The 44,098-nt window shown below is 43.9% G+C and carries 39 protein-coding genes, 1 tRNA gene and 1 pseudogene; 9 read left to right on the forward strand and 32 right to left on the reverse strand.

Going from position 1 to position 44,098, the window contains the following annotated elements:
• The 27 genes from C2M32_RS02665 to deoC form a co-directional block, all read right to left on the reverse strand.
• Nucleotides 1-90: GTP-binding protein (locus tag C2M32_RS02665; protein ID WP_233997923.1), on the reverse strand; the 90-nt coding region annotated here is incomplete at its 3' end.
• A gap of 60 nt (nucleotides 91-150) precedes the next feature.
• A complete protein-coding gene (gene fusA, locus C2M32_RS02670; RefSeq protein ID WP_105166988.1) occupies nucleotides 151-2,265 on the reverse strand; it encodes an elongation factor G in 2,115 nt (704 codons plus the stop codon).
• Nucleotides 2,266-2,292: 27 nt separating this feature from the next.
• Nucleotides 2,293-2,763 (reverse strand): 30S ribosomal protein S7, encoded by a 471-nt coding sequence (rpsG, locus tag C2M32_RS02675; protein ID WP_070982781.1) that lies wholly within the window; start codon nucleotides 2,761-2,763, stop codon nucleotides 2,293-2,295.
• Between the two features lie 102 nt (nucleotides 2,764-2,865).
• Nucleotides 2,866-3,240, reverse strand: a complete 375-nt coding sequence (gene rpsL / locus C2M32_RS02680) for a 30S ribosomal protein S12 (protein ID WP_010367657.1) — start codon at nucleotides 3,238-3,240, stop codon at nucleotides 2,866-2,868.
• 309 nt (nucleotides 3,241-3,549) lie between these two features.
• Entirely contained in the window at nucleotides 3,550-4,053 is a 504-nt protein-coding gene (locus C2M32_RS02685; protein ID WP_105166989.1) for a hypothetical protein, read from the reverse strand.
• Nucleotides 4,054-4,099: 46 nt separating this feature from the next.
• Complete coding sequence (locus C2M32_RS02690; protein WP_105166990.1) at nucleotides 4,100-4,606, reverse strand: hypothetical protein; 507 nt, start codon at nucleotides 4,604-4,606, stop codon at nucleotides 4,100-4,102.
• Nucleotides 4,603-5,160 carry a hypothetical protein gene (locus tag C2M32_RS02695; RefSeq protein WP_105166991.1) on the reverse strand — a complete coding sequence of 186 codons (558 nt, stop codon included), beginning with the start codon at nucleotides 5,158-5,160 and terminating at the stop codon, nucleotides 4,603-4,605. The genes C2M32_RS02690 and C2M32_RS02695 overlap by 4 nt, the downstream gene beginning before the upstream one ends.
• Nucleotide 5,161: 1 nt before the next feature.
• Nucleotides 5,162-5,674: a hypothetical protein gene (locus C2M32_RS02700; protein ID WP_105166992.1), complete on the reverse strand. Its 513-nt coding sequence runs from the start codon at nucleotides 5,672-5,674 to the stop codon at nucleotides 5,162-5,164.
• An 82-nt stretch (nucleotides 5,675-5,756) separates the two neighbouring features.
• A complete protein-coding gene (locus C2M32_RS02705; protein WP_105166993.1) occupies nucleotides 5,757-6,323 on the reverse strand; it encodes a hypothetical protein in 567 nt (188 codons plus the stop codon).
• A gap of 22 nt (nucleotides 6,324-6,345) precedes the next feature.
• A complete protein-coding gene (locus C2M32_RS02710) occupies nucleotides 6,346-6,990 on the reverse strand; it encodes a hypothetical protein (RefSeq protein WP_105166994.1) in 645 nt (214 codons plus the stop codon).
• Nucleotides 6,991-7,017: 27 nt separating this feature from the next.
• On the reverse strand, nucleotides 7,018-7,518 hold the full coding sequence (locus tag C2M32_RS02715) for a hypothetical protein (protein WP_105166995.1): 501 nt from the start codon (nucleotides 7,516-7,518) through the stop codon (nucleotides 7,018-7,020).
• A gap of 18 nt (nucleotides 7,519-7,536) precedes the next feature.
• Entirely contained in the window at nucleotides 7,537-9,924 is a 2,388-nt protein-coding gene (locus C2M32_RS02720) for a PKD domain-containing protein (protein ID WP_105166996.1), read from the reverse strand.
• 26 nt (nucleotides 9,925-9,950) lie between these two features.
• Nucleotides 9,951-10,493 carry a hypothetical protein gene (locus C2M32_RS02725; RefSeq protein ID WP_105166997.1) on the reverse strand — a complete coding sequence of 181 codons (543 nt, stop codon included), beginning with the start codon at nucleotides 10,491-10,493 and terminating at the stop codon, nucleotides 9,951-9,953.
• Between the two features lie 65 nt (nucleotides 10,494-10,558).
• A complete protein-coding gene (locus tag C2M32_RS02730; RefSeq protein WP_105166998.1) occupies nucleotides 10,559-12,508 on the reverse strand; it encodes a hypothetical protein in 1,950 nt (649 codons plus the stop codon).
• A 64-nt stretch (nucleotides 12,509-12,572) separates the two neighbouring features.
• Nucleotides 12,573-13,490: a hypothetical protein gene (locus C2M32_RS02735; RefSeq protein ID WP_105166999.1), complete on the reverse strand. Its 918-nt coding sequence runs from the start codon at nucleotides 13,488-13,490 to the stop codon at nucleotides 12,573-12,575.
• 22 nt (nucleotides 13,491-13,512) lie between these two features.
• Entirely contained in the window at nucleotides 13,513-15,336 is a 1,824-nt protein-coding gene (locus C2M32_RS02740; RefSeq protein WP_105167000.1) for a hypothetical protein, read from the reverse strand.
• Nucleotides 15,337-15,802: 466 nt separating this feature from the next.
• On the reverse strand, nucleotides 15,803-19,984 hold the full coding sequence (gene rpoC, locus C2M32_RS02750) for a DNA-directed RNA polymerase subunit beta' (protein ID WP_105167002.1): 4,182 nt from the start codon (nucleotides 19,982-19,984) through the stop codon (nucleotides 15,803-15,805).
• Nucleotides 19,985-20,100: 116 nt separating this feature from the next.
• Nucleotides 20,101-24,126 carry a DNA-directed RNA polymerase subunit beta gene (gene rpoB, locus C2M32_RS02755; protein WP_105167003.1) on the reverse strand — a complete coding sequence of 1,342 codons (4,026 nt, stop codon included), beginning with the start codon at nucleotides 24,124-24,126 and terminating at the stop codon, nucleotides 20,101-20,103.
• A gap of 269 nt (nucleotides 24,127-24,395) precedes the next feature.
• The gene (gene rplL / locus C2M32_RS02760; RefSeq protein ID WP_010376226.1) at nucleotides 24,396-24,758 is read right to left on the reverse strand and encodes a 50S ribosomal protein L7/L12; all 363 of its coding nucleotides are present in this window, start codon (nucleotides 24,756-24,758) and stop codon (nucleotides 24,396-24,398) included.
• 71 nt (nucleotides 24,759-24,829) lie between these two features.
• Nucleotides 24,830-25,324, reverse strand: coding sequence for a 50S ribosomal protein L10 (gene rplJ / locus C2M32_RS02765; RefSeq protein WP_105167004.1), 495 nt, complete (start codon nucleotides 25,322-25,324; stop codon nucleotides 24,830-24,832).
• 335 nt (nucleotides 25,325-25,659) lie between these two features.
• Nucleotides 25,660-26,361, reverse strand: coding sequence for a 50S ribosomal protein L1 (rplA, locus tag C2M32_RS02770; RefSeq protein WP_105167005.1), 702 nt, complete (start codon nucleotides 26,359-26,361; stop codon nucleotides 25,660-25,662).
• A 5-nt stretch (nucleotides 26,362-26,366) separates the two neighbouring features.
• Nucleotides 26,367-26,795, reverse strand: coding sequence for a 50S ribosomal protein L11 (gene rplK / locus C2M32_RS02775; protein ID WP_105167006.1), 429 nt, complete (start codon nucleotides 26,793-26,795; stop codon nucleotides 26,367-26,369).
• 175 nt (nucleotides 26,796-26,970) lie between these two features.
• Nucleotides 26,971-27,528 (reverse strand): transcription termination/antitermination protein NusG, encoded by a 558-nt coding sequence (nusG, locus tag C2M32_RS02780; protein WP_070989999.1) that lies wholly within the window; start codon nucleotides 27,526-27,528, stop codon nucleotides 26,971-26,973.
• Nucleotides 27,529-27,532: 4 nt separating this feature from the next.
• Complete coding sequence (gene secE / locus C2M32_RS02785; RefSeq protein ID WP_105167007.1) at nucleotides 27,533-27,910, reverse strand: preprotein translocase subunit SecE; 378 nt, start codon at nucleotides 27,908-27,910, stop codon at nucleotides 27,533-27,535.
• A 130-nt stretch (nucleotides 27,911-28,040) separates the two neighbouring features.
• Nucleotides 28,041-28,117, reverse strand: a tRNA-Trp gene (locus tag C2M32_RS02790).
• 123 nt (nucleotides 28,118-28,240) lie between these two features.
• Nucleotides 28,241-28,756 (reverse strand): hypothetical protein, encoded by a 516-nt coding sequence (locus C2M32_RS02795; RefSeq protein ID WP_105167008.1) that lies wholly within the window; start codon nucleotides 28,754-28,756, stop codon nucleotides 28,241-28,243.
• Entirely contained in the window at nucleotides 28,728-29,477 is a 750-nt protein-coding gene (deoC, locus tag C2M32_RS02800; RefSeq protein WP_105167009.1) for a deoxyribose-phosphate aldolase, read from the reverse strand. The genes C2M32_RS02795 and deoC overlap by 29 nt, the downstream gene beginning before the upstream one ends.
• Nucleotides 29,478-29,811: 334 nt before the next feature.
• Here deoC and cysG point away from each other — a divergent pair, with 334 nt between their 5' ends.
• The 6 genes and pseudogenes from cysG (at nucleotide 29,812) to cysQ (ending at nucleotide 36,728) form a co-directional block, all read left to right on the forward strand.
• On the forward strand, nucleotides 29,812-31,233 hold the full coding sequence (cysG, locus tag C2M32_RS02805; RefSeq protein ID WP_105167020.1) for a siroheme synthase CysG: 1,422 nt from the start codon (nucleotides 29,812-29,814) through the stop codon (nucleotides 31,231-31,233).
• A 41-nt stretch (nucleotides 31,234-31,274) separates the two neighbouring features.
• Entirely contained in the window at nucleotides 31,275-32,174 is a 900-nt protein-coding gene (gene cysD, locus C2M32_RS02810; protein WP_070990007.1) for a sulfate adenylyltransferase subunit CysD, read from the forward strand.
• Nucleotides 32,174-33,588 (forward strand): annotated as a pseudogene (cysN, locus tag C2M32_RS02815) (sulfate adenylyltransferase subunit CysN). The gene cysD and the pseudogene cysN overlap by 1 nt, the downstream one beginning before the upstream one ends.
• A 33-nt stretch (nucleotides 33,589-33,621) precedes the next feature.
• Nucleotides 33,622-35,346 (forward strand): SLC13 family permease, encoded by a 1,725-nt coding sequence (locus C2M32_RS02820; protein ID WP_105167010.1) that lies wholly within the window; start codon nucleotides 33,622-33,624, stop codon nucleotides 35,344-35,346.
• A gap of 11 nt (nucleotides 35,347-35,357) precedes the next feature.
• Entirely contained in the window at nucleotides 35,358-35,954 is a 597-nt protein-coding gene (gene cysC, locus C2M32_RS02825) for an adenylyl-sulfate kinase (RefSeq protein WP_105167011.1), read from the forward strand.
• Between the two features lie 3 nt (nucleotides 35,955-35,957).
• Nucleotides 35,958-36,728, forward strand: coding sequence for a 3'(2'),5'-bisphosphate nucleotidase CysQ (gene cysQ, locus C2M32_RS02830; RefSeq protein ID WP_105167012.1), 771 nt, complete (start codon nucleotides 35,958-35,960; stop codon nucleotides 36,726-36,728).
• Between the two features lie 43 nt (nucleotides 36,729-36,771).
• Here the strand turns inward: cysQ and C2M32_RS02835 are convergent, their stop codons facing one another.
• Complete coding sequence (locus C2M32_RS02835; protein WP_105167013.1) at nucleotides 36,772-38,100, reverse strand: tetratricopeptide repeat-containing protein; 1,329 nt, start codon at nucleotides 38,098-38,100, stop codon at nucleotides 36,772-36,774.
• A gap of 160 nt (nucleotides 38,101-38,260) precedes the next feature.
• On the opposite strand from C2M32_RS02835, the gene C2M32_RS02840 reads away from it, so the two are divergent.
• Nucleotides 38,261-39,025 carry a substrate-binding periplasmic protein gene (locus C2M32_RS02840; RefSeq protein ID WP_234401203.1) on the forward strand — a complete coding sequence of 255 codons (765 nt, stop codon included), beginning with the start codon at nucleotides 38,261-38,263 and terminating at the stop codon, nucleotides 39,023-39,025.
• A 4-nt stretch (nucleotides 39,026-39,029) separates the two neighbouring features.
• On the opposite strand, the gene C2M32_RS02845 is transcribed toward C2M32_RS02840, so the two are convergent.
• From C2M32_RS02845 to C2M32_RS02855, 3 genes are all read right to left on the reverse strand, one after another.
• The gene (locus C2M32_RS02845; RefSeq protein ID WP_105167014.1) at nucleotides 39,030-39,872 is read right to left on the reverse strand and encodes an arylamine N-acetyltransferase family protein; all 843 of its coding nucleotides are present in this window, start codon (nucleotides 39,870-39,872) and stop codon (nucleotides 39,030-39,032) included.
• 245 nt (nucleotides 39,873-40,117) lie between these two features.
• Entirely contained in the window at nucleotides 40,118-40,540 is a 423-nt protein-coding gene (locus tag C2M32_RS02850) for a hypothetical protein (RefSeq protein ID WP_105167015.1), read from the reverse strand.
• Between the two features lie 48 nt (nucleotides 40,541-40,588).
• Nucleotides 40,589-41,533: a hypothetical protein gene (locus tag C2M32_RS02855; RefSeq protein ID WP_105167016.1), complete on the reverse strand. Its 945-nt coding sequence runs from the start codon at nucleotides 41,531-41,533 to the stop codon at nucleotides 40,589-40,591.
• A 186-nt stretch (nucleotides 41,534-41,719) separates the two neighbouring features.
• Here C2M32_RS02855 and C2M32_RS21080 point away from each other — a divergent pair, with 186 nt between their 5' ends.
• Both C2M32_RS21080 and C2M32_RS02865 read left to right on the forward strand, forming a co-directional pair.
• On the forward strand, nucleotides 41,720-41,926 hold the full coding sequence (locus C2M32_RS21080) for a carbohydrate-binding protein (RefSeq protein ID WP_105167017.1): 207 nt from the start codon (nucleotides 41,720-41,722) through the stop codon (nucleotides 41,924-41,926).
• A gap of 268 nt (nucleotides 41,927-42,194) precedes the next feature.
• Nucleotides 42,195-42,746 carry a GNAT family N-acetyltransferase gene (locus C2M32_RS02865; protein ID WP_105167018.1) on the forward strand — a complete coding sequence of 184 codons (552 nt, stop codon included), beginning with the start codon at nucleotides 42,195-42,197 and terminating at the stop codon, nucleotides 42,744-42,746.
• Nucleotides 42,747-42,913: 167 nt separating this feature from the next.
• Here C2M32_RS02865 and tuf read toward each other — a convergent pair whose 3' ends face one another.
• Nucleotides 42,914-44,098, reverse strand: a complete 1,185-nt coding sequence (gene tuf, locus C2M32_RS02870; RefSeq protein WP_105167019.1) for an elongation factor Tu — start codon at nucleotides 44,096-44,098, stop codon at nucleotides 42,914-42,916.

Here is a 44,098-nt window from a genome sequence, read left to right on the forward strand (position 1 = left end):
TGCTGTTAGAGTTGTTTTACCGTGGTCAACGTGGCCGATTGTACCTACGTTTACGTGCGGTTTTACGCGTTCAAACTTTTCTTTTGCCATCTTAAAAAATTCCTATAAAGAAATTAAAGTCCAGCCCTTAGAGACCGGACCGAACTAAAATTACTTAACAGCGCGAGCTGCAATAATTGTGTCAGATACACTCTTAGCCGCTTCTGCGTACTTGGAAAATTCCATTGAGTACGAGGCACGACCTTGTGTAGCTGAACGAAGATCGGTTGCATAACCAAACATTTCAGAAAGAGGTACTTGAGCATTAATTTGCTTCAAGCCACCCAGTGCTTCTTCCATGCCTTCAATTATGCCACGACGACGGTTTAAATCACCTACTACATCACCCATGTTAGCTTCAGGGGTGATAACTTCAACTTTCATAACCGGTTCTAAAATGATCGGATCTGCTTGTAGCGCACCGCTTTTAAAACCAATTGAACCTGCGATTTTAAACGCCATTTCGTTTGAGTCTACGTCATGGAACGAGCCATCAAACAATGTCGCTTTAACACCCAATAGCGGATAACCGGCAAGGACACCTTGTCGCATCTGCTCTTGAATACCTTTATCAACCGCTGGAATATACTCTTTTGGTACCGCACCACCTACGATTTCGTTAACGAATTCATAAGTTGGCGCTTCATCATCAGAGATATCCATCGGTTCAAGCTTAAGCCAAACATGACCATATTGACCGCGACCACCAGACTGACGTACAAATTTACCTTCAGCTTCTACCGTGTTACGAATCGTTTCACGATATGCCACTTGCGGCTTACCAACGTTACATGCAACGCTGAATTCACGTTTCATACGGTCAACAATGATATCTAAGTGTAGTTCACCCATACCAGAGATGATCGTTTGACCTGATTCTTCATCCGTTTCTACACGGAATGACGGGTCTTCTGCCGCTAACTTACCTAGCGCGATACCCATTTTGTCTTGGTCAGCTACGGTTTTTGGCTCAACTGCAACTGAAATCACCGGCTCAGGAAATTCCATACGCTCTAAAGTGATAACAGCTTCTTGTGAACATAATGTGTCACCCGTAGTGACATCTTTAAGACCAATGGCAGCGGCGATGTCACCAGCGCGCACTTCCTTGATCTCTTCACGAGAGTTTGCATGCATTTGAACAATACGGCCCAAACGCTCTTTTTTGCTTTTAACCGGGTTATATACCGCGTCACCCTGTTTAACAGTACCAGAGTAAACACGGAAGAAAGTTAAAGTACCTACAAATGGGTCTGTGGCAATTTTAAATGCCAATGCCGAGAACGGCGCACTGTCATCTGCAGGACGAGTTCCTTCAGAGTCATCTTCTAGAATCCCCTGAATCTCTTTAACTTCAGTAGGTGACGGCATGTATTCAATCACAGCGTCAAGCACCGCTTGTACGCCTTTGTTTTTGAATGCACTACCACAGGTCATTGGCACAATTTCATTGGCCAATGTCTGCTTACGAAGCGCCGCTTTAATTTCAGCTTCGCTTAGTTCACCGTCTTCTAAATATTTGTCCATTAGTTCTTCAGACGCTTCAGCTGCGCTCTCAACCATGTGAGCACGCCATTCTTCAGCTAAGTCTTGAAGATCTGCAGGGATCTCCTCATAAGTGAACGTCATCCCCTGGTCTTCATTGTTCCAGTTGATAGCTTTCATTTTGATGAGATCGATAACACCTTTAAATTCGTCTTCAGCACCAATTGGTAGCTGAATAGGCACAGGTGTGGCGCCCAGGCGAGATTTCACCTGTCCCACAACAGCAAGGAAGTCTGCGCCAGTGCGATCCATTTTGTTTACGAAAACCATGCGAGGTACTTCGTATTTGTTCGCCTGACGCCAAACTGTTTCTGTTTGTGGCTGTACACCTGATGAAGCACACAACACGACAACCGCACCATCAAGTACACGCAATGAACGTTCTACTTCAATGGTAAAGTCTACGTGTCCTGGAGTATCAATAATATTGATACGATGGTCGTCAAACTGCGCGTCCATTCCTTTCCAGAAACACGTTGTTGCAGCAGACGTGATAGTGATACCACGCTCCTGCTCCTGCTCCATCCAGTCCATAGTTGCAGCACCATCGTGAACTTCACCGATCTTATGAGAAAGACCCGTGTAGAACAGAACACGTTCTGTCGTGGTGGTTTTACCTGCATCTACGTGAGCACAAATACCGATATTACGGTAGCGCTCAATAGGAGTTGTACGTGCCATATTATCCTCTTAAAGGGTGTTAGCAGATTACCAACGGTAGTGAGCGAATGCTTTGTTCGCTTCAGCCATACGGTGAACGTCTTCACGTTTCTTAACCGCAGTGCCTTTGTTGTCAGCAGCGTCAACGATTTCTTGAGCTAAACGTAAGCCCATAGATTTCTCGCCACGCTTACGTGCAGCTTCAACTAACCAACGCATACCTAATGCGTTGCGACGAACTGGACGTACTTCAACTGGTACTTGGTATGTAGAACCACCAACACGGCGAGATTTAACCTCAACCGCTGGACGTACATTTTCAAGTGCAGCTTCAAAGATTTCTAGGTGCGACTTGCCTGATTTCTCAGCAGCCACGTCTAACGCACCGTATACGATTTTTTCAGCAGTAGATTTCTTGCCGTCTAACATTACTACGTTAACGAATTTAGCAAGAAGTTCTGATCCGAACTTCGGATCTGGAAGAATTTTACGTTGACCTATTACGCGTCTTCTAGGCATTTTATATCTCCGGTATCTTCAGGTTCGCCTTACTGGGCGACTCCCAAAACAAATTATTTAAAAATTAAAACTTAAGTGCTTGGCCTTACTAACGGAGAACCATTAGCCCTTAGGGCGTTTTGCACCGTACTTAGAACGAGCCTGTCTACGGTCGTTTACGCCGGCACAGTCAAGTGCACCACGAACTGTGTGGAAACGCACACCTGGTAAGTCTTTAACACGACCACCACGGATTAGGATTACACTGTGTTCTTGTAAGTTGTGGCCTTCACCACCGATGTATGATGTTACTTCGAAACCGTTAGTTAAACGTACACGCGCTACTTTACGTAATGCTGAGTTTGGTTTCTTAGGTGTAGTTGTATATACGCGAGTACATACACCACGCTTTTGCGGACAAGCTTTAAGCGCAGCTGAGTTACTTTTTGTAACCTTGCTACGACGTGGCTTACGCACTAGCTGGTTAATAGTTGCCATTAAATAGCTCCTGATTAGTTAAAATTACTACTGAAAAAATATAAAAATCGACCCAATTTCTTCGCCATTTTCATGGAACGAATAAATGGGTGGCCGAATTTTAATGAGCAAAGATTGACCTGTCAATAAAAACCATCCCAAAAGCGCTAACTTTAACGCTTTTGAAGGGGATCATTACTCGTTTATACGCAAAACAGTGGATACAGACATTGGCAGGCTAAGTGAGAACTCCATGACTCATGATGGACGTGCTTACTTATCAAGAAATTTGGAGTTATCACTTAGAGTTCTATTTCTACAACTTTGTAACTAGAACTTATTCGTCATATATAGCCTAAGATCAATGCTTTCAATATCGGTATAGTACATGCGGGCTAAGCTACCCAGTTTGTCCATTCTTACCTTTACTGTCTCACATCCAGCCGGAATAGCATGATTCTCTACGCGAAATTGAGGCTTAACCACATAACTAGATCTGTCAAGACGAATACCATAACCTGTATCAGACTCAACGAGTACGTCATTACAATACACAGAAACCGTCATGCCAAAGTTTGACGAATACCAAGCCGAAGTAATGTCACCCGTTAATTGCACATCTAACTCTGTAAGCCCCCATGTGCCATACATTGGAAACTCAACTTCGTATGCCACTTCGGCATACTTATCAACACCATTTTCACGCTTGTAAAGGTGCTTGATTACTTGTACGTCCCCCTTGGTTATTTGGGCTGTTTCACCAACGAAAAAGGTGGGTAGTGCGGATACGCTTGATGCCATCATGCAGGCACCTAGTGCGAGTAAGTGTTTCATTAGCCACTCCTTGTAATTAAGGCACCAATTGGTGCCTTGATAAATCTTAACGAGGTATAGTCTCAATCACTTGAACATTAAACTGTAGGTCTGTCACTCGTGTATAAAACTGGCGACTTAAGTGACCTTCTTTGTCAATGCGTACGGTCAACTCTTGACAATTGCCACCCGTATTGAGGTAACTTGAGATCGTAGGCTTCGCTAAGTATGAATCACCATCAATTCTATACCCAAAGTCCATGTCTTCACCAATAAACAGTGGCTCATTAATATAGGGTGAGTCACAGGTCACCGAGAGTGTGACCGCTAAGTTTCCCGCAAACCAACGCGTATATACCTTGCCATCGACACGGTAATTCAGATTTTGACCAAAGTCACCGTCCATACCAAACTTGGCTTCATACGCCACAATAGCTTCACGTCCCGCGTAAGGCTCCGTTATTGGCTCAAAATCACTAAACCCGAGCTCGTAAGCTACGCCACCTACATCCACAGGTGCTGCAAATGCTTGCGACGCTGTTAATAAGCTAGAAGCGATAAGTAGTTTTTTCACAGTACAACCTCATACTTTGTTGGCTCTGAACCAGACGTTGTGTTTTTCAGATTGATAGAGCCATTGATTTTTGCTTCACTGGTGCCACTTAAAGTAGTGACATTCAGCTTAACAGACTGGCATGTCACAGGGTTCAGCTTAACCAAGGCAACATCAAACGATACAGTGCTGTCTGTACTGCTTAATACCTCATTAGTGAATTCACTGTTGTTCTTGCGGTCTTCATACAACAGTTGATCATCACAGGACACCGTTAAGCTAACTTCATGTAATAACTCACTGCTAAATGTTTGGGGGTAAGATCCAACACACTCAAATCCTTGCCACTGAGTACACACTGGCTGCTCGCCAGATACTAAGTCGCCTTGACCAGATACAGTTAAATCCAATTCAAGTACCGTGGCACTCGTTAGCCCTGACGCAGCAAGGACTAACTCATATCCGTTACCTTGTTGTAGCATGTCAGCATTGGTAAATGTGCTACTTAGTTCAGAGGCAAGACCCATAGTGCTGAATGCGAGCAAACTGGTGCTCATTGCAATTGCTTTTAACATCTTAAAGTGCTCCTTGAGGTGAGTTAAATCCCTTTACTGCAACAGCAAACGAAATATCTTGAATTCGAGTGTAGAACTGGCGACTCAAAGAACCTTCCTTAGACAGTTCAATTTTTAGTTGAGTACAACCCTGCACACCCTTTCTTAATTCAGTGACGGTAGGCTGTGCTGGCGTCGACTGACCATCAACCCGTTTACCATAGGCCTTGCTCATGCCAACCGGGATGCCATTACAACTTAACTTGGTTACTAAACCGAAGTTCGACGCATACCAACGTGCTGAAACTTCACCATTAGCATCAAAGAATAATGCCGACTGCGCACCTTCAACATTGACTAAAGCCTGATAGCCCGTCACCACCGTGCGCCCAGCCCATACCGTTGTAATGGGCGTAAAATCTGCAGTGCTTAACAAAAGTGTTTCTTGATCAACACTCACTGTTTTACTCGTTTCAGAGGCAAATACACTGCTTGAACAAGCCAATAGGCCTGCTGCCAACAAAAGTTTATTCATTTTTTTATTTCCTTATTTACAACTATGATTAGGCTGGCTATTAATCATAACCACCAGCCTATCTACAGTATTCCTTCGCCTGTTAATCCAAAGCTTCAGAGATCATCACATTCAAGTCTAAATAACTGGGCTGAGACGCGCTTTTGTTGAAAGTAAATTTCAAGTCCAGTCTTTTGCAACTACCGCCGGTTGTGGCTGAACGAGAGATATAAAACTTGTCTCCCGAGTCAGACGCACTAAATGAACCACACGAAACACTCAAGTTCATGTACTTCGCGGCTCTACCTGAAATGTCAAAGAACAATTTTTGACCGAAGTCATTGTAAACAGGTAGCGACAATGTGTAGCCTGAGTATTGTTGAACCACCAACGGCTCTTGACCAGGACAGGTGTACGTCACCGTCTCATAAATAGGCGTAAAATCATTCCTACTCAGCGTGTAACGCTCTCCGCCAATAAAAATCGGAGATGTCGTCTGCATACCCATACTTAAAATCTCGTTGCCAAGCGACATGATTTCTGGCTGCGAACTGTATACACATGGCTCTGGCGGTGGCCAGATATCGTCTTCTGGCCAAGCCTGCACTGAAAGCGAGCTTATTGCAGTTAAGGCAAGCAAGGTACCGCTGCACAAATTAACTAATTTCATATTAATTCCTTTTTTAAACTAATTAGTTAAGCTCTTCAGAGATCATAATGTTTAAGTCGATAGCAGCCGGTGCTGTCGAGTTAGTAAATGAATACTTCACTAGCATTGATTTACAGCTACCACCTGTGTTTTGTTGCTTCGAGATCACCCACTTAGTACCAGAATCAGAGCCGCTGAAAGAGCCACATGATACAGACAGGTTCATTGATTTATCTGAACGACCACTGATGTCAAAAAACAGGTCTTGGCTATAATCTCCGTACACAGCGAATCTCGCTTCATAACCAGTTAAAACGTTCACAGTGATAGGCTCAGGCATAAGGCATGGCTCATAAATCACACGGGTAGTATAGACAGGAGTAAAGCTAGACTTGTTTAACGTATAACGTGCACCACCAATGTATATTGGAGAGGTCATCGTCACTGCTTTAGCAGCTTCCACCATTTCCTTCGGTGAAACTGATTGATACTCTTTTAGTGCTTCCATACGAATGTCGCAATATCTATCACTGTATCTATCACAACATGGATATCGAAGCGCAAGTTCTTGAGCTGATAACTCAAGCATAGATGAAGCGTCTACCGTTAATGCCTCTGTACTCGCTGTAGCACGAAACGAAAGTATGGTTAGCGCCGAGAAAATAAGTAGTATCAATTTAGTTTTCATAACAATTTCCTTTTTTTAGTTAGTGTATTAAAAGCTAAGATTTAAGAAGACGATGAGGTTCACGTTCAGTGCGTCAATCGTTGCTGCTGGGTTAGTTGCTGATGAGCCTGTTTTGTTGATTCTTAATTTCAACTCTTGGCACTCACCATTGGTTTTCTTGCGGTTATAAATAGAGAAGCGAGCAGGTATTAATCGGCCTCTACGATTGATAACCACATCGGCGTCATAGCCAATATCAACGCCAGAACAAACTACCGACATATCCATCAACATGTGAGAACCATCCGTTGTACCTACCGCTTCACCGCTTACGTCGAAGATCAGCTCAGGATAGTCACCAATAAAGTCGTCATACATATCCACCCCAACCGGTATTGTTGCGTCATAACCAACAATGTGTCCATTCGCATAAACTGGAGTGAAGTCACTCATTGTGTAGCTATATTGTTCACCACCAACATAGATAGGTTCGATAGCTTGCGCGCCAAAAGTAAGCATAAATGCCAATGCAGTCGTTAATTTTTTCATGTTAATTTTCCTTTTATATTATTGATTACAAACAGTTACAAAGCCTCTAGCGGGAACGTCCACTGAGTAAAATACATTCATCATTCGACTACTTGGGATGGTAATTTTTAAGTTATCATCCACGTATAGTTCATACTTGGCGGTTGCTGGTATGCTGAATGCTTGTGTTGATCTTCCTGAACTATCGAGGGTAAAGCTGATTTTTTGGTCATATTCAGCGGTGATAGCACCCATTTCAGGCACTGTTGAGAGCAAGCGGTAGCCCACTTCAACAATGTCAGGGCCGCTGTACTGAGGACATGTTAATAGCCTTACCTCAATCGGTTGCATATGTGGCACAAACGCATCACCCAAATTGATGACAAATCCATCTTGGGTAACGCTGGGCGCGGTATAGGTGCCCGAAGCTAAACGCTCATCTTCGGTTTTGATCACCAAAGGTGCACCTTCTTCAACTTCTACTTGCGCGTTTATTGCCCCTTGTGAATCACTCACATATTGCTGTCCATTGATATTTAATCCCGCATTCGCAACAGGGTGTCGATATGAATTAACAATGGTTCCTCTGACATAGCCGCTCAGCATATTGACTGGGTCTGATACATCCAAGCGCACCGATTTAGTACTTGAATTACCCGCTGTATCACTGAGGTGTAAGTTAATTGAGTATGTACCTGCCACATCCGCAACCAAACTGGTCGAGTCTGTCATGTCCGTAGTTAGTTGTGCGTTTGAATCAACAGGTCTATCTAAAGTCCATTGATAGGACAGTGCTTCACCTTCTGGGTCGTAACTAGCCGACGCATTGAACAGCACCTGCGCGCCCACTTCAGCTTCTCTAGGTGAGTCATTTGCCAATACAATCACAGGCGGTAAATTGGATTTTACTTGTACTGTATGCGTTAACGGATCAGAGTAATATTGACCATCATGGACACGCAGAGAAACAATATAATTGCCAAGTTCTGTGGGGGTAAAAAAGGCGGTTCCGTCGTCTCTGGTATGCAACGGTACCTCTGCTGCACTTTCGACAAACTGCCATTCATAAGTCAGTACATCGTTATTTGGGTCTGAGCTCTGACTTGCATCCAGTTCAACCGTATTACCAATGTAAACCTCAGTCGGGCCAGAAAGGTGCGCTGTCGGCTGCTGATTATCGTCGATGTAATAGGTTTGAGTATTAGAGGTTACCTCAGTTTGACCATCAGATACGCTTACTGCAACGGCGTATTCACCTGCAACATCTGGGTGTAACTTGGCAATTGCCTCTGTTGGAGACTGCAATTGGGCCGCACTTTGTTGTGGACGGCTAAGTAGCTGCCATTGATAGGTAAGTGGCTCCCCCTCAGGGTCGAAACAAGATTTACAAACCAGTTCCAGTGGCGCAATTGGCACGCTAATATCTTCACCAAGTTGTGCAACGGGTGGCAAGTTATCCGTGGTAACTGACAGGGTGTACGAAGCCTGCGCTGAAGCACCTTGTGAGTCAGTAACACTTACCTTCACCTCATAATCACCTAGAACGGTGGCTGAAAAGCTAGTCTGTGCAGCAAACAGAGTACTTAAATTTGCGTCAGCACCCGCCGGTTGTGAAACCACTTCCCACATAAATGACAAGTTATCAAATCTGTCTGGATCATAACTTTCACTGGCGTCAAGAACGATCACTTCATTGGGTTTCAACTGAGTCTCTAAATCCTTAAGCACGACCACGGGTGTCGAGTTTTCGCCCAATGCATCGCTAGTCACCGTTAATGTATCTGTGGCGATGTCACCTTGATCATTTTGAACACTTAATTCAACAATGTATTGTCCAACTTGATCCGCAACAAAGCTCGTTTTTACCTTTTTATCTGTGAATATTTTTGTCAGGCTGTTATCTGGTTTTTCTATAATGCGCCATTGATAGCCAGTAATAACGCCATTCAGATCTCGACTTTCACTCCCATCAAGTAAAACTATCTGACCTTTCTTCACAGTGATATCTGGACCTGCTGATGCGACCAAAGGCATATCACTATTGAGCACAAACTCGAACTTGGAAGGCTGACTATATGTTTTGCCATCGTTGGCTGTTAACGTGAGTACATATGTATCATCATTATTAAGCTGTAAGGCAATTTCTTCTTTGTCATGCGGCTCAATTGCCACTGGAGTGTGCTCTGCGCCTTTAGTGAGTTTCCACTCGTAGCTTAATGTATCCCCATCAGGGTCGTAGCTTTTTGAAGCATTAAAATGCACCAACTTGTTCTTAGTAATCTTTGTATCACTTGAGGTGATCACCGCGATAGGCGCTTGGTTTTTAGCAGCATTGTTTGTCTCTGCTTGCACCTCTGTACTGCTTGAACCTCCGCAAGCAGAGATCAATATGCACAGTGGGATGGGAAAGCTATTTTTCCATATCATTTCTGTATTCCTTTTTTAACTTTCAATTAGTTGTATGCTGCTTGCCTGATAGCTTCGGTTAGCGCCATAGCTTGCTTCCCCAACACTCGAGCATTTTCAGCTATTTGATTTTGTTCATATAAAATATCGTCATCTAAACTCTGAGAGACGGTACCCGATGCAACGAAATCTTTGTTTCGCTCTTCTACTCGGGTCGCAAGCGCATCCAAACGTTCTTTTTGCACTCGTGTTGCTTCACGATATGCGTTGACTTGATCTTTAAGGTGCGGAAAAGAAGTGATCACGAACTCATAGTATTCTTCTTCTTTGTCTAACTCTAAATTAGCGGCCTGCTCAATGACGTCTGATACATCAACGTTACGCTTGGCTCTATTGATGATCTCTTCCACACTTCTCTTTGCTGTCGCAGTACTTTCTTGCACAGTCTCTGGCTCTTTAAGTTCTTGTTCCATTTCTACCTTTGGCTTTTTAGTCTGAGGCTGTACTTCATCTTTTGGGGCGTACATACTCCAACCCAAATAACCGATAACAACAGTGCAGATCACTGCAATTACAATCTTTGCCTTCATAAAAAAATCCTAACCTAATATTTGAGAACGATATGAAGGGGGCAAGCCCCCTCCAAAATCATGGCTTAGTTACATTGACTTGAGTCAACACATACTTTGGCTTTGATAGAAGCGCTACCTTGATATACGTTGAATGAGTCTTTCTCGTATCGTTTCCAGATTTTTCCGTACTCATTTGAAACGTATGAAGTTGTACCTTGCGCTTTAGAACCACCGATCTTATCTAGGGCGCGAAGAACAATATTAGCGAATTGACAGTACATGTTCGCAGGACATACTTTCATCAAGCCGTCACCGATTGTTGCACCTACGTCGCTTTGACCTGGGTCTGTTACTTCAGGGTCTTTAACAATCAGATCGTAAGACTCAGCATAAACCGCTAAGAACATTTGCCACATATCGTTGTACATTTGTGTTTCAAACTTCTCAGCCAGTCTTCTCGCTTCTTCTGGATCACTTGATTCAGGAACTAGGCTTAACTTACATTCCATTCCCAGCTCATCGCGTGCTGTAGTACGGATATCATCCCAGCTCTTAGTTTTAGTTTTGAACCAGCTCCAGCTCTTAGACTTACCCGCATTTCTCCAGTAAGTATTCATGCGATCAACGTCGATTGAACACTCACCTTTAAGCTTGCCAGGATATGCATAATAGCTGTATGAAAGTGCAATATTTGTCGAGAATACAGGGCTGTTCAATACAGGTTTGTATTCGTCACGAGTCACTTTCCAAGAAGCCGTTGTACCTTCGTGAGTAGCGGTGTAGTTACGAACCACGTTCGCTTCATAGTCACCACAACGCGCATCTTTTGTAACGTGGAAATCAACACCACCAGAACCTAAAGAGTCCCATGTTGTCGCGTCAAAATGGATTTGATCACCCACTGTTTCACGTTCAAATGGCATGGTTCTATCACCAATGTTGCCGAAGTTGATGATAGTGTTCGCAGGATAAGTCCAAACATTTTTGCGGAAGATTGGTTGATTATCGTCAGTCGTGATATTTGGATTGTCTCTGGTTACACCTGAGTTCAAACGAATATCAAAGACGTTAAGCTGCTGGACTGAATAATCGGTTTTACCTGCACTGGCAAGCGCATTAGACAAGATAGCTGCTTCATCGCCCCACAGGTTGTATCCTGCAGAAGCAATACCAGCAATTAGGCTACCAGCCTCTTTAACCGACTTATACTCAACTTCATAAGCATTGTTTACGATCAACAGTTGAGACTGGTAAACGCGCATCAAGAAATCTAGTTGATTGTCAAGACGGGTTAACTTGTCCTCAAATGCATCGTACTCACCTCTAGTAGCGTAGTACTCGTCACGAATTGCTGCTTTACGAGCCTCAACTTCAGTGACTTCCGCTCTTGCTGCTTCTATCAGTGGCGTATATCTATTCGCTACACCCATGATACACTCGTACATTTTCGAGAAGTCGCCGCCAGAGTTCACGATACATTGGTTGTTCGCTGCAGATTGTTCATCTTTAAGCGCATCCAATTTTTGACGAGCAACTTCTAAATCTAGAACAATACCCGTCCACATGCTATCTAGCGTATTAAACCTTTCGATCAGCCCGTTGTTTGCTCGCGCAAGATCATTGATCTCTTCATACTTAGTGATAATGTCGTTTGTCGCCTTAGTATTACGCGCAGGAATGCCAACAGTTAGCTGAAAGTAGTTACTAACATAATCGTTGTTGTCAATCGCTTCTTGAATCTGCTGTGGTGTGCCAGGGATTCGGTAAGCTTGCTCTTTCATCGCAACGTATGAAGAACAGCTTGGACCACCGCCTGTGTCAAAATAAGTGCCCACGATGTCCTTGTCATTAGCAGGGAACACGTGGAGCGTTTTTGGGTTTTCATGGTCCTGTACTACATTGCCAATCCCAGCTGGTGTTGTAATACCCAACTTACTCAGTGGGTTGCCTGATGTAGTATCAGGTAAAGCGTATGCAGTGGCACTGTGTACCAAAGCGGCAGCAACAGAAGTTGCTATGAGTTTTCCGTACATAGTTATATTTCCTTTACGGTGTTAATAGATCCTTTACGGGTCAGATTTACAGCTATAAAAGCCTTTATAGCTTTGTTCTTAACTTACTAACTGCATTTTGTAGAATCGTACGATCCCTACCTACGTATTTATTCGCAAGCCATGCAGTCTGTGAGTTTAAGAAGTTGTACAACTGAGAAATATTGCTTTCATTTACATAAAGAGCAGCAGACAGTGAGCTTCTTAAGTTAGCAAGTTGCGCCGTACACAAGCTTGAATAGCTGCCTGTGCCACAGTTACTTTCTAAATAAGTTTTGGTGCTGCTTAGATCACTCAGTACATCTTGTAGCTCCGCTGCCAAGATCTCGTCTTCAACATCAAATTGCATGAATTCTAAAGAAGCAATCGTGTTGTTGATGGCTGTAAGCAGGTTGGTATGGCCTGTTGATGGCACAGCCTGTGCAAACATGCCCTCTAAATGCACGTTGAAAGACACTAAGTGCGTAGCGACTTGGTTAAAGTAGCGCGGCTCTGGATATGTAACCAGTTGTTGTACTTCTAATTTACAACCCGGCTTCATCGCCTGAAAACCAGTCGCTCCTGATAGCTCTGAAAAGTTTAATACCGAAGCGTTGTTGCCATGAGTTAGCTCAACCGAACTTGGCTCATATGAACGAGACCCAGCGATACGGTTTGATACAGAAGAACCATCTGCATTTGACAGTGTGAAGCGTATCGATAGCGGGCGAATTGATTCACATGCAAACGTGTAGTTAAGCATAGTTTTAAACAGACCATTGTTAATCAGACTGCCACTTGCATATGCATTATTTTTCTCAGCGTACACGTTCATGCCAGAGAACTGGCAAGGTGGAACAAAACGCTCACCTTGTGACGTCATACGCGATTGACATTGTTCTTCGGCATCAAAAACCGTGACCGGGAAGGCGTAAGCCGACGCCGCACTTGTCAAAGACAAGGTCGCTATTATTAAAGCTTTCATTATGTATATCCTTTGATAGAACTTATATTTGCTCGAGGGTTGCAGTTAAAACCTGACGGCTTACGATTCCTTGCCCATCAGTTATTTTAACTACCATGTTGATTTGCTGATTATTCTCAGAACATCCATGAAATGCCGACTGTCTGACTTTTAACTGCAAATTATTCAACGGGGAGTTAATCCCCACTGCATTAGGCAGTAGCGAATTTGTCGACGTACTGAGCCCATCAATTGAAGGGAACAGTTCGGACATATTGACAGACATTCTTGGTATCCAGAACATTCCGTTATAATCAAAATATTCCACCTCAATTAGCAACTCATCACTGTTCATTTCTGGTAAGTCAAACAACTGCCAATTGATGGTAAGAATGCGGTCTTCGTCAAACTGTCTAACATTCGCAATCGTCTGACTTCTCATTGCTAACGCTTCAAGTTTTAAGATGATTTCCTCTATCTGCAGCATGAGTTCCTCTGAATAGTCGAGGTTAAGCATAATATCGAGGAGTCTGTTAGCTTCATTTGCTAACTCAAAACTTTCGGTTTGTATTTGAGTCATCTCGGGGCTAATCTTGTTGAACTCTTTACAGAGCAGGATAGGTTTACCTGCTAGTGTTTCTAGCGTCACAAGCCCTTGATTATTTTGTACATCAGCTATTTGCGATAGGCTTGCAAGCGTTTGCTGTCCTGATGAGTTCCTACCAAGATAGGCAACATTAATTGCCGTAGCCAAGCGCTCAAGATTGACGTCGGTGCGTTCAGCGCGGTAGTCTGATAATTTATTGCTAACAAAACCCGCTAAATCTGGGAATCTAAGCTGTTGTGGCGGTACTAACTGATAGTCCCCATCATACACATAGCTCAGTGCTGATGCCTCATTCGCCAGCGCGACCAATGATTGCTCAAAATAAGACAGGCGATGATCGAAGTTCGGATAAAAAGGCGTGCCCTGAGGTGCAACAATTTCGTTGAAACATACACCCTGATCGCATCGAGCAACCGCAATATTCAAATGTTTATCAAGCACCGTAGACTTATTGATCATGATGTCTTGTAAGTCAGTTGGTAAGTTCTGAATAAGTGACACATAGGTCGTCATGCGACGATTTAAATGCCTAACCCGACTGTTGGCTATGGTTTCTAAGCTGTATCTTTTTAACAGCTCCCACATACGCACCTGTCCAGACAAGTTGTCACTCAATTCATCTTTCAAGCTTTGTTTTTCGGTGGCATTGAAGTATGAAAATCTGTCTATATCAGACATCATTTGTGCAAATGTCTCATTGAGCCTTTCTTCGAGTTCAACACCTAATGAATAGCGTCGATAAACGGCGGCATATCTAAGCGCCGTCGCCTCTCTGTCAAGACGGCCTAAAAGATCGAGTCTGAAGTTTTGCTTACGAAGTTCATCACTTGCTGGCGTAAAGCCAAAATTCCCAGGCGTGTTGATATAATCTTGATACAACTCGTAATGTAACGAGGCCTGAAATACATTCAACTCAGTGTGTAACGGGGTATAGGACAGTAAATCACTGACATGAAACCACGTCTGTCCACCTTCTTGCTGATAACCCTGAGCTGTTGAGCGCATATCAGCGACCACATCACATGGCAAAGAAAGTTCTTTAAAACAAGCGGGTTGCGTAGCAGGAGTTGCTGCTGCGCATACATCACTACAACTGCTCTGGTCGTATTCAGAATAACAGACCTGCGGTTGAAAGTGTCTGACCTGAAACTTTGCAGGACAGTTTCCAGCCGAGGCCAATGCTGAGTGTGCGCTAAAGGTGTTTACCAGTAAAAAAGCCACACTAAACCCAGCACGCTTATATGAAATAGCATGAATCATTAAAAATTCCTTTTAACGTTTTTGCCTGCTTGTACTTCCAAATTCTCAAGCAGGTTGTATAAATTTCGTACCCATATTAGAGCTTAGTGTTAACAAGATCAATGAGTTTTTAAAAAAAATAGGGACAATTTAACAAAACATTAAATAAGCTTGTTAATCATAAAGTTGCGTATAAAAATATACATTTTCTCACCGCAAGTCCGCGTATTTCGTAGGGTAAGAAATTTAAGTTTGCAAAAAAACTTTGCAGATTATGATTGGTTTTAGATCTAACTTAGAGGTGATTTGTTGTTTATTTGAGCATTTTGACGCCGAGCTTGTTTCATAAAAAGTAAATACTCTAAGAATCATCACTGCCTTTGCTTGAAAAGACTGAACAATGAACTCCAGCGCGCCATACAAAATTTGCATACAAAAAAGCCGCCTATTTTAGGCGGCTTTTTCAATCATACTACGAGGTGGAGTCTTACTCGTTTCCACCTAGTAAATCAGCATTAAGTGCATCTGTTAGTGCTTGAGTTGCTTCTTCAGCACTTACCGTTTGCTCTTCTACTGGCATCTCAGCCTGCTTGCGACGGTTGATGCGATCTTGGTGATACGCAAAACCTGTACCAGCTGGGATCAGACGACCTACAATTACGTTTTCTTTCAGACCACGTAATTCATCGCTCTTACCATTCACAGCCGCTTCCGTAAGAACACGTGTTGTTTCTTGGAATGATGCTGCAGAGATAAACGACTCAGTTGCAAGTGATGCTTTAGTAATACCCATCAGCTGAATTTCAAACTTCGCTGGGATCTTACCTTGCTTCTCAAGTTCACGGTTCGCGATGTTTACGCGAGCTACTTCAACTTGCTCACCTGCTAGGAACTCAGTGTCGCCACCATCTAGGATGATACACTTACGTAGCATCTGACGAATGATAGTCTCAATGTGCTTATCGTTAATCTTTACACCCTGTAAACGATATACTTCTTGTACTTCATTTACGATGTAGTTAGATACGTCAGTCACACCACGTAGACGTAAGATGTCATGTGGAGACTCAGGACCATCGGCGATAACTTCACCTTTAGACACCTGCTCACCCTCAAACACGTTAAGCTGACGCCATTTCGGGATCATCTCTTCGTATGCGTCACCCTGCTCAGGTGTGATCACAAGACGTTTCTTACCTTTAGTCTCTTTACCGAAGCTGATAGTACCTGTGATCTCAGCAAGTATTGCTGGATCTTTTGGCTTACGTGCTTCGAACAAGTCCGCTACGCGCGGTAGACCACCGGTGATGTCACGTGTCTTCGAACCTTCTTGAGGAATACGCGCCAGTACCCTACCAGGTGCTGCCTTTGTACCGTCAGAAATTTCAATCGTCGTGAACGATGGTAAGCGAATTTCTTGTAAGCCACGCTCTTCGTTTTCTACGATTAGCTTAGGTTCTTTCGCATTAACCTTAGACAAGTCTTTAACAACCACACGAGTTAGACCAGTCAGTTCATCCGTTTGCGCTTCGGTGTTGCTGTCATCAATATCAGAGAACGAGATCTTCGATTCATGTTCAATGATGATTGGGTGACTGTGCGGATCCCAAGTTGCAACAATGTCATTACCTTTAACGTCAGCACCGTCTTGAACCGTTAATACCGCACCGTAAGGTACTTTATAACGTTCTTTCTCACGACCGTGCTCGTCAATGATGGTGATTTCTGTTGAACGCGACGTAATAACAATCTTGCCGTCAGTGTTCAATACATACTTAGCGTTGTGTAGTTTTAGGTTACCGTTAGTCTTAACTTGTACGCTGTTCTCTGCTGATGCTCGTGATGCCGCACCACCGATGTGGAACGTACGCATCGTAAGCTGTGTACCCGGCTCACCAATTGATTGCGCCGCGATAACACCAACAGACTCACCCGCATTGATCAAGTGACCACGTGCAAGGTCACGACCGTAACACTTAGCACAGACACCGAAGTCATTATCACAGGTGATTACAGAACGCACACGTACTTCATCCACTGAGTGTTCTTCTAACAAGTCACACAGTTTTTCGTCAAGCATGATGTTACGCTCAACCAGTACTTCATTAGTACCTGGCTTAACAACGTCTTCAGCAACAACACGACCTAGAACACGTTCGCGTAGCGGCTCAACAACGTCACCACCTTCAATAAGCGGCTTCATTGTCAGACCATCTAATGTGCCACAATCGTCATCATTGATAACTAAGTCTTGTGCCACGTCTACTAGACGACGAGTCAAGTAACCCGAGTTCGCTGTCTTAAGTGCCGTATCGGCAAGACCCTTACGCGCACCGTGGGTTGAGATAAAGTACTGTAGTACGTTTAGACCTTCACGGAAGTTCGCTGTGATTGGCGTCTCGATGATTGAGCCATCTGGACGTGCCATTAGACCACGCATACCTGCAAGCTGACGGATCTGAGCGGCACTACCACGAGCACCTGAGTCGGCCATCATAAACACTGAGTTAAATGACGGTTGCTCTTCTTCTTCGCCTTTTGCGTTGATAACAGTGTCTTTTGACAAGTTCGCCATCATCTCACGTGATAGGTTTTCGTTAACACGTGACCAGATATCGATAACTTTGTTGTATTTCTCACCTGCAGTTACAAGACCTGATTGGAACTGTTGGTTGATTTCATTTACTTCTGCTTCAGCATTTTCAATGATCTCGGCCTTAACTGGTGGAATAACCATGTCGTTAATACCGATAGAAACACCTGACTTCATCGCGTAGTGGAAACCGGTGTACATTACTTGGTCAGCAAATACCACAGTATCTTTAAGACCTAGACGACGGTAACACTCGTTTAGAAGACCAGAAATCTGCTTCTTACCTAGGGCTTTGTTGATTAGCTCAAACGGTAGACCTTCTGGTAATACAAGTGACAAGATCGCACGACCAACCGTTGTGTCGATGATTTCAGTCACTTCACTACGTACGCCAGTTTCTTCTTCAATACGTGTTTCAGTAATACGAACTTTTACACGAGCATGAAGCTCTGCGTTACCCGTACGGTAGGCTTTTTCAGCTTCTTTAGGATCTTTAAATACAATGCCTTCGCCCTTCGCATTAATGCGATCACGTGTCATGTAGTAAAGACCTAGTACAACGTCCTGTGAAGGTACGATGATTGGCTCACCGTTCGCTGGAGATAGGATGTTGTTAGTCGACATCATCAGCGCACGGGCTTCAAGCTGTGCTTCAATCGTTAACGGTACGTGTACCGCCATTTGGTCACCGTCGAAGTCAGCGTTATACGCCGCACACACGAGTGGGTGCAGGTGAATCGCTTTACCTTCGATAAGTACCGGTTCGAATGCTTGGATACCAAGACGGTGAAGTGTCGGTGCACGGTTCAGAAGAACTGGGTGCTCACGGATTACTTCGTCTAGTACGTCCCAAACCTCTGGTACTTCACGCTCAACCATCTTCTTCGCAGCTTTAATGGTTGTCGCCATACCGCGACGCTCTAATTTACCGTAGATAAATGGTTTGAATAGCTCAAGTGCCATCTTCTTAGGTAGACCACACTGGTGTAGCTTAAGTGTAGGACCAACGGTGATTACAGAACGGCCTGAATAGTCAACACGCTTACCTAGAAGGTTTTGACGGAAACGACCTTGCTTACCTTTGATCATGTCTGCAAGCGACTTAAGTGGACGCTTGTTAGAACCTGTGATCGCACGGCCACGACGACCGTTATCAAGTAGCGCATCAACCGCTTCTTGTAACATACGCTTTTCGTTACGTACGATGATATCTGGTGCAGCTAAGTCTAAAAGGCGTTTCAAACGGTTGTTACGGTTGATAACACGACGATAAAGGTCATTCAAATCAGACGTCGCAAAACGACCGCCATCTAGTGGTACTAATGGACGTAAGTCTGGTGGAAGAACCGGAAGCACGCTCATGATCATCCACTCAGGGTTGTTACCTGATTGGTGGAAAGATTCCATTAGCTTAAGACGCTTAGTGATCTTCTTACGCTTAGTCTCAGAGTTAATTGTTGGTAACTCTTCACGCATTTCAGCGATTAATTGACCAAGGTCTAGCTCGCGTAGCAAATCAAGTACAGCTTCTGCACCCATTTTCGCTTCGAACTCATCACCGTGCTCTTCTAGTGCATCTAGGTACTCTTCTTCACCTAATAACTGACCGCGCTCAAGCGTAGTCATACCAGGCTCAGTTACCACAAATGATTCAAAATAAAGTACACGTTCAATATCACGCAATGTCATATCAAGCATTAAGCCGATACGAGATGGTAGTGATTTTAAGAACCAGATGTGTGCCACAGGGCTTGCTAGTTCAATGTGACCCATACGGTCACGGCGCACTTTAGTTAACGTTACTTCAACGCCACATTTTTCACAGATCACACCACGGTGTTTCAAGCGCTTATATTTACCACATAAACACTCATAATCTTTCACTGGGCCGAAAATACGGGCACAGAATAAGCCATCACGCTCAGGCTTGAAAGTACGGTAGTTGATTGTCTCAGGTTTCTTTACCTCACCGTAAGACCATGAACGCACCATGTCTGGTGAAGCAAGACCAATGCGAATTGCATCAAATTCTTCGGTCTTATTTTGTTGCTTCAGAAACTTAAGTAAGTCTTTCACCTTAGCTCTCCTGTCGGAGGTTAATCTTGAGGGCAAGCATTGCTCACCCCTTCATTCTTTCAGTCCGGCTACCCACTGGGAGGGTAACTGCCGCAGTTTAAGCTGCGGCGGTCGGATTAATTTTCTTCCAACTCGATGTTGATACCCAGTGAGCGGATTTCTTTGAGCAATACGTTGAATGACTCTGGCATACCCGGTTCCATCTTGTGGTTACCGTCAACGATGTTCTTATACATCTTGGTACGACCGTTTACGTCATCCGACTTAACTGTCAACATTTCCTGTAGTGTATAGGCAGCACCGTATGCTTCTAATGCCCATACCTCCATCTCACCGAAACGCTGTCCACCGAACTGTGCTTTACCACCCAGCGGCTGCTGAGTAACTAAGCTGTAAGAACCTGTTGAACGTGCGTGCATCTTGTCATCAACCAAGTGGTTAAGTTTCAACATGTACATGTAGCCAACAGTTACTTGACGTTCAAATGCATCACCAGTACGACCATCGTAAAGCGTTACCTGACCGCTTGATGGATAACCACCTAGCTCAAGTAGCTCTTTGATTTCGCTTTCTTTAGCGCCATCAAATGCTGGAGTTGCAATTGGTAAACCGCCTTTTAGGTTTTCAGCTAGGCGACGAACTTCGTCATCAGTAAAGCTATCAATATCAACTTTCTGACGGCAATCACCTACTTCATACGCCTTCTTAATGAAGTCACGTAATTCAGCAAGTTCACGCTGTTCTTTCATCATCTCTTCGATGCGCTCACCGATACCGCGTGCAGCTAGACCCATGTGAGTTTCAAGGATCTGACCGATGTTCATACGCGATGGTACACCTAACGGGTTCAATACGATGTCTACGGTACGACCTTTCTCATCGTATGGCATGTCTTCAACTGGCACGATAGTAGAGATTACACCCTTGTTACCGTGACGACCCGCCATTTTATCACCTGGCTGGATACGACGTTTAACCGCAAGGTAAACTTTAACAATCTTCAATACGCCCGGCGCTAAGTCATCACCTTGAGTGATCTTGCGACGTTTGTTTTCGAACTTCTTGTCGTATTCAGCTTTAAGCTCATCGTACTGTGCAGCTAATTGCTCAAGCTCTGACTGTTGTTCTTCATCTGCAAGGCTTTGCGTTAACAGCTTGTCAGTTGAAAGACTTTCAATACGGCTTTCATCGAAGCCAGCCTTAACAAGTAGATTGCGCGCACGAGTTAGTACACCACCTTCAAGGATCTTGAACTCTTCGTTGAAGTCTTTCTTCGCTTCACGAAGCTGCATGTCTTCAACTTCAAGCGCACGCTTATCTTTTTCAACACCATCACGAGTAAATACTTGTACGTCGATAACAGTACCCGTTACTGAGTTTGGTACTCGTAGCGAGCTGTCTTTAACATCTGATGCTTTTTCACCGAAGATAGCACGTAGTAGCTTTTCTTCAGGCGTTAGCTGCGTTTCACCTTTAGGCGTTACTTTACCTACTAGGATATCGCCGCCTTTCACTTCAGCACCGATGTATACAACACCTGATTCATCTAGTTTACCAAGTGCAGATTCACCAACGTTTGGAATATCCGCAGTGATCTCTTCTGGACCTAACTTAGTATCACGTGCAATACACTGTAGCTCTTGGATGTGAATCGTCGTTAGACGATCTTCTTCAACTACGCGCTCAGATAGCAAGATCGAGTCTTCGAAGTTGTAACCATTCCAAGGCATGAATGCCACGCGTAGGTTTTGACCCAGTGCTAAATCACCTAAATCTGTAGATGGACCATCAGCAAGTACATCACCACGTACCACCGGCTCACCAACCATACAAGTTGGCTTTTGGTTGATACAGGTGTTTTGGTTTGAACGTGTGTATTTAGTTAGGTTGTAAATGTCGATACCCGCTTCACCCGGAATACGCTCATCTTCATTTACGTTAACTACGATACGACTTGCATCAGCATACTTAACTACACCGCCACGCTTAGCAACGATGGTTACACCTGAGTCTTTTGCAAGTGTTAATTCAATACCAGTACCTACTAGCGGCTTGTCTGCTTTTAACGTCGGAACTGCCTGACGTTGCATGTTCGATCCCATCAATGCACGGTTAGCGTCATCGTGCTCTAGGAATGGGATAAGTGCCGCAGCCACAGAGATTACCTGCTGTGGAGATACGTCCATATATTGGATGTCAGAACGGCCCATGAATGTCGATTCACCTTTGTGACGACATGGGATCTGCTCATCAATAAATTCATTATTTTCGTCTAGGTTCGAGTTTGCCTGTGCAATGACAAACTGACCTTCTTCGATAGCCGATAGGTAATCAACTTCGTCGGTTACAACACCATCAACTACTTTACGATATGGTGTTTCTAAGAAACCATAGTCATTGGTACGCGCATACGTAGACAATGAGTTGATCAGACCGATGTTTGGACCTTCAGGCGTTTCGATTGGACATACGCGACCATAGTGCGTTACGTGTACGTCACGTACTTCAAAGCCTGCACGCTCACGTGTCAAACCACCCGGACCTAACGCAGAAATACGACGTTTGTGCGTTACTTCAGATAATGGGTTGTTTTGGTCCATGAACTGAGATAGCTGTGAAGAGCCGAAGAACTCTTTTACTGCTGCTGAAATAGGCTTAGCATTGATCAAGTCCTGTGGCATAACAGCATCAAGATCACCAAGACTTAGGCGCTCACGTACAGCACGTTCAACACGTACTAAACCAACACGGAATTGGTTTTCTGCCATTTCACCAACAGAACGAATACGACGGTTACCTAAGTGGTCGATATCGTCAACTTCGCCTTTACCGTTACGAATGTCGATCAATACGCGCATTACCGAAACGATGTCTTCTTTACTTAATGTGCCTGGGCCTGTATCCGTGTCATAACCTACACGGCTGTTAAACTTCATACGACCAACAGTTGACAAGTCATAACGCTCTTCAGAGAAGAACAAGTTGTCAAATAGCGCTTCCGCAGCTTCTTTTGTTGGTGGCTCACCAGGGCGCATCATGCGGTAGATTTCAACCAAAGCTTCCAAACGGTTGCTGGTTGAATCGATACGCACGGTATCCGACATGTAAGCACCACTATCAACGTCGTTGATATACAATGTTGCGATGCGAGTGTGACCCGCTTTTACAAGCTCAGCCATTAACTCAAGCGATAACTCATCGTTGGCATTGGCAATCACTTCACCAGATGACTCGTCGATGTAGTCCTTCGCAACAACACGACCAATAATATATTCGTGTGGTACTTCTAATTGACTAATTTCTTTCTTTTCTAGTGCTTTGATATGGCGCGCTGTAATACGGCGACCAGATTCAATCACTACTTCACCGTCAGCATCTTTAATATCGAATGCAGCAGTTTCACCACGTAGACGTGATGGTACAAGCTCCATTAACACTTTACCGTCAGTTACTTCGAACGTTGTTGTTTCGAAGAACAAGCTTAGGATCTCTTCTGTAGAGAACTCAAGCGCACGTAAAATGATTGATGCTGGTAGTTTACGACGGCGGTCGATACGAACGTAAAGATTATCTTTTACGTCGAATTCAAAATCTAACCATGAACCACGGTAAGGAATAACGCGAGCGTTATACAGCACTTTACCTGACGAGTGCGACTTACCACGGTCGTTATCAAAGAATACACCAGGTGAACGGTGTAGCTGAGAAACGATAACACGCTCTGTTCCATTGATAACAAAAGTACCGGTGTCAGTCATGAGCGGGATTTCGCCCATGTAAACTTCTTGCTCTTTAATGTCTTTAACTGTGCCTGGTGCGTCTTTATCCATTAACACAAGACGTAATTTAACGCGAAGTGGAGCAGAATAAGTCACGCCGCGAATTTGACATTCTTTTACATCGAATACTGGCTCACCAATACGATAACTTACGTATTGTAGCTCAGAATTTCCCGAGTAGCTTTTGATCGGAAACACAGAACGGAAAGCAGCTTCCAAACCGTGGTCGCCATCAGCGTCCGGATTCAAGAATTTTTTGAACGATTCTAACTGCGTCGACAGTAAGAAAGGTATGTCCAAAACTTGTGGACGTTTACCAAAATCCTTACGGATACGTTTCTTTTCAGAATAAGAGTAAGCCATGGGGTTCCTCAGCTTGCTGATCTTTGACCCAACCTGTTCTTGTAAGAACAGACTTAACTGGCATTCAAGCCATGATAACAACATCTAATTGTTGTACTAAATGTCATTGATATTAACAAAAAAACATCTAAGTCATTGAAAATACCATTGAAATTTAGAATTTTATTGCGCGATAGAAAGCCATCTCGCTATAGCGCAAAAGGGCCGGTGATTAAATAATCACCAGCCCTTGCCTGATTTCTCAGGCAGCGAACCTAGCGTAAGCTAGATTACTTGATCTCAACTTGAGCACCAGCTTCTTCAAGATCTTTCTTAAGTGCTTCAGCTTCTTCCTTAGATACACCTTCTTTGATAGGTGCAGGAGCAGACTCTACTAGAGCCTTAGCTTCTTTAAGGCCTAGACCTGTAGCGCCACGTACCGCTTTGATTGCAGCAACTTTGTTACCGCCAGCAGCAGCTAGGATTACGTCGAACTCAGTCTTTTCTTCAGCAGCTTCAGCAGGACCCGCAGCAACAACAGCAGCAGCTGCAGTTACACCGAATTTTTCTTCCATTGCTTCTACTAGTTCAACAACTTCCATTACTGACATTTCAGCAATAGCGTCAAGGATTTGGTCTTTAGTTACAGACATTTCAAATTTCCTAATTATTTACGAACCCATGTGGTTCAAAAAATTTATTAAAGAAAGGAGCGAGGCTTAAATTAAGCAGCTTGCTCAGCTTTCTGTACACGTACCGCTTCAATTGTTTTACACAATTTGCCAGCAGACGCTTCTTTCATAGCGCTCATTAAGCGTGCAACAGCTTCGTCGTAAGTAGGTAGCTTAGCAAGCATAGCTACGTCTACAACTTTACCTTCGAATGCAGCAGTTTTAAGCTCGAATGCTTCGTTCTTTTTCGCGAAATCTGAGAAGATACGCGCAGCAGCACCTGGGTGCTCTGAAGAGAAAGCGATAAGGCTTGGACCAACTAGTGATTCGTTAAGGCATTCGTAATCAGTGCCTTCAACAGCGCGTCGAGCTAGGGTGTTACGAACAACTTTCATCCATACACCAGCTTCACGAGCTTCTTTACGAAGAGCAGTGATTGCACCTACTGTTACACCACGAGAATCAGCAACAACTGCTGAAAGAGCACCTTTGGCAGCTTCGTTGACTTCAGCAACAATTGCTTTTTTGTCTTGAAGATTTAAAGCCATGGGTGTTACTCCTGGTTTATAGAAAAACAAAAATTTGTTTTTCAGTTCTACTCTACCCTGCTAAAAATTTAGCAGAGATGCTTTTTACGGCGAGAGCCAGAAGATTAGGAAAAATCTAGCTGGGATTCACACCGTCTACGTAGGACGATTAAGGCCGAAGCCACCTACGGTCTTGGACGGAAGCGCAATTTATCGCGTTACTAAAAAGTGTTGCGAAATTATACGCTTCAACCCGAATTCTTTATTTGTTGAATATATTCAAATGAATTTATCAACAAAATGGCGCAAGATTATAGTTCAAAAATTACGCCATGTAAATGCTAATCTCTAATAAATTATACTTGCGTATTTAGAGTAGCTTGGTCAACAGCAACACCTGCGCCCATAGTTGTTGAGATGCTTACTTTCTTCAAGTAAGTACCTTTTGCTTGAGAAGGCTTAGCTTTCTTAAGCGCAACAAGTAGAGACTCAAGGTTTTGTTGTAACTGTTCAGCAGTGAAATCCACTTTACCGATAGTAGTGTGGATGATACCGTTCTTATCGTTACGGTAGCGAACCTGACCAGCTTTAGCATTTTTAACTGCTTCTGCAACGTTAGGCGTTACAGTACCAGTTTTAGGGTTTGGCATAAGACCACGTGGACCTAGGATTTGACCTAGTTGACCAACAACGCGCATTGCATCTGGAGAAGCAACAACAACGTCAAAGTTCATTTCGCCTTTCTTAACTAGTTCAGCAAGGTCTTCCATACCAACTAAATCAGCACCAGCTTCTTTAGCAGCGTCAGCGTTAGCACCTTGAGTGAACACAGCTACGCGAACATCACGACCAGTACCGTGTGGTAGTACAGTTGCACCACGTACGTTTTGGTCTGATTTACGTGCATCGATACCAAGGTTAACAGCAACGTCAACACTTTCAACGAACTTAGCTGTTGCTAATTCTTTAAGTAATGCAACTGCTTCATTGATTTCGTAATCTTTAGTAGCATCCACTTTTTCGCGGATAGTACGCATACGTTTAGTAAGTTTAGCCATTTCTATTAACCCTCTACGTTCAAGCCCATTGCACGTGCAGAACCTGCAATCGTGCGAACCGCAGCTTCCATATCAGCTGCTGTTAAATCTGGACGTTTAGTCTCAACGATCTCTTCAAGTTGAGCACGTGTAACAGTACCCACTTTCTCAGTGTTAGGACGACCAGAACCAGACTTGATGCCTGCAGCCTTCTTAAGAAGGTAAGATGCAGGAGGAGTCTTCATATCGAACGTGAAAGAACGATCGCTATATACAGAAATTACTACAGGAACAGGTGCGCCTTTCTCGATAGACTCTGTACGTGCGTTGAACGCTTTACAGAATTCCATGATGTTTACACCGTGTTGACCTAGTGCAGGACCTACTGGAGGACTAGGGTTAGCCATACCAGCAGCAACTTGTAGCTTGATTAGAGCTTCAACTTTTTTAGCCATGATAATACCTCATTAGGTGGGTCTTAGCCTTGTGCGCGCGAGGACGCGTACTCAAACGGCTTCCCAATTTAAAAAAAACTTTTTGATATTATTAAGATTTAACAGCTTAATATACAAAAAGGCCGCTGATTATAAGTTAACCAGCGGCCTTTTTCAATAGCTCGAGGATGAAAGATTATTTATCTTTCTCCACTTGGCCGAATTCAAGATCAACTGGTGTTGAACGACCGAAGATAAGTACAGACACTTTCAAGCGACTCTTCTCATAATCAACCTCTTCAACCACACCGTTAAAGTCTGCAAATGGACCATCAGTAACACGAACCACTTCACCTGGCTCGAATAATGTTGCTGGTTTCGGTGCTTCCGCATTCTCTTGCAGACGATTTAAGATACGGTCTGCTTCTTTTTGGCTGATCGGTGCAGGTCTATCTGACGTACCACCAACAAAGCCCATTACGCGTGGCGTACTGTTGACTAAGTGCCATGACGCATCGTTCATGACCATCTCAACTAGCACATAACCTGGGAAGAATTTACGTTCAGACTTACGCTTTTGGCCCGCACGCATTTCAACAACTTCTTCAGTTGGTACTAGCACTTCGCCGAAATACTCTTCCAAACCTTCAATTTTGATATGCTCAATGATGGTTTGTGCTACGCGCTTTTCAAAACCTGAAAACGCCTGAATTACGTACCAACGTAATTTCTTTTCTTTGTTCTCATCCGACATGGGATCAGATCTCCAATCCAGTTAAAAAGCCTACGACTCGGAATAAAATGCCGTCCAATCCCCAAAGGATCAACGCCATTACTACTGTCGCGGCCATTACGATAAGTGTAGTATGAGTCGTTTCTTGACGCGTAGGCCAAACAACTTTACGTACTTCAATGCGAGACTCTTTTGCAAAAGCAATAAAAGTACGCCCTTTCTCAGTGGTAACTGCAACACCTAAACCAGCAGCCACCGCCGCAACCACACCTACCGCACGTACCAGTACAGACATATCTGCATAAAGATAGTTGCCAACTACCGCACCCGTAAGTAGCGTGATTGCAATTAGCCATTTTACCATGTCCATCGAGCTTGACGGGTTTTCAACATTAGTGCTCATAATCAATTTTACCTTAAATACAGACACAACAACCCTGCATATAACAGGGTAAATCCATTAAATCCAAATGTACAAATAAGCGCTCAAGACTGAAAACACATTATTTTAGATTTAGACTCAAATTATGAATTGGCAGGGGCGGCAGGACTCGAACCCGCAACCATCGGTTTTGGAGACCGCTGTTCTACCAATTGGAACTACGCCCCTGCAAAGTGGATGCCCATTATACTTACGAACAATTTGAAAACAAGAGTAAAAGATGTGCAAACACAAATAATCCGTACAACCGTTGTCCCTACGACTGTTTAGATGGGTTTGTTCGGGTCAAAATCAAGTGTCTAAGCGAATTAAATCGGGGTTATAAAAATCAGTCAACAGCCAGATCTGTTCAAAGGCATGATTACTGGGATAGTCAAGATGGCCCACCACTGCGACAAAATCCGAATGATGCCACAAAGTGCTGGCATTTCTAATCAGTAACCAAGTACGTTTGGAGTGGTAACGCTTGTACGCTTTTTGGTTTAATAAACGCCCTAGCGCAAATCGTAAACGCTGTTCTGTAGGAGCCTGCGCCATAGTGGCTAACTCACGTTGAGTTTCCAGTGATAAGGGCCTGCCAAGTACCGCCATCGCTTCTTTTTCACTGCCATAAAGATGTGCGACTTCGATATCTAAGCGCTCGTCACCTTGATAACAGCTAATATCAGGCATATTTGGCTCATTGTGCCAAATATGCCGCATTGGTGTACCATATTGCTGTTCATAACAGCGTAGAAACAGCTTGGCTGCATCGTGCTCCAACTTTAGCTTTTCTAAATCACTTTCCCGAAGTAGAGATTGTTTCATGTATATCCGCTAGTAAGCTTGAGGCACCAAAGCGAAAGTGTTCCGCATTTATCCACTGAGTACCCATTATTTCTTCGGCTAGACGTAGATACTCTGCTGCCTGCTGTACAGTTTTAACGCCACCGGCGGCTTTAAAGCTTACGTCTTTACCCGAGCGCTTTATACACTCTAGTATAGTGCGTGTTGCGTTTAATGTGGCATTTACACTCACTTTTCCGGTACTGGTTTTGATAAAGTCAGCGCCAGCAAGAATCGCAACTTCGCATGCTTGCGTGATCAAGGCATCTGTTTCCAATACCCCACTCTCAATAATCACTTTGAGCTTGGCGCGACCCTTACACATGTTCTTACTAGAGTTAACATATTGCCAAGGCGTATCTGGATCGCCAGCTATAAGCTGTTGATAAGGCAGCACTAAGTCGATTTCATCCGCACCGTCTGCCAGCGCTTGCTCCGTTTGCGCCAATACCGCTTTAAGCGATTGCTTGCCATCAGCGAAGTTAGTTACGGTCGCCACTTTGACTGCCATTAACCCCTGTTCAGCGAGTAAACGCTTAGCCAATGCCACAAATTGCGGATAAACACAGACCGCAGCAGGTACGCCAAATTCAGGGTTGATACTACTAATTAACGCAGCAATGGCATGTTCGTCATCGTTTTCGTTCAATGATGTTAAGTCCATTAAGCTTAATGCCATTTTAGCATCTTCATGCAATGCCATATTTCTATTCCAGTTAGGTCAACATTTTTGGTTTAGTAAAAAGCATCCTCAGCGAACACCACAGGACATATGTCCGCAAAAGTAAAGAGCCATCACAATGTGATGCTGAATAACTCATAACCAAACACTATAAGCAGTCTGACACAGAAAGAATTGCCGCGCAAAGTGCTGTAAATAAAGGCTTAAGCCATTTTTAAAGGTCGCATATAACTTATAGTTATATAAACTAGGTTTTAATTATTTTTTACTCTGTGTGGAGCACTATATTCTGCTTCCGTATTCACCACTTTGCGTGCATCGTGGTTGTGTTATTTATATGCTTGTGGAGCAAACTGTGCAGTATTTACCTATATTCACCAAACTTGACAATAAACCGGTGCTCGTCGTCGGTGGCGGTGATGTCGCGCTTAGGAAATGCCGCGCCTTAATCAAGGCACGTGCAGCGGTCACGCTGGTTGCGCCGACTTTCTGTACTGAGCTCCATGAACACGCTACGCAGGGTGAAGTCATACTGATCTGCGAGCATTTCAGTGCCGCTCATTTAGAGGGGAAAATGCTGGTCATTGCAGCCACTGACAGCGACAGCGTAAATAACACAGTCTTTGAACTGGCAAATGAACGCAATGTCTTCGTTAATGTTGTAGATGATCAGCCAAAATGTACCTTCATTTTTCCTTCGATCGTTGATAGAGACCCAATTACGATAGCGATTTCGAGCGCAGGCACCGCCCCTGTATTAGCTCGTCGTTTAAGAGAAAAGCTAGAAACCTTGATCCCACAACATATCGGGCCTTTAGCTAGGTTGGTGGGTGATTTTCGTGCTCAAGTTAAGAAACGATTTAAACATTTTGCAGACAGACGCCAATTTTGGGAGCGTGTGTTCGACTCAAGCGTGGTCAGTAAAGTTCAAACCGGTGATACCGAAGCGGCTGTGCAACAACTACATGGCATGCTTAATGCAGCGCCTACTCCAGAGGGAGAAGTTTATGTTGTTGGGGCAGGTCCGGGCGATCCTGAGTTACTAACTTTAAAAGCATTGCAACTCATGCAACAAGCGGATGTTGTGGTGTATGACTACTTAGTTTCTGATGAAATTATGGACTTAGTACGCCGTGACGCCGACTTGATCTGTGTGGGTAAACGCCTTGGCAATCACAGCGTAAAACAAGAAGATACCAACCAGATGCTGGTTGATTTAGCAAAACAAGGCAAGAAAGTGTGCCGTATTAAAGGCGGCGATCCGTTTATATATGGCCGTGGAGGTGAAGAGGTGCAGGTATTAGCTGAAAATCAGGTTAAGTACCAAATCGTCCCTGGAATAACCGCCGCTGCGGGATGTAGTGCCTATGCAGGTATTCCACTGACGCACCGAGATCATGCTCAAGCAATTCAGTTTGTGACTGGTCATTGCAAAAAAGATGGACAAGAACTGGACTGGCAATCACTTGCCAAACCCAACCAAACTTTAGCGATTTATATGGGTGTTATTAAATCGCCGCATATTCAAGCACAACTGCTCAAATATGGCCGAGATGGTAAAACACCTGTTGCGATTATTGAGAATGGCACCCGTAAAGAACAAAGGGTGGTAAGAACGCAGCTAAGTCAATTAGCCGCACAAATAGAAACACACAAAATTGTATCGCCAGCGTTACTTATTATTGGTGAAGTTGCCGCTTTGCATGAGCAACTTGCTTGGTTTGGCAAATCAACACAAATAAGCAGCTTCGCTCAGCCACTTACTGATGTGGCATAAACAGTTTATTTATATTTAATCTTTGATGTAGGACGACGACCATGGCTTTAACACACCTTCAGCAACTCGAAGCTGAGAGTATAAAGATTATTCGCGAAGTCGCCGCGGAGTTTGAAAACCCAGTCATGCTTTACTCAATTGGTAAAGACTCTTCGGTACTTCTTCATTTGGCTCGAAAGGCTTTCTTTCCTGCCAAGATCCCGTTTCCATTGCTGCATGTTGATACCGACTGGAAATTTCGCGAGATGATTGAGTTTCGCGATCGTATCGCTAAAGAATATGGCTTTGATTTGTTGGTACACAAAAATCCAGAAGGGATTGCCATGGGAATTGGACCTTTTTCACATGGCTCAGCAAAACATACCGATGTCATGAAAACACAGGGTTTGAAGCAAGCTTTAGACAAATATGGCTTTGATGCTGCATTTGGCGGTGCCCGTCGTGATGAAGAAAAGTCTCGTGCGAAAGAGCGTGTTTACTCATTCCGTGATAAACATCACCGCTGGGACCCAAAAAACCAACGCCCTGAGTTATGGAACACATACAACAGTCAGGTCAATCCTGGTGAAAGTATCCGCGTATTCCCTTTATCTAACTGGACTGAGTTGGATATCTGGCAATACATCTATCAGGAAAATATTGAAATGGTTCCTCTATACCTAGCGAAGGAACGACCGGTTGTTGAGCGCAATGGTACTTTGATCATGGTAGATGACGATCGCATGCCACTAGAAGAAGGCGAAGTGCCGCAAATGAAATCTGTGCGCTTCCGTACGTTGGGCTGCTACCCATTGACAGGCGCAGTGGAATCTACTGCCAGTACATTAACTGAAATTATCGAAGAAATGTTGCTATCAACATCTTCAGAGCGAGAAGGTCGTGTCATTGACCATGACTCAGCTGGGTCAATGGAGAAGAAAAAACGTGAGGGGTACTTCTAATGTCAACTGCCAATGAAGTAAAAGAATTAGGTATTGAAGCTTATCTTGCTCGTCAGCAAGACAAGAGCCTGCTACGTATGATGACTTGCGGCAGTGTAGACGATGGAAAATCAACTTTGATTGGCCGCTTACTACACGACAGTCACCAAATATATGAAGATCAGCTTGCTGCACTGCACAAAGATAATGAAAAAGTGGGTAACGCAGGTGAAGAACTAGACTTAGCGTTACTGGTAGATGGCTTACAAGCAGAGCGTGAGCAAGGGATCACCATTGATGTGGCCTATCGTTATTTTTCAACGGCTAAGCGCAAATTTATAATTGCCGACACACCGGGACACGAGCAGTATACGCGCAACATGGTAACTGGTGCATCTACCAGTGATCTGGCCATCATTCTGGTTGATGCGCGCTATGGTGTACAAATTCAAACTAAACGTCATAGCTTTATCTGTGACTCTCTGGGTATTAAACAGTTTGTTGTCGCTGTGAACAAAATGGATATCTGCGACTTTGATGAAGCTGTATTTAACCGCATCAAAGCGCAATATCTAGAGTTCGCAAAGCAGCTAAATGTAACCGACACAAATTCGTACCTATGTCTGCTTTGAAAGGTGACAACGTGGTAACACGCTCTGAACACACACCTTATTACACAGACAAACCTTTGCTAGAGCTATTGGAAGATTCACCCGCGGCCCTCGCGAACACAGAGTTCGAAGCGCGTTTCCCTGTGCAGTACGTAGTGCGCCCAAATTTGGACTTCCGTGGCTTTCAGGGCACGCTTACCTCAGGTTCACTTGAGGTTGGTCAAGCAGTCAAAATCCTACCTTCTGGTAAACGTTCAAGCATTAAAGAACTGGTGACTTTTGATGGCAATTTACAGCGTGCTGAAACCGGTCAGGCATTCACTATTACGCTGAACGATGAGGTCGATGTAAGCCGCGGTGACGTGATTGTGCCAGCTGAGTCTGACGCTGAAGTGACTAACTTGATTCAAGCTAAGCTCGTTTGGATGCATGAGTCGCCGTTGGTAATTGGTAAAAGCTATAACTTTAAGCTTGGTAGTAAAAATACCTCGGCTATTATTAAGCATATCGATCACACTATTGATGTAAATACGTTGGAAAAAGGCCAAGCAGACACCTTGCAATTAAATGAAATTGCTATCGTCACGCTTGAACTGACAGAAAGTATTTTGGCTGATGTGTATCGCAATAACCGTGAGACAGGCGCATTTATCTTAATCGACCGTTTAAGTAACTTGACGGTTGGGGCTGGCATGATTGAGAACCTGTTGGCCGCACAAAGCGCTTCGCACTCACAGTTTAGTGAGTTTGAAATTGAACTTAATGCTTTAGTACGCAAGCACTTCCCTCACTGGCAAGCGCTTGATATAAGTAAGCTTAAGTAATGGCGCTACGCCTGTTAATAGGAGTACCTCTAAGTGTATGAGCAAATCATTTTAACAGGTATCATGTTAGTACTGGTCGGCTGCCTTTTTGGTAGCCGACTCAAACCAGCATGGCTATTTGTTGGTGCCATCAGTATCAGTTATCTGACAGGCTTAATCGAGCTTGAGGGGATGCTGGTTAACTATGCAAACCCCTCGCTGATCACACTTATCTTGCTGATCCTCGTGTCGATCGCGATAGAAAAAACCACATTAATACAAACTTTAGCCCGCTCGCTGGCAAAAGGCAGTTTGTCACACTCCGTAATGAAGTTAGGTTTATCAACCGCTTTTTTATCGTCGTTCACCAACAATACAGCTGTTGTGGCTTCTCTTATCTCTGCGATAAAAGAGAGCCCCACCCACTCACCTTCTAAGCTCTTGTTGCCATTATCTTATACCGCAATTTTAGGTGGCACGTTGACCCTAATCGGCACGTCAACCAATCTAATTGTCAACGGCTTTGCAGTAGATGCGGGTATGGCACCATTAGGTTTTTTTGATTTCACCTTAGTGGGATTAGGCGCATTACTCGCGGGTCTGCTCACGATTATGGTGTTATTAAAATATCTGCCTGATAATGGTAAAAACGATCAGGAAGTTGTGCCATTTTATCTCGAGGGCAAAGTTCAGCCAGGCTCAAAACTGATCGGTCGCACCGTGGAAGAAAATGGGCTACGCGATCTAAAGGATTTATTCCTCGCGGAAATTATCCATGGCGATCGCCGCATTATTGCCGTAACACCACAACAAGTGATTCAACAGGGCGATATTTTGCTATTTGTGGGTGATATCAAATCGGTACCACTGTTGTCGCAATTTGATGGCCTAAAAATCGTTCACGACAAGCACGAAAAAGATGTTGAGCATTTGGTTGAAGTGGTCATGAGCCAATCTTCTAAGTTCATCGGAAAAACGGTCAAAGAAGTGCGCTTTCGTGAACAATTTCACGCTGCGGTTATCGCAATTCGCCGTGGCCACGACCGCTTGCAAGGTGGTTTAGGTCAAGTGAGATTACAAGCGGGTGACTCTCTTATTTTAGCGCCAGGCAGTCAGTTTTATGAGCTTCCAGATCTTAAACGCGAGTTTGTTTATATTTCTGGATTAGATTTACAAACACATCTGCAATCGAAGCAATCAAATATTGTGTTGGGCTCCTTTGCCATGGTTTTGGCGTTGAGCATATTTGATTTAGTACCACTTGTTAAGGGCCTAATGGTGCTATTAGTGGCTTTCATTTTAATGGGCACCATTAAAATTAATGAATTGAAACGCCGCTTTCCCTTAGAGCTTGTTGCCATCGTCGGCAGTGCTATTGGCCTTGCCAAATTGATGATCAACACCGGCTTGGCTGGGAAAATATCAAGTGGGCTGTTCTTTTTATTAGGCGATTTCGGTCCTTATGGGGCATTTATCGCCATATTCGTAATGACGGTGGTATTTACTGAGTTGATCACCAACAATGCAGCTGCAGCACTATCTTTCCCTGTCGCGTATGCATTAGCTGTTGGTTTTGGTGTCAACCCTCTACCCTTTGTGATGGCTGTGGCATTTGGTGCTTCCGCAAGTTTTATCTCACCATTTGGCTATCAAACCAATTTAATGGTGTATAGCGCAGGTAACTACCGGATCAAAGACTATGTCACGATGGGCTTACCGCTGTCCTTAATTTATTCAGTGACCGTTTTAACCTTAATACCTTTGGTGTTCCCATTTTAGTAGGTAGCAATATGGACGAAAATATAGTTTGGCATAACTATGCCGTAGACAAAGCACAGCGCAGCGAACAGAAGCGTCACAAACCTTGCGTGCTTTGGTTCACAGGTTACTCTGGTTCTGGTAAAAGTACCGTTGCTGGCGCACTTGAAAGTGCGCTGCATCAGCAAGGGGTTCACACCTATCTGCTTGATGGCGACAATGTGCGCCATGGTCTATGCAAAGACTTGGGATTTAGCGACGCAGACCGCGTGGAAAATATTCGCCGCGTTGGCGAACTGAGCAAACTTATGGCCGATGCAGGTTTGGTGGTATTAACAGCCTTTATTTCCCCGTTTCGTGCTGAACGTGATATGGTACGAGAGCTATTAGCCGACGATGAGTTTATTGAGGTCTTTCTCGACACCCCACTCGATGTGTGTGAACAAAGAGATCCCAAAGGACTGTATAAAAAAGCCAGAGCTGGGGAGATCAAACACTTCACGGGGATAGATTCTGACTATCAGGTGCCAAACAACCCTGAAGTTCGTTTGGATACCAGTAAAAACTCGCTGGAGCAGTCCGTCGCACAGTTAATAGCCTATCTCAAAACTAAAAACATCATAGGATAAGTTATGAACCAGACCGATCTATTGGAAGAGATCTTACTATTGGCACGTAAAGCCGGTGATGCCATCATGCCGATTTACGCCAAAGATTTTAATATCGAGTATAAGGCAGATGAAAGCCCTGTAACCGATGCCGATTTTGCGGCCCATGAAGTGATCGTACAAGGTCTAAAATCACTCACACCTGAATTACCTATTTTGAGTGAAGAGAGCGCCAACATTGATTGGCCAACTCGACAGGCTTGGCAGCAGTATTGGCTGGTTGATCCAATCGACGGTACCAAAGAGTTTATTAAAAAGAATGGCGAATTTACCGTTAATATTGCTTTGATCAAAGACGGTAAACCCATACTTGGGGTGGTACATGCTCCTGCATTAAATGTGAGTTATTTAGCCGCCGAAGCCATTGGTGCCTTTAGAGAATGTGGCGAAGCACGTATTGAATTGAAAGTGACTAAAAAGCCCAATAAAGGCAAAATTCACGTAGTCGGTTCGCGTTCACACCCCTCACCTGACTTAGCAGCCTATCTCGCACAATTTGATGAAGTCGAAATGGTTGCCAAAGGCAGCTCGTTAAAACTGTGCCTTGTTGCGGAAGGTCTGGCCGATATCTACCCAAGGCTTGGGCCAACCTGTGAGTGGGATACAGGAGCGGGTCATGCAGTTGCAGTAATTGCAGGGGCGACAGTGACTCAAATTGACGGAACACCTTTGCTGTATAATCAAAAAGAAAGTTATCTGAACCCGTATTTTGTGGTTTCACGCTTAATTGATTAATGCCTAAAAAGCATGGACTGAGTCCATGCTTTTTATGCTTAACTTACACCCCATATAAGGTGTGCATCGCCTTGTAGCTGATACCAAACTGACGTTCAAACCAGCTATTTACATAGTCGTTATCCGGCTCTACTCGCGCACATCGCATCACATTTTCCGCCGAGTTTTGTGCATACTGGTTTTGACAGTACTGATTGGCCCATAGTTTTGCCAGTTCGTCATTGATACCTTGCGTCAGACGACTTAGATAGTCAGAAAAGGTTTCGGTTTGGTTCAAAAACTTTGCTGACTTGGGTGCCAACTCAGCTTCTGCAAAGTTAGCACTGTGACTAATGGTCTGGTTACTTTGGCTATCCATGTACTGATTTGCCAACAACATCCCAGCCAATTGCCCACTGTAGCTCAAACGCGCAGCGTATTCTTCATAGTAGTGTGTTTGCGGATAAATATAGACGCGCTCAATATCCACTTCAACTTGCTTAGACTTGTCATTCGGATCAGGACGTAACTCCTTCACTAGATAACGCTTTTCCTGTTGCTTTTGGATGCTGTCACGTTGGTAGTCGACATCGGCTGTCACTGTCAGCTTGAGTTCCTTGTCGCCGACAGGGGCATACCAAATACTCTGCTGGAACTGATCTTTGAGTTCACTGACCGCGCCATCTATTAACTGTTGGTGAGCACGTCTTTTTGACGTATTAAGTTGCAGTTGCTTATTGAACACAATGCTCCGATAGCGGCTATGATCACGCTGATCGAGCTTGAATGTTTGGCTGACCCCCCAAGCAGAGCAATATGTTTGCGCGAGTTGTTTGAGAAAAAACCGCTGTCCTTGCACCTGTTCAGCCAAGGTTTGGCATTTGTCCTTTGCCTGTTCGCCAAGTTGCTGCCCATAGCCACTTAACATTGAAGCCAACTGTGCGTTGGAGATCAAAAAGGCGTACTGTTGTTCAAACCAACGAAATTTATCTGGGTAGGCGCTATCTGCGAGGTCTTTTGCCTGTGTGCGCAAAAACTGCTCCGCATAACGAACTTCCTCATTTTGAGTGGCGGCCTGCGCCCCCATAGCCTCAATATGCCAAGAGCTTTGATTGCGCAAGATGGCTTCAAGTTTATCGGCGGCCCCCACTTGATTCGCAGCTAATCGCAGCATGCGCACTTCGATGAGCCCACGGTCTATGATTTTATGACGGGCCTGATTAAGCCGCTGTTGCGCCTCAACGTCAGTTGCATCTTCATTTAAGGCTTGTTGATAAAATTCGGCCGCCTGCTGATACATACCTTGTTCATACAACTTATCTCCCTTTTCAACTAGGCTGGTACAGGCGCTGAGCAACAAAATCGCGCTTACTAACGCTAACATACGAGTCATACCGCTTAAATCCTTGTGTTTATTACCTATCAGGCTGTTTTACATCTAAGTATTGGCACATTGTATCCAATTAAGGCGCACTAGGCGATGGATAAAATAACACCAAACTATATCACTTTGACTACGCTTTATAATGGGAAAATAATCAGGGGGCAGAATAATGCAACAACAAATCCGCTGGATAGCCACAACTGTTTTAATCATGTGCCAAGGAGTAGCGAGCGCTGGCGAGTCTAATGAACAAGTTCATATTTATACCGAAGACTTTCCCCCATATCAGGAGTTTTTAGGTCCCGGAAGAATTGGCGGCGTGGCCACTGATTTAGTGAAAACGCTTTTTGAACACAGCAAGATAGACTACAAAATTCATGTTCTACCTTGGTTTAGAACTAATCATGTGGTGAACCACACTCCCAACGCTTTTATTTATTCTCTAGCGCGAACACAAGAACGTGAAAAGCAATATCGTTGGGTAGCGCCATTGTGCGAAATAAACGTCTCCTTTTACAAATTAAAGGCGAGAAAAGACATAAAAATTAATGATATAGAAGATGTGAGGCAATATGTGGTCGCAGTGGCATCTGGCCAGCCAACCGAGCAACACCTAGTAGAAATCGGCTTCAGTCAGGAAGATAATTTAGTCATCTTGGCCAGCCATGAGCAAGGTGCACAAATGCTGAATAAGGCACGGGTTGATCTGCTTTACGGAGCCGACCTATTCGTTAAAAATGTACAAATGGCATTAGGCAGAGGTGGCGAGTGGGAGCGCGTATATGTTTCGCCGCACTTGAGCAAGCGTATGTATCTAGCCGCCAATATTAACAGCGATGAAACCTTGATAAGTAAGCTGCAAAAAAGCCATAAAATGCTTAAAAACAAGCTTAATATCGAGGCCCGATGCGAGCAGGCCATACGTAATCATTAAGTCATCACCCAGCTCGCGCTAATTGCCGCGCTTGGACTTTAGCAAACGCATTGCTCAGGCACACTTTGGGGGCAACAATGTTAAAGTGATTTTGTAGTAACTGCTGCAACTGCAACACGCTATCGATTACTTGCTCACTTTGCGTTTGGTTGCGCTCATTCACATGTAAAAAAGTTGTGTTGCGGATCAAATAGCGCTGGCCATCATCAATACGTGATACAACGAGATTATTCACAAATGACGCTTCGGGGTGTTGATGACTATAAAAGTGACCCACTTCACAATCCTCCTCAAATACCTTGGCTAAATCAATTTCATACAAGGTCAATGACTGTGGTGCGCTCAATGACACCTTAACATGTGCCGCTGTACGCTCAATTTGATAGTGATTGGGCCCTTCGCTCACACTATGGTTATGGTCGATGGCAAGTGGCAGGATAAAGCCCTGCACACCAAAACCCACATCAACCACATAGGTATTGCCTTCATGGGTGAGTAAAGTCACTCTGTGTGTGCGCGGATTATCGGTTTTACCACTTAACATGACCCGCGCTAACGCTGGGCGTACCTGATAGCCCAGAGCCTCCAGTGTTAAAAACATCACTCGGTTGTGCTCAAAACAATACCCACCCTGACGCTTTACAATTAAGCGCTCAAACAGTGCCTCTGGCTCAAGGCTCAGATAAGCACCCTGCATCGCGTTAATGCTGCTAAAACTGTACATTGCTAAGTGTTGCTTCTGTAGGGCTTGCACAAAACTTAAAGTACCAATAGGCGCATCAATTGAGAAACCACTAAGGTAGTGTGAAATATGCTTAGCGATGGTTGATGATTGCAATTCTAACATCAAGTTTTCCTTTATGTTTTTAGGTAGTCACGAACACAATAAAAGCTCAAGTAAGGTTGAGGTCAACGCTTTTTACGTTTTTTAGGGACAATGTTTATCATCATTAACTTGCAAAAGTTTAATGACAAAACGCGCAGCGCTTACATTCCTTTTGCGCAAGGTGAAATGACCTCTAACAACTACTGCGGGACTCTCACTATCGGATGGTTCCTAAGGGTTCCCTATGAAAGGCTCATATTTTCGGCCTACCCTCTTACACCCAAACGCGGAAATGCCCTACCTAGTAGGCTAATTAAAACAAATGCGGTAACGGTAGCTACCAAGGTATGTAACGCTGCCCTGTCATACAGGTTATCTGTAAGCGAACTCCAAGCTAAATCATCTAAACTAATAAGGCTAATTAGTAAGAAAAGGCTTGTGGCTAGTATATACCCGATTAACATGTTCGACATTTCAAAACACAGACGTTTTTTAAATACACCCACGACCCAACACGTCATAATGAAAACTAGAGTTTTTAAGATCACTTGCCAGCTAAAAGTTTCCGCTTCTAAATTCAATACTACTATGAGCGCCAAAAGCGTATAGCCAAAGACTCTATTTTTATAACCTTCAAAAGCATAAAGTGAAAGTACAAAATAAATCATTACTATTGAAATAAAATACATTATCGAATCCTTTCATGGGAGCTGAGTGTGACTCAGCTCCTTACATTATTATTCAGGCCAACAAATAGGTTGTGGCCTAAATACACCTGTCGCATTTGTATACCCTGTAACACATACTACCTCTGGAACATTTGGTACAATGACACTGCCACCATCATCGCCCCCACCATTGCCCCCATCATTTCCCCCATAGTAACCTACTGTCTCCAACGCTTTATAACGCTTAGAAGTTGCATTCATCTTATCCCAAAAGTTTCTACTCGTCTTGACAAAGCGCTTGTCACTTGGTCGATAAATCGCCGATTGATCGTCAATAACTATTAGAAAGTCACCAGCCTTAAATATATCATGCACTGACATATTACTGACCGCCTGCCCAGCCTTTGCACCTACTAATGCTTCGATAGCCCCTTTGTAGAATCCGAACACTGATGCTCTCATAGCAACCGCCCTAGCAATTCTTCCAACAGCATGGTACGTAACAGCACCAGCTAGCAACCCTGCTAGCTGGTTTGAATCGTCTATATATGCTTGAGTAATAGGTACAACCGATGGTGTTAAGACCAACTCAGCATGCATTTTTTGAGTGAGGTAATCCCATGTTTCACAAGGGTTATCTCTATCGTATCGACAATCTAGAGAGGCATCTAATGTGCCGATAGGGTCTAAGCTCTTACTAGTGTCTAAGAGAGACTTTGCAGAAGCATTGTTGTATAAAAACTCGCCATAACTCATGTAATCAATTAGCGTACCATTATTATCATACAGCTCATAAGTATCATGACTACGAATAGATATGTTTAACTTCTGAGCCATATTATGCACTATTGTTAACGTCTTATTTAGATCACATTCACTGCCACAGCTCAATTGATGCGTCGTTGTACCACTCACATTCGTTGAGGCGGCTGTGCCAACCGCAGCCTGTGAAAAGGGTGAAATTGCCAAAAATAGCGCTGTAGACAGAATTAATGCTTTTGTTTCATGTTTCATGTTTCATGTTTCCTTCTATATTATCTACTTTCCATATCTACAATTGTTTGTAGAGCGTAAAGTGTAACCGACATGAAAATTAAATCTTTAATAACATTAAAAAAACCAAAGACTAACAAATGATCACACCACTTCAAAGCAAATTCATAGCGTCAGTGATTCAAAAGCACAGACAAGTGTTTAAGTATTTTCAATTCTAGTTGTAACGGTGATGGCGATAACAACCCAAGTACGCCAGACTTATCAAAGGTATCTCCGTGGTCAGCGACCAAAGAGTACAAAGGGGGTGAAGTGGTTAAACACGAAAATGTTTATTACTACGCGCGTCACTGGACACTCGGCCAAGCACCACAAGACAGCCAAAACGGCCCTTGGACAGCGTTAAAGTTTTAATTCAATCAGACAAATAGGGCTGCGACATGACAATGCAGCCTTTTGCAAAACGCCCTTTTCGCCATATTAAACAATCATCACAGAACTGAACTCATTAAACACGCAACGATATACTGCATCTTGCTATCGTTGTTACACAGCAGAGTGTCAAAGAACGAGAAAACATAATATTAAGTAAAAGAGTTAAGTCGAGTTGAGCGCAACCGTTGTTTGCCTTTAAATTACGACCTTTAAATGAACAGCGCGTCGACAACACTAAGGATAAACAATGCAAATAGACACCGAGCGATTAATAATCAAAAGTGCGCGTACAGAATTTGCACCTGCCATCACGAAGTTTTACTTAAGCAATAAAGCGTTTTTTGCCGACTCTCAACCTTTGCGTGATGCGCACTTCTTCACGGTGGAGCATTGGGTTCAAAACTTAAAGCACTTAGCCGCCAGTTTCGAAGATGACTCAATATATCAATTCTACCTTTTTGAAAAAAGCAACGAAGAGCATGTCATTGGTCAAGTTGGCCTGTCTGGCATTCAAAGAGCTGCTTTTCAGGCGTGTTTTTTAGGCTATCAACTAGATCAGCAAAAGAATGGCTGTGGATTAATGCACGAGGCATTGACCGCCATTATACATTGGGCTTTTGCGCACCAGAATTTTCATCGGATCATGGCGAACTATGTGCCATGCAATACAAAAAGCGCGTCCGTTTTAAACAAATTAGGCTTTACCATTGAAGGGGTTGCAAAAGATTATCTGTTTCTCAACGGTGAATGGCAAGACCATGTTTTAACTTCCTTGATTAACGATCGGTTTAAGTTCTGATTCAATAAATGATGGATAACTGCCAGATGGTCCCCATCGGATGGTACCCCATCGGATGGTACCCCACAGGAAAGCGCTGCGCTTTTCCAACCAGCCAACCCCAAAATTCAGGCATTAAAAAAGGCCACCTAAGTGACCTTTTTTACAGTGTTACTGCAATCTATTGATTATTCAATGATTGTAGCTACAACACCAGCACCTACTGTACGGCCACCTTCACGGATAGCGAAGCGTAAACCTTCGTCCATCGCGATTGGAACGATTAGCTCAACAGTCATCTTGATGTTGTCACCAGGCATTACCATTTCTACGCCTTCTGGTAACTCAACGTTACCTGTTACGTCAGTTGTACGGAAGTAGAACTGTGGACGGTAGCCTTTGAAGAATGGCGTGTGACGACCACCTTCATCTTTAGAAAGTACGTATACTTCTGAAGTGAACTTAGTGTGTGGGTTGATTGAACCAGGCTTACATAGAACCTGACCACGCTCAACTTCGTCACGCTTAGTACCACGTAGTAGTGCACCGATGTTCTCACCCGCACGACCTTCGTCTAGAAGCTTACGGAACATCTCAACACCCGTACAAGTTGTCTTCGTAGTTTCTTTGATACCTACGATTTCAACTTCGTCGTTCACGTTGATGATACCAGCTTCAACACGGCCTGTTACTACTGTACCACGACCCTGGATTGAGAATACGTCTTCGATAGGCATGATGAATGGCTTATCGATGTCACGCTCTGGCTCTGGGATGTATGAATCAAGTGCTTCTGCAAGCTCAATGATCTTCGCTTCCCACTGCTCTTCGCCTTCTAACGCTTTAAGCGCTGAACCTTGGATTAGTGGTAGGTCATCACCTGGGAAGTCATACTCAGAAAGTAGTTCACGTACTTCCATCTCTACTAGCTCTAGAAGCTCTTCGTCGTCAACCATGTCACATTTGTTCATGAATACGATGATGTAAGGTACACCAACCTGACGAGAAAGTAGGATGTGCTCACGTGTTTGAGGCATAGGACCGTCAGTAGCAGCAACTACTAGGATCGCGCCGTCCATCTGTGCAGCACCTGTGATCATGTTTTTAACATAGTCAGCGTGTCCTGGACAGTCTACGTGTGCATAGTGACGAGTCGGTGTATCGTACTCAACGTGTGAAGTTGAGATTGTGATACCACGCTCACGCTCTTCTGGAGCGTTATCGATTGATGCGAAGTCTTTAGCTGTACCACCGTATACTTTTGCAAGTACGTTAGTGATTGCTGCTGTTAGAGTTGTTTTACCGTGGTCAACGTGGCCGATTGTACCTACGTTTACGTGCGGTTTTACGCGTTCAAACTTTTCTTTTGCCAT

Source organism: Pseudoalteromonas sp. T1lg23B, from assembly GCF_002964665.1.
GTDB lineage: Bacteria > Pseudomonadota > Gammaproteobacteria > Enterobacterales > Alteromonadaceae > Pseudoalteromonas.

What these genes read in the sequence shown, in the direction of transcription:
- secE (WP_105167007.1), bottom strand. Translation starts at nt 27,910, where the DNA reads ATGAGCACTAATGTTGAAAACCCGTCAAGCTCGATGGACATGGTAAAA.
- C2M32_RS02725 (WP_105166997.1), bottom strand. Translation starts at nt 10,493, where the DNA reads ATGAAGGCAAAGATTGTAATTGCAGTGATCTGCACTGTTGTTATCGGT.
- C2M32_RS02740 (WP_105167000.1), bottom strand. Translation starts at nt 15,336, where the DNA reads ATGATTCATGCTATTTCATATAAGCGTGCTGGGTTTAGTGTGGCTTTT.
- C2M32_RS02710 (WP_105166994.1), bottom strand. Translation starts at nt 6,990, where the DNA reads ATGAAAACTAAATTGATACTACTTATTTTCTCGGCGCTAACCATACTT.
- rpsG (WP_070982781.1), bottom strand. Translation starts at nt 2,763, where the DNA reads ATGCCTAGAAGACGCGTAATAGGTCAACGTAAAATTCTTCCAGATCCG.
- cysQ (WP_105167012.1), top strand. Translation starts at nt 35,958, where the DNA reads ATGAACCAGACCGATCTATTGGAAGAGATCTTACTATTGGCACGTAAA.
- C2M32_RS02840 (WP_234401203.1), top strand. Translation starts at nt 38,261, where the DNA reads ATGCAACAACAAATCCGCTGGATAGCCACAACTGTTTTAATCATGTGC.
- deoC (WP_105167009.1), bottom strand. Translation starts at nt 29,477, where the DNA reads ATGGCATTGCATGAAGATGCTAAAATGGCATTAAGCTTAATGGACTTA.
- nusG (WP_070989999.1), bottom strand. Translation starts at nt 27,528, where the DNA reads ATGTCGGATGAGAACAAAGAAAAGAAATTACGTTGGTACGTAATTCAG.
- C2M32_RS02850 (WP_105167015.1), bottom strand. Translation starts at nt 40,540, where the DNA reads ATGTATTTTATTTCAATAGTAATGATTTATTTTGTACTTTCACTTTAT.
- rplL (WP_010376226.1), bottom strand. Translation starts at nt 24,758, where the DNA reads ATGTCTGTAACTAAAGACCAAATCCTTGACGCTATTGCTGAAATGTCA.
- C2M32_RS02685 (WP_105166989.1), bottom strand. Translation starts at nt 4,053, where the DNA reads ATGAAACACTTACTCGCACTAGGTGCCTGCATGATGGCATCAAGCGTA.
- C2M32_RS02715 (WP_105166995.1), bottom strand. Translation starts at nt 7,518, where the DNA reads ATGAAAAAATTAACGACTGCATTGGCATTTATGCTTACTTTTGGCGCG.
- C2M32_RS02845 (WP_105167014.1), bottom strand. Translation starts at nt 39,872, where the DNA reads ATGTTAGAATTGCAATCATCAACCATCGCTAAGCATATTTCACACTAC.
- C2M32_RS02855 (WP_105167016.1), bottom strand. Translation starts at nt 41,533, where the DNA reads ATGAAACATGAAACAAAAGCATTAATTCTGTCTACAGCGCTATTTTTG.
- rplA (WP_105167005.1), bottom strand. Translation starts at nt 26,361, where the DNA reads ATGGCTAAACTTACTAAACGTATGCGTACTATCCGCGAAAAAGTGGAT.
- rpsL (WP_010367657.1), bottom strand. Translation starts at nt 3,240, where the DNA reads ATGGCAACTATTAACCAGCTAGTGCGTAAGCCACGTCGTAGCAAGGTT.
- rplK (WP_105167006.1), bottom strand. Translation starts at nt 26,795, where the DNA reads ATGGCTAAAAAAGTTGAAGCTCTAATCAAGCTACAAGTTGCTGCTGGT.
- C2M32_RS02720 (WP_105166996.1), bottom strand. Translation starts at nt 9,924, where the DNA reads ATGATATGGAAAAATAGCTTTCCCATCCCACTGTGCATATTGATCTCT.
- tuf (WP_105167019.1), bottom strand. Translation starts at nt 44,098, where the DNA reads ATGGCAAAAGAAAAGTTTGAACGCGTAAAACCGCACGTAAACGTAGGT.
- C2M32_RS02735 (WP_105166999.1), bottom strand. Translation starts at nt 13,490, where the DNA reads ATGAAAGCTTTAATAATAGCGACCTTGTCTTTGACAAGTGCGGCGTCG.
- C2M32_RS02705 (WP_105166993.1), bottom strand. Translation starts at nt 6,323, where the DNA reads ATGAAATTAGTTAATTTGTGCAGCGGTACCTTGCTTGCCTTAACTGCA.
- cysC (WP_105167011.1), top strand. Translation starts at nt 35,358, where the DNA reads ATGGACGAAAATATAGTTTGGCATAACTATGCCGTAGACAAAGCACAG.
- rplJ (WP_105167004.1), bottom strand. Translation starts at nt 25,324, where the DNA reads ATGGCTTTAAATCTTCAAGACAAAAAAGCAATTGTTGCTGAAGTCAAC.
- C2M32_RS02865 (WP_105167018.1), top strand. Translation starts at nt 42,195, where the DNA reads ATGCAAATAGACACCGAGCGATTAATAATCAAAAGTGCGCGTACAGAA.
- C2M32_RS02695 (WP_105166991.1), bottom strand. Translation starts at nt 5,160, where the DNA reads ATGTTAAAAGCAATTGCAATGAGCACCAGTTTGCTCGCATTCAGCACT.
- C2M32_RS02795 (WP_105167008.1), bottom strand. Translation starts at nt 28,756, where the DNA reads ATGAAACAATCTCTACTTCGGGAAAGTGATTTAGAAAAGCTAAAGTTG.
- C2M32_RS02700 (WP_105166992.1), bottom strand. Translation starts at nt 5,674, where the DNA reads ATGAATAAACTTTTGTTGGCAGCAGGCCTATTGGCTTGTTCAAGCAGT.
- C2M32_RS02835 (WP_105167013.1), bottom strand. Translation starts at nt 38,100, where the DNA reads ATGACTCGTATGTTAGCGTTAGTAAGCGCGATTTTGTTGCTCAGCGCC.
- cysD (WP_070990007.1), top strand. Translation starts at nt 31,275, where the DNA reads ATGGCTTTAACACACCTTCAGCAACTCGAAGCTGAGAGTATAAAGATT.
- C2M32_RS02730 (WP_105166998.1), bottom strand. Translation starts at nt 12,508, where the DNA reads ATGTACGGAAAACTCATAGCAACTTCTGTTGCTGCCGCTTTGGTACAC.
- fusA (WP_105166988.1), bottom strand. Translation starts at nt 2,265, where the DNA reads ATGGCACGTACAACTCCTATTGAGCGCTACCGTAATATCGGTATTTGT.
- rpoB (WP_105167003.1), bottom strand. Translation starts at nt 24,126, where the DNA reads ATGGCTTACTCTTATTCTGAAAAGAAACGTATCCGTAAGGATTTTGGT.